The organism is Streptomyces sp. NPDC001568, assembly GCF_042893755.1.
Taxonomy (GTDB): domain Bacteria; phylum Actinomycetota; class Actinomycetes; order Streptomycetales; family Streptomycetaceae; genus Streptomyces.
On sequence record NZ_JBIAVF010000018.1, the window covers coordinates 168,484 to 218,347 of the forward strand.

The 49,864-nt window shown below is 70.1% G+C and carries 50 protein-coding genes and 3 pseudogenes (1 of these 53 cut by a window edge); 27 read left to right on the forward strand and 26 right to left on the reverse strand.

Annotated features, from left to right (window positions below; genetic code table 11):
- A protein-coding gene (locus ACFY0I_RS29965) for an RNA polymerase sigma-70 factor (protein ID WP_388901676.1) crosses the window boundary here: on the forward strand, positions 1-799 show its 3' portion. It extends 101 nt beyond the left edge of the window; the window shows 799 of its 900 coding nt (coding positions 102-900); its start codon lies off the left edge, out of view; its stop codon occupies positions 797-799.
- A 168-nt stretch (positions 800-967) separates the two neighbouring features.
- On the opposite strand, the gene ACFY0I_RS29970 is transcribed toward ACFY0I_RS29965, so the two are convergent.
- Positions 968-1,612 (reverse strand): DUF7019 family protein, encoded by a 645-nt coding sequence (locus ACFY0I_RS29970; RefSeq protein WP_388901678.1) that lies wholly within the window; start codon positions 1,610-1,612, stop codon positions 968-970.
- Positions 1,613-1,782: 170 nt separating this feature from the next.
- Entirely contained in the window at positions 1,783-2,265 is a 483-nt protein-coding gene (locus tag ACFY0I_RS29975; protein ID WP_388901680.1) for a MarR family winged helix-turn-helix transcriptional regulator, read from the reverse strand.
- A gap of 113 nt (positions 2,266-2,378) precedes the next feature.
- Between ACFY0I_RS29975 and ACFY0I_RS29980 the strand changes: the two genes are divergently transcribed.
- The 4 genes from ACFY0I_RS29980 to ACFY0I_RS29995 all read left to right on the forward strand — a co-directional run bounded on the left by ACFY0I_RS29980 (position 2,379) and on the right by ACFY0I_RS29995 (position 5,060).
- The gene (locus ACFY0I_RS29980; protein ID WP_388901682.1) at positions 2,379-2,546 is read left to right on the forward strand and encodes a hypothetical protein; all 168 of its coding nucleotides are present in this window, start codon (positions 2,379-2,381) and stop codon (positions 2,544-2,546) included.
- 80 nt (positions 2,547-2,626) lie between these two features.
- Positions 2,627-3,148 (forward strand): cupin domain-containing protein, encoded by a 522-nt coding sequence (locus ACFY0I_RS29985; protein ID WP_388901684.1) that lies wholly within the window; start codon positions 2,627-2,629, stop codon positions 3,146-3,148.
- Positions 3,149-3,460: 312 nt separating this feature from the next.
- Entirely contained in the window at positions 3,461-4,072 is a 612-nt protein-coding gene (locus ACFY0I_RS29990) for an NIPSNAP family protein (protein ID WP_388901685.1), read from the forward strand.
- Positions 4,073-4,415: 343 nt separating this feature from the next.
- Positions 4,416-5,060 carry a dihydrofolate reductase family protein gene (locus tag ACFY0I_RS29995; protein WP_388901687.1) on the forward strand — a complete coding sequence of 215 codons (645 nt, stop codon included), beginning with the start codon at positions 4,416-4,418 and terminating at the stop codon, positions 5,058-5,060.
- A gap of 123 nt (positions 5,061-5,183) precedes the next feature.
- On the opposite strand, the gene ACFY0I_RS30000 is transcribed toward ACFY0I_RS29995, so the two are convergent.
- Complete coding sequence (locus ACFY0I_RS30000; RefSeq protein WP_388901688.1) at positions 5,184-5,777, reverse strand: nitroreductase family protein; 594 nt, start codon at positions 5,775-5,777, stop codon at positions 5,184-5,186.
- Between the two features lie 245 nt (positions 5,778-6,022).
- Between ACFY0I_RS30000 and ACFY0I_RS30005 the strand changes: the two genes are divergently transcribed.
- Positions 6,023-6,427 carry a GNAT family N-acetyltransferase gene (locus ACFY0I_RS30005; protein ID WP_388901690.1) on the forward strand — a complete coding sequence of 135 codons (405 nt, stop codon included), beginning with the start codon at positions 6,023-6,025 and terminating at the stop codon, positions 6,425-6,427.
- A gap of 162 nt (positions 6,428-6,589) precedes the next feature.
- On the opposite strand, the gene ACFY0I_RS30010 is transcribed toward ACFY0I_RS30005, so the two are convergent.
- The 5 genes from ACFY0I_RS30010 to ACFY0I_RS30030 all read right to left on the reverse strand — a co-directional run bounded on the left by ACFY0I_RS30010 (position 6,590) and on the right by ACFY0I_RS30030 (position 12,948).
- Complete coding sequence (locus ACFY0I_RS30010; RefSeq protein WP_388901692.1) at positions 6,590-6,778, reverse strand: DUF6886 family protein; 189 nt, start codon at positions 6,776-6,778, stop codon at positions 6,590-6,592.
- 569 nt (positions 6,779-7,347) lie between these two features.
- Positions 7,348-9,075 carry a thiamine pyrophosphate-dependent enzyme gene (locus tag ACFY0I_RS30015; RefSeq protein ID WP_388901693.1) on the reverse strand — a complete coding sequence of 576 codons (1,728 nt, stop codon included), beginning with the start codon at positions 9,073-9,075 and terminating at the stop codon, positions 7,348-7,350.
- Between the two features lie 212 nt (positions 9,076-9,287).
- The gene (locus tag ACFY0I_RS30020) at positions 9,288-10,718 is read right to left on the reverse strand and encodes a DUF2252 domain-containing protein (RefSeq protein WP_388901695.1); all 1,431 of its coding nucleotides are present in this window, start codon (positions 10,716-10,718) and stop codon (positions 9,288-9,290) included.
- Positions 10,719-11,023: 305 nt separating this feature from the next.
- Positions 11,024-11,776, reverse strand: coding sequence for an ArsR/SmtB family transcription factor (locus ACFY0I_RS30025; RefSeq protein ID WP_388901768.1), 753 nt, complete (start codon positions 11,774-11,776; stop codon positions 11,024-11,026).
- Positions 11,777-12,312: 536 nt separating this feature from the next.
- Complete coding sequence (locus tag ACFY0I_RS30030) at positions 12,313-12,948, reverse strand: TIGR03086 family metal-binding protein (RefSeq protein WP_388901697.1); 636 nt, start codon at positions 12,946-12,948, stop codon at positions 12,313-12,315.
- Positions 12,949-13,046: 98 nt separating this feature from the next.
- Between ACFY0I_RS30030 and ACFY0I_RS30035 the strand changes: the two genes are divergently transcribed.
- Together ACFY0I_RS30035 and ACFY0I_RS30040 are read left to right on the forward strand one after the other, a co-directional pair.
- Positions 13,047-14,018, forward strand: a complete 972-nt coding sequence (locus tag ACFY0I_RS30035; protein WP_388901699.1) for a helix-turn-helix transcriptional regulator — start codon at positions 13,047-13,049, stop codon at positions 14,016-14,018.
- Positions 14,019-14,078: 60 nt separating this feature from the next.
- Complete coding sequence (locus ACFY0I_RS30040) at positions 14,079-15,038, forward strand: DUF1152 domain-containing protein (RefSeq protein WP_388901701.1); 960 nt, start codon at positions 14,079-14,081, stop codon at positions 15,036-15,038.
- A gap of 165 nt (positions 15,039-15,203) precedes the next feature.
- Here ACFY0I_RS30040 and ACFY0I_RS30045 read toward each other — a convergent pair whose 3' ends face one another.
- The 4 genes from ACFY0I_RS30045 to ACFY0I_RS30060 all read right to left on the reverse strand — a co-directional run bounded on the left by ACFY0I_RS30045 (position 15,204) and on the right by ACFY0I_RS30060 (position 18,202).
- The gene (locus tag ACFY0I_RS30045; RefSeq protein WP_388901770.1) at positions 15,204-16,502 is read right to left on the reverse strand and encodes a diacylglycerol/lipid kinase family protein; all 1,299 of its coding nucleotides are present in this window, start codon (positions 16,500-16,502) and stop codon (positions 15,204-15,206) included.
- Between the two features lie 310 nt (positions 16,503-16,812).
- A complete protein-coding gene (locus tag ACFY0I_RS30050; protein WP_388901703.1) occupies positions 16,813-17,157 on the reverse strand; it encodes an amphi-Trp domain-containing protein in 345 nt (114 codons plus the stop codon).
- A gap of 314 nt (positions 17,158-17,471) precedes the next feature.
- Positions 17,472-17,768 carry a hypothetical protein gene (locus ACFY0I_RS30055; RefSeq protein WP_388901704.1) on the reverse strand — a complete coding sequence of 99 codons (297 nt, stop codon included), beginning with the start codon at positions 17,766-17,768 and terminating at the stop codon, positions 17,472-17,474.
- Positions 17,769-17,878: 110 nt separating this feature from the next.
- The gene (locus ACFY0I_RS30060) at positions 17,879-18,202 is read right to left on the reverse strand and encodes a helicase associated domain-containing protein (RefSeq protein ID WP_388901706.1); all 324 of its coding nucleotides are present in this window, start codon (positions 18,200-18,202) and stop codon (positions 17,879-17,881) included.
- 238 nt (positions 18,203-18,440) lie between these two features.
- On the opposite strand from ACFY0I_RS30060, the gene ACFY0I_RS30065 reads away from it, so the two are divergent.
- Together ACFY0I_RS30065 and ACFY0I_RS30070 are read left to right on the forward strand one after the other, a co-directional pair.
- Complete coding sequence (locus tag ACFY0I_RS30065) at positions 18,441-18,911, forward strand: SgcJ/EcaC family oxidoreductase (RefSeq protein WP_388901708.1); 471 nt, start codon at positions 18,441-18,443, stop codon at positions 18,909-18,911.
- Positions 18,912-19,459: 548 nt separating this feature from the next.
- Positions 19,460-20,455 (forward strand): MerR family transcriptional regulator, encoded by a 996-nt coding sequence (locus ACFY0I_RS30070; protein WP_388901709.1) that lies wholly within the window; start codon positions 19,460-19,462, stop codon positions 20,453-20,455.
- Between the two features lie 8 nt (positions 20,456-20,463).
- Here the strand turns inward: ACFY0I_RS30070 and ACFY0I_RS30075 are convergent, their stop codons facing one another.
- From ACFY0I_RS30075 to ACFY0I_RS30090, 4 genes are all read right to left on the reverse strand, one after another.
- Positions 20,464-20,961 carry a DUF427 domain-containing protein gene (locus ACFY0I_RS30075; RefSeq protein WP_388901711.1) on the reverse strand — a complete coding sequence of 166 codons (498 nt, stop codon included), beginning with the start codon at positions 20,959-20,961 and terminating at the stop codon, positions 20,464-20,466.
- A complete protein-coding gene (locus tag ACFY0I_RS30080; protein ID WP_388901712.1) occupies positions 20,945-21,670 on the reverse strand; it encodes an SDR family NAD(P)-dependent oxidoreductase in 726 nt (241 codons plus the stop codon). The genes ACFY0I_RS30075 and ACFY0I_RS30080 overlap by 17 nt, the downstream gene beginning before the upstream one ends.
- Positions 21,667-21,804: a hypothetical protein gene (locus tag ACFY0I_RS30085; RefSeq protein WP_388901714.1), complete on the reverse strand. Its 138-nt coding sequence runs from the start codon at positions 21,802-21,804 to the stop codon at positions 21,667-21,669. Before ACFY0I_RS30085 ends, ACFY0I_RS30080 begins: the two co-directional genes overlap by 4 nt.
- 127 nt (positions 21,805-21,931) lie before the next feature.
- Positions 21,932-23,110, reverse strand: coding sequence for a glycosyltransferase (locus ACFY0I_RS30090; protein ID WP_388901716.1), 1,179 nt, complete (start codon positions 23,108-23,110; stop codon positions 21,932-21,934).
- 776 nt (positions 23,111-23,886) lie between these two features.
- On the opposite strand from ACFY0I_RS30090, the gene ACFY0I_RS30095 reads away from it, so the two are divergent.
- Positions 23,887-25,674 carry a glycosyltransferase family 4 protein gene (locus tag ACFY0I_RS30095; protein WP_388901718.1) on the forward strand — a complete coding sequence of 596 codons (1,788 nt, stop codon included), beginning with the start codon at positions 23,887-23,889 and terminating at the stop codon, positions 25,672-25,674.
- 153 nt (positions 25,675-25,827) lie between these two features.
- Here the strand turns inward: ACFY0I_RS30095 and ACFY0I_RS30100 are convergent, their stop codons facing one another.
- Positions 25,828-26,067 carry a hypothetical protein gene (locus ACFY0I_RS30100; protein WP_388901720.1) on the reverse strand — a complete coding sequence of 80 codons (240 nt, stop codon included), beginning with the start codon at positions 26,065-26,067 and terminating at the stop codon, positions 25,828-25,830.
- A 443-nt stretch (positions 26,068-26,510) separates the two neighbouring features.
- Positions 26,511-27,086, reverse strand: a complete 576-nt coding sequence (locus ACFY0I_RS30105; RefSeq protein WP_388901722.1) for a fasciclin domain-containing protein — start codon at positions 27,084-27,086, stop codon at positions 26,511-26,513.
- A 434-nt stretch (positions 27,087-27,520) separates the two neighbouring features.
- Here ACFY0I_RS30105 and ACFY0I_RS30110 point away from each other — a divergent pair, with 434 nt between their 5' ends.
- Positions 27,521-27,700, forward strand: coding sequence for a hypothetical protein (locus tag ACFY0I_RS30110; protein WP_388901724.1), 180 nt, complete (start codon positions 27,521-27,523; stop codon positions 27,698-27,700).
- A 411-nt stretch (positions 27,701-28,111) separates the two neighbouring features.
- The gene (locus ACFY0I_RS30115; protein ID WP_388901725.1) at positions 28,112-29,101 is read left to right on the forward strand and encodes a glycoside hydrolase family 26 protein; all 990 of its coding nucleotides are present in this window, start codon (positions 28,112-28,114) and stop codon (positions 29,099-29,101) included.
- A gap of 411 nt (positions 29,102-29,512) precedes the next feature.
- On the opposite strand, the gene ACFY0I_RS30120 is transcribed toward ACFY0I_RS30115, so the two are convergent.
- The gene (locus tag ACFY0I_RS30120) at positions 29,513-29,917 is read right to left on the reverse strand and encodes a hypothetical protein (protein ID WP_388901727.1); all 405 of its coding nucleotides are present in this window, start codon (positions 29,915-29,917) and stop codon (positions 29,513-29,515) included.
- A 9-nt stretch (positions 29,918-29,926) separates the two neighbouring features.
- Here ACFY0I_RS30120 and ACFY0I_RS30125 point away from each other — a divergent pair, with 9 nt between their 5' ends.
- Positions 29,927-30,295, forward strand: a complete 369-nt coding sequence (locus tag ACFY0I_RS30125) for a VOC family protein (RefSeq protein WP_388901729.1) — start codon at positions 29,927-29,929, stop codon at positions 30,293-30,295.
- 86 nt (positions 30,296-30,381) lie between these two features.
- Here ACFY0I_RS30125 and ACFY0I_RS30130 read toward each other — a convergent pair whose 3' ends face one another.
- The 4 genes from ACFY0I_RS30130 to ACFY0I_RS30145 all read right to left on the reverse strand — a co-directional run bounded on the left by ACFY0I_RS30130 (position 30,382) and on the right by ACFY0I_RS30145 (position 34,063).
- Entirely contained in the window at positions 30,382-31,419 is a 1,038-nt protein-coding gene (locus ACFY0I_RS30130) for a magnesium and cobalt transport protein CorA (RefSeq protein ID WP_388901730.1), read from the reverse strand.
- 690 nt (positions 31,420-32,109) lie between these two features.
- A complete protein-coding gene (locus tag ACFY0I_RS30135) occupies positions 32,110-32,499 on the reverse strand; it encodes a DUF5958 family protein (RefSeq protein WP_388901732.1) in 390 nt (129 codons plus the stop codon).
- A 139-nt stretch (positions 32,500-32,638) separates the two neighbouring features.
- Entirely contained in the window at positions 32,639-33,016 is a 378-nt protein-coding gene (locus tag ACFY0I_RS30140) for a hypothetical protein (RefSeq protein WP_388901734.1), read from the reverse strand.
- A 402-nt stretch (positions 33,017-33,418) separates the two neighbouring features.
- The gene (locus ACFY0I_RS30145) at positions 33,419-34,063 is read right to left on the reverse strand and encodes an NADPH-dependent F420 reductase (RefSeq protein WP_388901736.1); all 645 of its coding nucleotides are present in this window, start codon (positions 34,061-34,063) and stop codon (positions 33,419-33,421) included.
- Positions 34,064-34,564: 501 nt separating this feature from the next.
- On the opposite strand from ACFY0I_RS30145, the gene ACFY0I_RS30150 reads away from it, so the two are divergent.
- From ACFY0I_RS30150 to ACFY0I_RS30180, 7 genes and pseudogenes are all read left to right on the forward strand, one after another.
- Positions 34,565-35,128: a dihydrofolate reductase family protein gene (locus tag ACFY0I_RS30150; RefSeq protein WP_388901738.1), complete on the forward strand. Its 564-nt coding sequence runs from the start codon at positions 34,565-34,567 to the stop codon at positions 35,126-35,128.
- Positions 35,129-35,947: 819 nt separating this feature from the next.
- Positions 35,948-36,763, forward strand: a complete 816-nt coding sequence (locus ACFY0I_RS30155) for a C1 family peptidase (RefSeq protein ID WP_388901740.1) — start codon at positions 35,948-35,950, stop codon at positions 36,761-36,763.
- Positions 36,764-36,816: 53 nt separating this feature from the next.
- Positions 36,817-37,028: pseudogene (locus ACFY0I_RS30160) on the forward strand (GTP-binding protein); the annotation flags it as partial.
- 277 nt (positions 37,029-37,305) lie between these two features.
- On the forward strand, positions 37,306-37,755 hold the full coding sequence (locus ACFY0I_RS30165) for an SRPBCC family protein (protein ID WP_388901742.1): 450 nt from the start codon (positions 37,306-37,308) through the stop codon (positions 37,753-37,755).
- Between the two features lie 145 nt (positions 37,756-37,900).
- A pseudogene (locus ACFY0I_RS30170) lies at positions 37,901-38,114 on the forward strand (transposase); the annotation flags it as partial.
- A gap of 5 nt (positions 38,115-38,119) precedes the next feature.
- On the forward strand, positions 38,120-38,638 hold the full coding sequence (locus ACFY0I_RS30175; protein WP_388901744.1) for a proline dehydrogenase: 519 nt from the start codon (positions 38,120-38,122) through the stop codon (positions 38,636-38,638).
- 461 nt (positions 38,639-39,099) lie between these two features.
- Positions 39,100-40,659, forward strand: a complete 1,560-nt coding sequence (locus ACFY0I_RS30180) for a serine/threonine-protein kinase (protein WP_388901746.1) — start codon at positions 39,100-39,102, stop codon at positions 40,657-40,659.
- Between the two features lie 80 nt (positions 40,660-40,739).
- Here the strand turns inward: ACFY0I_RS30180 and ACFY0I_RS30185 are convergent.
- A pseudogene (locus tag ACFY0I_RS30185) lies at positions 40,740-40,956 on the reverse strand (DUF3253 domain-containing protein).
- Between the two features lie 763 nt (positions 40,957-41,719).
- On the opposite strand from ACFY0I_RS30185, the gene ACFY0I_RS30190 reads away from it, so the two are divergent.
- On the forward strand, positions 41,720-43,135 hold the full coding sequence (locus tag ACFY0I_RS30190; RefSeq protein WP_388901748.1) for an NAD-dependent succinate-semialdehyde dehydrogenase: 1,416 nt from the start codon (positions 41,720-41,722) through the stop codon (positions 43,133-43,135).
- A 77-nt stretch (positions 43,136-43,212) separates the two neighbouring features.
- Positions 43,213-44,040, forward strand: a complete 828-nt coding sequence (locus ACFY0I_RS30195) for an aldo/keto reductase (RefSeq protein WP_388901749.1) — start codon at positions 43,213-43,215, stop codon at positions 44,038-44,040.
- A gap of 171 nt (positions 44,041-44,211) precedes the next feature.
- Here ACFY0I_RS30195 and ACFY0I_RS30200 read toward each other — a convergent pair whose 3' ends face one another.
- Both ACFY0I_RS30200 and ACFY0I_RS30205 read right to left on the reverse strand, forming a co-directional pair.
- Entirely contained in the window at positions 44,212-45,021 is an 810-nt protein-coding gene (locus ACFY0I_RS30200; protein WP_388901750.1) for a DUF2382 domain-containing protein, read from the reverse strand.
- Positions 45,022-45,285: 264 nt separating this feature from the next.
- Positions 45,286-46,407, reverse strand: a complete 1,122-nt coding sequence (locus tag ACFY0I_RS30205; RefSeq protein WP_388901751.1) for a cytochrome P450 — start codon at positions 46,405-46,407, stop codon at positions 45,286-45,288.
- A gap of 779 nt (positions 46,408-47,186) precedes the next feature.
- Here ACFY0I_RS30205 and ACFY0I_RS30210 point away from each other — a divergent pair.
- The 4 genes from ACFY0I_RS30210 (at position 47,187) to ACFY0I_RS30225 (ending at position 49,756) form a co-directional block, all read left to right on the forward strand.
- Positions 47,187-47,390 (forward strand): EF-hand domain-containing protein, encoded by a 204-nt coding sequence (locus ACFY0I_RS30210; protein WP_388901752.1) that lies wholly within the window; start codon positions 47,187-47,189, stop codon positions 47,388-47,390.
- A gap of 836 nt (positions 47,391-48,226) precedes the next feature.
- Entirely contained in the window at positions 48,227-48,388 is a 162-nt protein-coding gene (locus ACFY0I_RS30215; protein ID WP_037792689.1) for a hypothetical protein, read from the forward strand.
- A 396-nt stretch (positions 48,389-48,784) separates the two neighbouring features.
- The gene (locus ACFY0I_RS30220; protein WP_388901753.1) at positions 48,785-48,952 is read left to right on the forward strand and encodes a hypothetical protein; all 168 of its coding nucleotides are present in this window, start codon (positions 48,785-48,787) and stop codon (positions 48,950-48,952) included.
- A 318-nt stretch (positions 48,953-49,270) separates the two neighbouring features.
- A complete protein-coding gene (locus tag ACFY0I_RS30225; RefSeq protein WP_388901755.1) occupies positions 49,271-49,756 on the forward strand; it encodes a hypothetical protein in 486 nt (161 codons plus the stop codon).
- Positions 49,757-49,864 lie beyond the last annotated feature (108 nt).

A 49,864-nucleotide genomic window follows, 5' to 3' on the forward strand; every position in this document is an offset into this window, starting at 1 on the left:
CGCCGAGGACGTGCTGCAGGAGACCTGGCTGCGGTGGATCGAGGTCGACCTGGACCAGGTGCGCGACCAGCGCGCGTACCTGGTCCGGATCACGACCCGGCAGGCCCTCAACAGGTTGCGCACGATGTCGCGGCGCAAGGAGTCGTACGTAGGGCCGTGGCTGCCGGAGCCGCTGCTGACCGCGCCGGACGTGGCCGAGGACGTGGTGCTCGCCGAGAGCGTGTCGATGGCGGTGATGCTCGTCCTGGAGACGTTGTCGCCGACCGAGCGGGCCGTTTTCGTACTGCGCGAGGTCTTCGACGTCGGCTACGAGGAGATCGCGGCGGCGGTCGACAAGACCCCGGCGGCCGTCCGCCAGATCGCGCACCGGGCCCGCCGGCACGTGGATGCCCGCCGCCCGCGCGCGGTCGTTTCCCAGAGCGAGACGCGCGCGGCCCTGGATTCCTTCCTGGGGGCGCTGGAGGGCGGCGACCTGCAGGGCCTGCTCGACGTGCTCGCACCGGAGATCGTCTACATGGGCGACGGCGGCGGCGTGAAACACGCTGCGCTGCGGCCGATCATCGGCGCCGAGAAAGTGGCCCGCCTCTTGCTCGGCGGCCTCGGCAGGAACACGATCCCGATCGCCTTCGGCCCCACCATGGTCAACGGCAGCCCGGCACTGGCGTTCCACCTGGACGGCGAACTGGACAGCATTGTTGCGGCTCGCGTGGAAGCAGGCCGAATCACCGGCCTCTACGTCGTCCGCAACCCCGAGAAGCTCTCCCGCATCGCATCCGAAACCCCGCTCACCCTGCAATGAACTCCCGGTGGCCGTGCTCGGCCCACGATCCGCAACGGAACGAGGTCGGCGACGGGCCGCGTCGCCGGCTCCAGCGCGAGGAGCGGACCATGGGCCCCGGTCGTCAGGGGCGCGGCGCCGTCGGCAGGTAGTACGGGCGGGTTGGGCGTCCGCGCCTCGGATCCGCGGTCAGCGGGAGCGGGCGACGAAGATCGGCGTGGCGACGAGCACCCCGTCGCCCTGGAACAGCGGCTTGGCGAGGAACTCCGTGCGAACGGGGTTCGGCGGCAGCACGCCGGGCTCCAGCATGCTGTCGACCGCGGCCGCGTAGGACGGGCCGGGCCGTTCCTCGCAGCCTGCCCGCGCGTTGTCCGCGTCCTGTCTCATGGACTGGAGGAGGTAGTAGTCGAGGCCGCGTTCCGTCCGCGCCTCCCAAGTGGCATCCAGGAGACCGTCGGGGGAACCGATCAATGCCAGTTTCACGCCGTCGACGACACCGGCGAAGACGGCCAGCTCGGCGACGTAGTCCCGCAGGACCCCCTGCCGCAGCTGCGCGGCGCCCCTCACGTAGAGGCCGGGCTCGGCGACCGTTCCCACCCACTGCGGCCTCCCGTCCAGGTAGCCGCTGATGACCGAGGCCTTGTGGACGTCCGCCGGGATGCCGTTGGAGCCGGCCACATGGGCGATGCCGACCGCCGCCATCCTGATCCTCGCTTCGAGGAAACGGCGGTGCGGCGCCGGCGCGCGCGGCAGCAGGATTCCCGGCCGGCTCGGCGAAACGTAGGTGTAGCGCGCCGACAGACCGGGCCTGGTGCGCCTGACACTCCTCGGCATGACCCCCCCATCGCGCGACAACTGGCCCCAGTCTCCACATGCACATCTGTTCCGGCATCCTCCTGCCCGGCCGTGCGTGCCGGAGCCGGTGACGCCGTGTCCGCAGGGCCCTGCGGCCCTGGCCCCGGCCGGCCCGGGCACCCATCAACTCAGGACCGGTCGGCCGCCTGTCATTGGTTGGCGTCGCGGATCTTCCTCAGGATCGGAATCATCGAGGAGACCTCTTCGGTCGTCAGCACGCCGTGAATGCGTCGCTGGGTCGACGCCAGGGCCAGGTTCCCCCGCTCGTGGGCCTCCTTGAGGCCTTCCGGGGTCGGCGTGACGAGCGTGACGCGCCGGTCCGTCGGGTGCGCCCCCCGCGTCACCAGTCCTCGCTTCTCGGCCTCGTCCAGTAGGCGAGTGGTGCGGGTCGTGCTGGTCGCTAGAGCGCGCGTGATGTCAACGGTGCGCAGCGCGTGCCCCGGTGTGCGCGCGAGGCGGAACAGCAGGTCCGAGATCGACGCTTCGAGGTCGCCGCCCGGGCTGACCTCCCCGTCGATGCGTCTGGTCACGGCCAGGTACGCCTCGCGCAGCATCCCGTAGGCCTCCCAACGGGGGTCGTCGAAGAGCTCTCCGATCGCGTCGAGGGCCGGGTCCTGCGCTGTCTCGTCCATCGTCTTCACCACCCTGCCGTCCACACAACTCCCTTGCAGGACTGTCCCGATCGGTAGTAAATTCGGGACTGTCCCGATCGAAACAATGCTGCCACAGTCACGACGAGATTCCCATGACCGCGTACGCACTGTTCGACAACAACGAGGTCACCGACCCGGCCGCCGCCCGCGGTTGGTTCGACGTCCTCGACCACCAGGAGCTCAAGGCCCAGCGGCAGTCCGGCTCCAAGGCCAACGTCACCCTCTTCGGGACCGGTCCTTCCGGACCCGTACAGGCCTGAGCAACTGCCCGGCGGCGTCGGGCAGCCGCCCAGGCAGAGCGCAGAGCTTGGATGTCGAACCCGAACGACAGGAGAGCACGATGTCGTACCCGCAACACCCGCAGTACCCCGAAGCCCGCTACCACGGAGACAGGGGAGAGGTGAACGCGTCCTTCCGTACGGCCGATACGCCGGCGGACCTCATCTCGCCCGGTGGTGACGCCTACCGCTACCTCGCCACGCACGCGTCGACCGGTGGCCAGTACGGCCTGTACCAGGTGGATCTGGCGGCAGGTGCCGCCGGCGCCAAGACCCACTTCCACAAGGCGATGTCGGAGTCCTTCTACGTCCTTTCCGGAGAACTGGAGCTCTTCAACGGCGAGAAGTGGGTGACGGGCCGGGCCGGTGACTTCCTGTACGTGCCGGTCGGCGGCCTGCACGGCTTCAAGAACGTGACGGACGAGCCCATGTCGATGCTCATGCTCTTTTCCCCGGGCGCGCCGCGTGAGGAGTTCTTCGAGGGCGTCGCGGAAGTGGCGCAGCGCGGCAGCGCGGAACTCAAGGAGTTCCGGGTGCGGCACGACAGCTACTTCGAGGAGGACTTCGAGCCGGGGGTGGTGTAGTTGGCGCTGTAGTGGGCCGCCGTTGAGGATCCACGCGGTCGCTCCCGTAGGGTTCCCCTCCGAGCCCCACGAGGTCCGCCAGGACCCGTTCGAAAGTTCCCCGGGCCTGCGGTCTGCGGTCGAGTACGCCGAGCGCCATCCGTGCGAAGGCGCTCCCGCGAACCGTCCGGCGAGCAGTCCCCGGAGGAGGCGCTCGTGTCGCCGACCGTCGGGCAATTGGGCTGAACAGGATCGCCCGGTGATTCCATCCTTGCGCTTTCCCGCCGGTCCACTGACAGGGGGTGTCAGTGGACCGGCTCTAGCATCCGGGCCATGAACGTCATAGTCGAGCTTCGCCAATACACCCTCCACCCGGGCGCCCTGGACACCTTGGTCGACCTCTTCGAGCAGGAATTCGTCACGGGTCAGGAGGCGGCCGGCATCACCGTAGGTGGTCGTTTCCGCGATCTGGACGACCCGGACCGCTTCGTGTGGCTACGCAGTTTTCCGAACATGGAGGCAAGGGAGCGGGTGTTGCAGGCCTTCTACGGCGGCCCCGTATGGCAGGCACATCGCGAGCGGGCCAACACGACCATGATCGACTCGCACGATGTGCTCCTGCTGCGCGGACCGGGCTTCGCTGCCCAGAACAGCACGGGGCCCGTCGTCGCAACCATCTGCCACCCCCTGGAACCCATGGCGTTCGCGGACCACTTCGAGCAGCACCTGCGCCCCGCTCTGGCCGCTGCCGGAACCCCGGCGCAGGCGGTACACCGCTCCGAGCACGCGGAGAACACCTTCCCCGCACTACCGATCCGAGCCGATGCGGACGTTCTGCTCTGGTTCACCGCTGGGCGGGCGCCGCGCCTCCCGGACCTCTCGACCCGGCTGCATTCGGTTCCGCAGCAGCTGCGACTCGAGCCCGTCCGGGTACGACAGCCGTAGGTGTGCTCGTCGACCTTCCCGATGTGCCCGTCGGACGCTTCGACTTCGAAGCCGGCCGGGCGTGCGCCGGGCGTGCAGGGTGACTCCGGGTTCGCATCGCCACACATCGTCGTCGTCGTACGTCGGGGACGCTGCCGGGAGGACGACGCACTCCTTCGCCCGCGTTCCGGCGGTCGCACCGCCCGAACACACGATCTGCCGCGACAGCGCCGGAGCGAACCGCGCGCGAAGCCCGTGGGTCGCGACACTGAGCGGGGCGCTTCCCGGCCGGTCACGGAAACAGCGATGAGACTTCCCGGTCCGGAGGGTCTCACCATCGTTGTCGACACCACAGGAGTGGCACGTGACCCAGCTGCTGAAAGTCCAGAACTTCAACGTCTCAAGCGACGGGATCGGTGCCGGTGAGGACCAGACCCTTGAGAGGCCATTCGGGCATGTCGACCCCGAGAGGCTGTTCTCCTGGGCCGGCGCCACGGCGAGCTGGCCCATGCGCACCGAGCCCGGGGGGAGCCGGGGCATCGACGATTACCTCACGCGGGATTACGCCCACAACATCGGCGCCGAGATCATGGGCCGCAACAAGTTCGGGCCCCATCGCGGGCCCTGGCGCAACCATGAATGGCAGGGGTGGTGGGGTGATGAGCCTCCGTTCCACACCCCGGTGTTCGTCCTGACCCACCACGAGCGCCCTTCGCTCACGCTCTCCGACACCACGTTCCACTTCGTCGACGGGCCCCCTGCCACGGTTCTCCAGCAGGCCCGGGAGGCCGCGCAGGGCAAGGACGTCCGACTCGGTGGTGGGGCCACGACCATCCGGGAGTTCCTCGACGCGGACTTGGTCGACACCCTGCACGTGGCGGTCTCACCGGTGAAGCTCGGGTCCGGAGTACGCCTCTGGGACTCCCCCGACGAGCTGCTCGACCGCTTCCACCTGGAGCTCGTTCCCAGCCCGAGCGGGGTGACGCACCACCTGTTCTGGCGGAAATGAAGCGTCTTCCGTCTTCCAGCTTCCCCTGCCGAAGCCCTTTTGCCGACGTCCTCGACGACGGGGACGAGGGCGGGTGCGCCGGGTCGGTGTCCGCCCGGATGGTCCGCCGGACCGTTCCGCGTCCTACGACCGTCCGGACAACGGATCCGAGCGGAGTTCGGCAGTGCTGCGCCGCGCCCGTATCGCCGGCGGGGTTTCGGCACATTTGCCCACGGCGATCATGGAAACGATCGCCCAGCCCGGATTCGGGTCGAGCTCTTCGGTGAGGGCCGTGAGGTCGAAGGCGCGGAACTGGTGGGACGACAGGCCCATCGCCTGGGCCTGGATGGTCAGGTGCGCCACGGCCTGCCCGAGGTCGTAGTCGGCGAACTCGGAGTAGACGGTTCCCGAGTCGTCGAAGTACCGGCGGGTGAACGTGACGATGAGCAGACTCGCGTCCACGGCCCAGCGGGCGGAGCCGGCTGCAAGACGAGGCACCACGCGGGCGTACTCCGGCTCGCCGGGCCTCACCGGCAGGAAGCCCCACGGCTGGGAGTTCCCGGCGGAGGGCGCCCACCTGGCCGCTTCGAGCAGCAGATCGAGGGCACGGTCATCGACTTTGACCGACGGGTCGAACGTGTACGGGCTGAATCGGCCGTTCAGGAGCGGGTGTACCCCATCGAGCCACACAGGATCATCGGTCATATGGGCTGACAACAGCACGCCGACCTCGTTCATTTCCGGTCGGCGGCAGGTGTTCGGCATCCGCGATGCCTGCTGGTGTCCTCCGGTCGAAGCAGCGACCCCGGCTTCATCGTCAAGGAATGCCCAGGACGCGAGGACTGCCGGACGGGCAGAATGAACGGATGATCGTTGATCTTCCTCTGGGCCTGACGGCTCGACACCCCGTGGCTGACGACCATCTTCGCGTGCTCGCGGTACTGGATGAGTGGTGGGGCGGGCTCAAAGGTGAGGCAGGGGCGATGGAACGCGCTTTGCTGATGCCCCGGTTGTTCTTCCAGCACTTCACCACCACCAGTTTCCTCATCGAACGCGGTGACGCGGAGATCGCCGCCTTCCTCGTCGGTTTCCTGTCGCAGACGGAGCCCGACACCGCTTACGTGCACTTCGTCGGTGTCGACCCCACCCTGCGCGGGCAGGGTGTCGGGCGCGCCCTCTACCGCGCCTTCTTCGCGCTCGCCCGTTCGCACGGGCGCCGCTACGTACACTGCATCACCAGCGTGGAGAACAACGCGTCGCAGGTCTTCCACACTCGGCTCGGTTTCACGGCGTCGGGGGCGAAGCCGGACTACGACGGCCCCGGACTCGACCGAGTGGCGTTCACCATCGACCTCTCCCGGGGCCCGGAGGCCGCGGACGAAGGATGAGGCGAAAGCCCTGGGGGTTCGTCCCTGCCCGGCCTGCTCGACGTCCTCCTGCCGTTCGCCCTCGACCGGGGGCGACCGTTCCTTCTCAGGCCGCCCCAGTGCCTGCCGCACGGGTGCCCCTGCCGACCGCCGCTGTGGAGCTGATGGACGGTCTGCGGGTCATCAAGCCCCGGCGGTGCGGGCATCGGGGCGGGGGAGTGGGAGTGCGTTGCGGAGGCGGATGCCGCCGAAGCTCGGGGTGCCGGCGGTGACGGCGTCCCAAAAGTCCCACAGGTTGTCCAGGACGCGGAGTTGGCTGCCGGCGTCCTGGTGCAGCCGCAGGAGGTCGCCGACGGGCTCGGCCGGACCCACGCCCACGGCCTACGCATCGCTCCCGCGGTGCTTCCTGAAGAGCGCTTCGCGTGACCGGGGCAGGGCCTGGCGGCCGTCGACCCGGTCGTGGCCACTAGAGTCGAGGCCATGGGGGATCGGACACGTGTGAAGCACTGCAAACAGTGCCGTCGGCCGCTCGACGGGCGCAGCCGGTGGCGACGCCCGAAGCGGTTCTGCAGCCGTCGGCACCGCCTGAGGTACTGGGTGGAGGAGGTCTTGGACGCCGTCCTGAGCTAGTGACTCGCCCCACTCATCGCTCGGCCGGCACCCTGGACGGGGCGCACACCCCACACCCGGGACGAGGCACACACACCGGTGTCCCGGTCAACGGCCCGTATCTCGGCGAGCATCGCATTCCCTGATCGGGGTGGAGACCGGCCCGCACGCCCGCATTCCGAACACGGGCCAGAGATCGCTGCGCCGGCTCGTCCGGCGGGGCGCCGACACAGGGCGTCGAGCCGTCCCGAGCCCTTCATCGGAGCCCGACCCTTTCCCTCGGACCATCCGAATCCTCAACGCACGCCCTGGGGCGGGCAGCGGGGGAGCCGTCACCTTTCGCGGCTGGGGAGGTTCTCCTTCAGTTTGGCGATGGCGAAGCCCCACCCCTGGGCCGCGGTGGGCTTCGCCGGTACGGCGATCTCCTCGGGATTGGTCAGGACGTCCAGCACGACCGGTCCGGGCGTCTTCAAGGCGCGGCGGACGGCATCGTCCAGGTGGTCCGGGTCGGTGACCCGGATACCGGTGATGCCGAGCGCGGTGGCGACGGCAGCGAAGTCCGGGTTGTCCAGTTCCGTACCGAACTCGGGCAGCCCCGCCTGTTCCTGTTCGAGCTTGACCATGCCCAGCCGGCGGTTGTCGAAGACCACGAGCTTGATCGGAAGCCGGTACGTCTTGATCGTCATCAGGTCTCCGAGCAGCATGCTCAGGCCCCCGTCACCGCAGAAGGCCACGACCTGCCGCTCGGGCGCCCACAGCTGAGCCCCGATGGACTGCGGCATCGCGTTGGCCATGGAGCCGAGGTTGTAGGAGCCGATCAGGCGCCGGGAGCCGTGCATGGAGACGAAGCGGGAGAGCCAGACGGTCGCCATACCCGTGTCGGAGGTGAAGACCGCGTCGTCGGCCGCGTGCGCGTCCACCGCCGCGGCCAGCGCCTCGGGGCGGATCTCGTGATCGCGATTGTCGAACACCGCCCGCAGTTTGCCGGTCCAGCGGTGTTCGTGACGGGGATCGGCCAGCCGCCCCTGCCCTTCCCGCCAGCTCTCGAACCTTTCCACGGAGTCCTCGAGGTGGGCCCGGTCCGGGGCCTTGTCCAGCAGCGGCAGCAGGGCGCGCAAGGTGGCGCCGACGTCACCCGCCAGGCCCACGTCGACGGGGACCCGTCGGCCGAGGCGCTCCTCGCTGGTGTCGATCTGGACCACCTTGGCACCCTCGGGGTACCAGTCCCGGTACGGGAAGTCGGTGCCCAGCATGAGCAGGGCGTCCGTGCTGTCCAGAGCGTGCGCGGCGGCGGGGTTGCCGATGAGCCCGGTCTGCCCCACCTGGAAGGGGTTGTCGCCCTCGAAGCCCTCCTTGGCCTTCAAGGTCAGCACCATCGGCGCGGAGAGGTGGTCGGCCAGGCGCAGCACTTCGTCCCGGGCGTCGCGGGCTCCCCGCCCCACGAGCAGGGTGACGCGGGAGGCCGCGTTCAGCAGGTCGGCCGCGTCCGCGAGGGCCGGGTCGTCCGGTCGGGTCACGGGCCGATCGAGCGCGAACCGGGCGGGCCGGTCCTGCGGCACCTCCTGGTCGCCCAGGTCGCCCGGAATCGTCAGTACCGCTACGCCGCCGCGACTGATCGCGGCGCGCACCGCGGATTCGAGCATCCGCGGCATCTGTTCCGGCGAGGTGACGGTGGCGCGGTAGACGGCTACGTCCCGGAAGAGCAGATCGTTGTCGACCTCCTGGAAGTAGTCGCTGCCGATCTCGGCCAAGGGGACCTGGCCGCAGATCGCCAGCACCGGCGCGTGGCTCTTGGCCGCGTCGTACAGCCCGTTGAGCAGGTGCACGGAACCAGGACCGACGGTGCCCATGCACACGCCCAAGGTGCCCGACAGCTGGGACTGCGCGCCGGCCGCGAAGGCCGCCGCCTCCTCGTGCCGGCACCCCACCCAGTCAAGGTCCTCGGTGGTGCGAATGGCGTCGGTCAGGGGGTTCAGGGCGTCGCCGACGACGCCGAAGACGTGCTGAACGCCCAGCTCCTTCAGCGCGTCGACGATCACGTGAGCGACGGTGCGTGCCACTTCGATGCCCTTCGTTCGGTGCGGTTCCCCCCGCCGAGAACCGCGTGCGCGGGGAGACGGCCGTCATCAGCCGTCTCCCCGTCGCATGCCCCGCCCGCGGTCCCTGATGCCATCGCGACCGCAGGTCGTACCGACTGGCAGGCGGCGGCGCACTGTCCGCGCCGCACCGGCCGCCGAAAGCGGGCGGGTGCGTTGTGGATGTCCGTCACGACTCAGTCGGTCGGGAGTTCCGCCGCCGGCAGGCGTCCCGTGCGCACCGCGTCGACCAGGGCCTGGTGGTCACGCTCGTTCTGGTCGGCATAGGCCTCCGCGAAGGTGACCAGGGCGCGGTCGAAGGAGGCGCCGCCGCCCAGGTAGGAGGCGATCGCGATCCGGTCGCCCGACCGGGCGTGCGCGCGGGCCAGGGTGATGCCGCAGATGTCGGCGAACGCCGCCAACTGTCCGAGCGACATCGTCTCCGGCATCGCGATGCCCTTCCAGTCGCGCAACTGACGGATGTAGAAGTCTCGACGCCTGCCGTCGATCCCGTCGACCCGTTCCCAGCCGAGGAACATGTCGCTGGCGGCCTGCATCAGCCGTTGCCCCGCGACCACCCGCTCGCCCTGGTTGCGGTACTGGCTCGCCCCGACGTGGTCGGCGAGCACGGAGGTGCCTGCCTCCTTGGCCTGCAGGAGCAACGGGTCCCCGCCGTCCCGCCCGAGCAGCAGGAAGATCCAGCACCGGGTTCCCACGCTGCCGACCCCCACCACCTTGCGGGCGACGTCCCGTAGCCGGTAGTCCCGCAGCAGGTGGCGCCGGTCGGACGGCAGGGTGAGGCCGTACCGCTCGATGAGCCCGCTGAACTGACTTTCCAGCGTGGCGCGTTCGGCGTCCGGCAGCAGATCGGCCGCCGGTACGAGCAGCGGAGGGTCCGGCGCGATCATGGCTTGGCCGTCGACCATCCGTGTGAGTTTGCCGAACACCTGCAGCGTGTCCCGGGTGCGTGCCCTCGCCATGGCGCGGTCCAGCTTCAGCCGGCCCTTCTTGTGGAGCCGGCCCGTGGCCAGCTCCTTGAGGCGGGCGGCGTCGATCTTCGAATACCAGACGTCGAGGTTCCCCATGTCGGCGAAGCGGATCATCGATTCCCGGTACGAGCGCACGGTGCGGCTCACGACGCGGGCGCGCTCGGCGTCGTCCAAGCCGTTCGCCCTGCCGGCGATGACGAAACTCGCCGCCAGTCGTTTGACGTCCCACTCCCAAGGGCCCGGCAGCGTCTCGTCAAAGTCGTTGATGTCGAACATCAGCTCCCGCTCCGGGGATGCCAGCAGGCGGAAGTTCAGCAGGTGTGCGTCTCCGCACAACTGGGCGGAGATCCCGGAGTCGGGAGTGCCCGCGAGGTCGGAGGCCATGACCGCGGCGGCGCCCCGGTAGAACCGGAACGGGGACTCCGTCATCCGGCCGTAGCGGATCGGCACCAGCTCCGGCACCCGGGTGGCGGACTGTGCCTCCAGGATCGCCAGTGGGTCCCGCCCGTTCTCGGAGGGCTCGTACGCCGCGTGTCCCGAGCGTGGTGAGCGGCGACGGGCCTCCCTGCCACGTGCCGCACGTTCGGCTGCGGTCGCGTGGAGCGACTCGCGCATCGCCGTGGTCGCGTGCCGTTGCATCCGAGGCCCTCCTGCCTGGCCCTACGGCCGTCGAGCCGCCCCGGCACCGAGGCCGGCGCGGTTCCCCCGCCGCCTGCCGCCCACGGGCGGGGGGCGAAGGATCGGGGCTCCTCGCGCTGGGGTGCCGAGCCCCCTTCCGTCGCTCACGGGGAGCACCGGGCGGCGGCGGAGTTGTCGGGCGTCCACGGGAGAGGAGCCTCCCTGCACACCCTAGATCCGTCCCGGTTACCCCGCACGGCAAGGCGGGTCTCCCGCCCCTGGCGGGCCGGGCCGAATCCCCGGCGATGCGGTCGGCCGGGCGGGGGTCAGTTCCAGGCGGGGAGGGGCAGGGGCCTGCCCGTTTCGAGGTAGGTCTTGAGGTTGGACAGGACGGCCGACCAGCCGCCGGCGGCCTGATGACGTTCGGCTTCGTCACGCAGGTTCACGTGCGTGACGGTGAGTTGGACGGTGCCGCCGAGCGGCTTGAGGTTGAAAGTCACGGTTGAGGGCCCGTCGGGGCGGTCCTCTCCTGGGACGGCCCAGGTGAGGACGAGGCGTTCGGCCGGTACGGCTTCGATGATGGTTCCCGCCACGTCTGCGGTGTTGGAGCCGTCGGTGCGCCGGTGCTCCCAGGTGGAGCCGGGCTGCCAGTCGGAGACGTTGGAGTGGCCCCAGTAGGCGGCGGTCGTCTCGGGGTCGGTGAGGGCTTCCCAGACCTTTTCGGGGGTGGCTTCGATGTAGGTGGTGTAGACGAAGTCGGGCTTGCCGGCCATGGCTTGTTCCGCTTTCCGTTTCAGGCCGCTGAGGGCGCGCAGGCGGGGGCGTTCGAACTTGTCGATCCACCGCTCCTGGATTTCGTGGAGGGGTACGGGGTTGAGGTAGTGGAGTTTTTCCCGGCCCCGACGGACGGTGCTGACGAGGTTCGCGGCTTCCAGAAGTCCCAGGTGCTGGGTGGTCGACTGGCGGGCCATGCCCAGGCCCTCGCACAGTTCTCCGAGGCTCTGGCCGTTGTTCTCGTGCAGCCGGTCCAGGAGTCGCCGGCGGGTCGCATCGGACAGGGCTTTGAAGACCCGGTCCATCTCATCGCTCACGCCCTCCATCATGCAGGCATTTGCCTGCACGTCAAAGCGGGGACACCTCGGACCGCCCCCTCGGAACCCGAGGAAGCGGCCCTGACGTGCGAAAACCACCCTCCACCCTGCCGCAGCCAGACCGCTCCCACGCCCGTCACTCGAGATGCGCCCGGAAGTCGGGGCGTATCCGCGTTCGCGGCGGAGCGGCTGACAGTGGCGCTCGGGGACCCGCTACCGATGGGGCGTCCGGAGGTCACGGCCCGGAGGGTCGATGACCTCGTCGAGGCGGGCCTGCTCGTGTGGTCGGGCTCCGTCCGCCGGACCCCGGACGTCCACGGCGCTGATCGCGGAGGCGGTGGAGGCTCCGTGGATCGGGCCGGTCCGCACGCGGGCCGGCACGGTGTGGCGGATCCAGTGCGACGAGCGCCGGGCGCGTGCCGGACATGGATCGCATGCTCCCGCCCGCCGAGCTCCGGGACCATAAGCAGCCCCCTCCGGCTGACTCTTTCCGATCCGGAAGGCCGTCCCCCCGCGCTGGGCCCTCAAGGCCGGCGTCCGGCCCAGGCCACCAGCCGGTCGATGGCCGGGGCCTCGGGGTTCACGGCCACCACCTCTGCGAACGGGATCCGCCCGCCGCGGGTTTCGGCCGGCAGCGCGCGGCGTACGACGCCGAGCACACGCTCGATGAGTGCCGGGTCCCACTCCGGGGCCTGCCCGGTCGCCCTGGCCAGGTCCCAGGTGTGCACGGTCAGTTCGTGGGTGTACACGGCCGCGGCGGCCACGCCCGGCAGGACGCCCATCGGCAGGCGCAGCTGCCGGTCGAGGATGCCCGGATCCGCCCACACCTCGGCGACCTCACGGGCACCCGGCACCCAGGCCGCGGCCCATGCGCCGTCGGAGATCTCGTCGGCGAAGGACGGGACGCTGAATGGATCCTCGCCGCGCCCGATCACCGCAATGCGGCGCACGACGGCGACGAGGTGGCTCGACAGCCGCCGTACATCGAACTCCTCGCAGGGGGTCGGGGCGTCGTACTGCTCCGGCCGGACGGCGGCCAGCGTACGGCCGGCCAGCTCGACGGCCGCGGCGAGGTCGATCCGCGGATCGAAGGAGGAGGGGGTGGCGACCGTACCGGTGGAGTCGGACGGGGTCTCGATGCGCTGCTCGGTCTTGTTCATGGGTTCATCCTCCGAGTAGAAGTGGCCACCTTCTGGCCAGTTTTCCCATGAGAATTGAGAGGCGACGAAGCGGCACCCACGAAGGAGGAAAAGGGCACATGAGAGCCGACCGGTTGGTGGCGACCCTGCTCTTCCTCCAAGAACGCGGCCGCGTCACCGTCCCCGAAGTGGCCGCCGAGCTGGAAGTGTCCGAGCGCACCGCGCGCCGAGACCTGGAGGCCTTGGCCGCGGCCGGCATCCCCGTCCACTCGCAACGCGGCCGCGGCGGCGGCTGGTCCCTCGTCGGTGGGGCCCGTACCAACCTCACCGGGCTGACCGCCGACGAGACCCGGGCGCTCTTCCTCCTCACCGGCCCCCTGTCCGCCACTCCCGAACTGCGCACCACCCTGCGCAAACTGGTCCGGGCCCTGCCGCCGACGATGCGGGCGCAGGCCCATGCCGCGACCCGCGCGGGGATCGTCGACGCCACGGACTGGTCCCGCACCGCCGTCACCGCCGATACCGCCCATCGCTCCGCGCTCCAGGGCGCCGTCGTGGACGGGATCCGTGTCCGCCTCGGGTACGCGGGCGTCGGCAAACCAGCCGGCGAACGCACCGTCGACCCCCTCGGGCTCGTGGCCAAGGCCGGCGTGGACTACTTGGTCGCCGGTACGGACAAGGGCCTGCGCACCTTCCGGCTGAGCAGGGTCACCTCCGTCGAGCCGACCGGCGAACCGGTGGTCCGGCCGCCCGACTTCGACCTCGCCACGGCTTGGCGGACGCTGTCCGGAGCCTTCCAGGACGGCATGTACGCGGTGACCGCCCGGGCCCGCGTGCACCCGGACACGCTGGCCCTGTTGCAACGGTTCCTCGGCGGCCGCGTGCGCGTCGGAGGTCCGCAGCCCGACGGCTGGACCGAGGTGTGGATCGACGGCCCGGCCGCCAAGGCCCTGGCGGGGCACTTGGCCGGGCTGGGAGCAGGGGTCGAGGTCCTGGAGCCGCCGGATGTACGACAGTGGCTGGCCCGAATCGCCGCCGAACTCACGGGGCTGTACGCGGGGGAGGAACCGAACGGCCCCCTCGACCGGTAGCCCCTGGCGGGCACCGAAAATCCGGGGCGCGATCTTCGCGTGGCCCCCACAATGACCGGCATGACAGCCCTGCACGCCAACCCGCTCTTCGCCCGCCTCGACCGTGCCGAACGCGTGCTGGTGGCCGGCGCGGGCGGAGGGTTCGACATCTACGCCGGGCTCCCCATCGCGCTCTCCCTCATGCACCAGGGCAAGGACGTCCACCTGGCCAACCTCTCCTTCAGCTCCCTCGCCGGTCTTCCGATCGAGGACTGGGTGGCGCCCGACCTCGCCGCGATCACCCCCGAGACCGCGTCCCACCAGGCCTACTTCCCCGAGCGGACCCTCGCCCAGTGGCTCCGGCGGCTCGGCTACCCGTCGACGGTGTACGCCTTCCCGCAGGTCGGGGTGCAGCCCCTGCGCGCCGCCTACCGGGCACTGATCGACCTCCACCGCATCGACGCGGTCGTCCTGGTCGACGGGGGCACGGACATCCTGATGCGCGGTGACGAAGCCGGCCTCGGCACCCCCGAGGAGGACCTGGCCAGCGTCGCGGCGCTGGCAGCGCTGGACGACGTACCGGAGCGCCTCGTCGTGTCGGTCGGCTTCGGCGTGGACGCGTACCACGGAGTCAGCCATGGCCTGGTGCTGGAGAACATCGCGGCGCTGGAACGCGACGGGGCGTACCTCGGGGCGTTCTCGATACCGCGGGCCACCCGCGAGGGCACGCTCTACCTGGACGCGGTGGCGCACGCCCAGGAGCACACCCCCGACCGTCCCAGCATCGTGAACGGCTCCATCGCGGCGGCCGTGCGCGGTGCGTTCGGGGACGTCCGGTTCACCGAGCGCACCCGCGGCGGCGAGCTCTTCGTGAACCCGCTCATGTCGCTGTGCTTCGCCTTCGAGCTGCCGGCGCTGGCGGCCCGCTGCCTCTACCTGGACCGCATCGAGGACACCTCGCTGATGCGTCAGGTCCACTCGCGCATCGCCGAGTTCCGTGAGGAACTCGTCACCCGCCCGGCCCGGCGCATCCCCCACTGACCTCCTCCGGCCGGCCGGAGAGGAAGTGCCGGGGGTAGCGTCTGCGGCGCCCCGTTGGCCTCCAAGGGATGCCGGCTCAGGTGGTGGGCGGCGACGCGGCCACCACGTCGCCCCGGTCCGCCCGGGTTCCGGGCCGGTGCCGGGGCCGCCCGAGGGACCCCTGGGCTACCGACCGGAGCCCGCGGCCCGCCGCCCCGTCGTGAAGGCCAGTCTGCGCACCTCGGGCCAGTTCATCGGTACCCCGGCACCGGCTCCGGGCCGGTGCCGGGGTACCAGGACCCGCAGTGCTCCCGGTTCCACGTGGCAGCGCACCGGCGCGGGCATCGTCAGGGACTCGCCGTCCACACCGACCCGGATGACCGGATCGTCCGAGTCCACGACCACCTCGTGGGCACGGACCGAGGTCAGACCACCGGACCGGCCATGACGCAGGATCCCGGCCGCCTGCGCGGCGCTGGTCACCTTCACGCCCAGTACGCCGAGCGTGCCGGTGTCCAGCCGACTGCGCCTGCGAAGTCCCGCCGTGTCACCCCTGCCGTACGGATTGTTGCTCACCAGCACTGCCTGCGGGCCGTCCACGGCGAACCCGGAGGCGCGCACGCTGAGCCGGGGGCCGGTGTGGCGCGCGAGCAGGTCCGGCAACAGCGCCAGGATCGTACGGATCTTGTCGTCGCGGTACGCCGGGTTCCTGACCACCTCCGCGTACGTCCCGAAGGACGCGTTGTTCACGAAGGGCCGGCCGTCGATCCTGCCGAGGTCGACCCGGATCTCCACCCCGTCGGCCAAAGCGTCCAGGCAGGACGCCGGGTTGCTCCGGTCCAGTCCGAGGTCCAGGGCGAAGTGGTTGCGCGTACCCGCGCTGATGACCAGGAACGGGACGCCCCGCTCCGCGGCCACGCCGGCGACGAGTGCCTGCGTACCGTCGCCACCCGCGACTCCCAGCAGGTCGGCACCCTCGTCCACCGCCCGGTGCGCGAGAGCGGCGACGTCCTGGGGATGCTCCGGGTCGAGGAGCACCACGTCGGCGCCCATCGCCTCGGCCTTCTCGCGCAGGCGGAAGGAGCCGACCTTTCCGCCGCCGGAGCGGGGATTCATGATGATGTACGGCCGTAGCGGCGGCACGGCACGCAGCTCGGGCATCCGGGACCGGCCCTCCTGGACCAGCGCGGCACGCCCGCAAGCCGCGGCCAGGACCCACAGGAGGACCGAGCAGATCACCACCCAGAGCAATCCCACCCGGGCGAACCACACGATCACCGCCACGGGCGCCGCCACCAACAGCAGCGCCGCCATCCACCGGACGGGGCCACGGTGTGCCAGGACGAGCCAGGCGGCGACAGCGGTCAGGGCGACTCCGGCGAGCCCGACGCCCACCAGGACGACGCTCCGGAGCCCGGCGAAGACCAGCAGGACGACGAGGGCCGCCGCGCCGGACAGCAGGGCCAGACGTGCCTGGGCGTGCATGCTCACGTGGGGAGCCTCCGTTCAGCGACGCGTCTTCTCGTTCACGTCCTGGGATCCGAGGGGCTCCGTGCCCCTTGAGCCCCGTCTTCACCCCACCATGGACGCGGCGAGCCGGCGACGCGACCGCCGGAGCGCCTCGGCGGTGGCATGCGGACCTCCGGCCCGCCCGCGGACATGATCCGACGGCGACACAAGGGGATGCGGAAGGCGACGCGGAATGTACGGCGCGACCGGATGCCAGTGGCGCAACCGCAACCGCAACCGCTACCGCAACCGCGTCGCCGGTCGTGCAGGACCGCGGAGCCGCAGCTCACGGACGTTTCCCGACGGACCGGCGGGGTTTGGCCGTCGCCGCCGTCTTCCTCGGCCGTGCGGGTCGATGCTGTGCCGTCGGCGCCTGTTCGCTCTCGTCCGAGGCGTCCGGTGAGGTCCCCCGCTGGGCGCGGGCAGCCGTACGGGGTCGACCGGTCGTCCACTTCAGCTCGATCTCCAGCTCGATCTCGTCACCGTCCACCTCGATCTCGATCTCACTGTGGAGCTCGTCGGGCACGCGCAGGCTCAGGACGCCCGAACCAAGCGTGACCTCGGCGTTCCCACCGTCTCTCAGCGCCTCGGCGAGCGCCGAAAGCTGCTCGGCGGCCTCGCTTCGGGACAACGAGCGTTTCTGTTCGAACTTGAGGTCCGACACGTTTCCTCCAGGGCATGGGACGGGTCTGACCGAACCGACCAGACACCTGCCATGTTCGGTTCCCGACGCCCATCCCGCACGGCCGCCCGATCCCACGGATCACGTTCCCGGCGTGCACCACGCCGGCCGGCCCCGAACCGGCCCCGCGGGACCGGACCGGATCGGGAGGACGGCCGGCCCCCGGCGCGGCTGATGCGTACCGGGGAAAGGCACCCCTGCCTGCCCGGGCGAAGTGCCGGGCGAGGCTCGGGACAGCTCACACGAACTTCGAGCGGCCGGGGTCAGCCCTTGACGTTGGGCACGTTGGGTACGCAGAAAAGGCCTTGCAGGTATCGGAAGACGATGTGCTGGCCATCGGGACACCAGCCCTGGCTCGGGTCCTTGTCGAACGGGATGCCGTCGTACACGCCGCGCGTGCAGAATGCCTTGGCGTCACTGTTGTAGCCGCCGAAGAAGCCGCCGTTCTTGAAGCACTGGTCGGCGGTGACGGTGGTCGGGGCGGCGGCGTAAGCGGTCGCCGTGGGCGCGATGGCGAGGACAGCCCCCAGGACCAGAGCGGCCGAAATGCGGTGTCGCATGTCTAACTCCTTCATGTGCTGGACAATTTGGCAAAGGCCGCCACTCATGCTTCCCGCCCACCAACCCGCGGACCACACGACCCGCCCCCTGTTCCGCCCCTGGAAGCCCCCTAACGTGATGGGCGAGGTGGCCACGGCGGGCTTGCGTGTTCCCGATCCGGATCCCGGTGCGATGCTCGGTTCCGTCGGGCAGGACATGGGCGACGCCGCGCCCCGGCAGTCGGCCTTCCCACGCGGCGTACTGCGCCAGGGCCGTGAGGCCGGCGCTGATCGGAGAACCACCGTCCGAGTGGGTACGCCCCCTCGGTGTGCTCGTAGAGGACGTCCAAGTGACCCTCGCGCTTCCGGTAGCGGGACGCCGCCTCCGGGCCACGACGCCAGCCCTGCGGTTCGGTGTTGATGACGGAGTAGTCGATCACTGATCGATCAGCCACGGGAACCGGAGCAACAGCCGCTCACCCTCCTCACCCCTGGCAGGCTCCGGACCGACCGGAAGTGACGGATCGACAACGTGCTTCTGGTTCCTCTGTCGTGCGGCCCGCACATTCCCCCTCGACTCCCGTTGGCGGAGCGTTCAGGGGTGTCACGAAATCGGTGATTCACGCAGGGAAGCTCGTGTTCCGCTGGAGACTGCTTGACCGCGGAACGGCATTGCCTTCCATAATTATCCGTATGGACACGACGCTGATTGATGAGCAGAAGAAGCGGGATATCGAGGCGATCAGGGGAGTGGTCGCCAAGGTGCAGCATTCTCAACAGCATGAACTTCCCGATGAATTTCTGAGCCTATTCCGTGAGGATGCGATTTACACCGCACCACATGGAAGGATTCTGACCGGGATAGCGGAGATCGCGGAGTTCACCCGTCGAGTCCTGCCCGGGGCCATGGAGAACGCCACGGTCACCTATGAGCTGATCGACGTGCTGTTCATCCGCTCGGATGTGGCGGCGGTGAAGGTGAAGGGGCAGCAGTACACGCTGGATGGAAAGCCTGACGGAAACCCCAACTCGCCGCTCTATGTGATGTCCAAAGAAGACGGAAAGTGGTTGCTGACTGCATGTCAGGGCACTTTCCAGCTGTACCCGGAGTTCGATATTCCGACCCGAATTCCTCCGGCGCCGGAAAACACCGAAGTCGGCTGAACGGATCGATGCTCCTGTAACGAGCTCGGGCAGCACCTCGTACCCTTCGGACGCGCTCTTCTTGAACGCGCGCTGCGGTCACCAAGGCCGCCACCGTCGCCTGACGGGCCAGCACCGGGCTCCGGCTCCTTTGCGAGGGGCCGGGGCTCAGCCGCGCGCCCGCAGCCGAACCCGACCAGCCCGGGTGCCCCGCCTCTGCTGCCGCCACTTGCCGATGTCGTCGCCGTCCATGAACACGCCGGGCGCGACGCCGGCAGCCGGCCGTCGGCTTCTCGTCGACGACGAGGTCGAAGATGTCCCGGCGCGCTCTTTTCGGCGGCGGCTACGCCGCCCACCTGGAGGAACGCGAGCGTGCCAAGTCGCACGCCCGCGAGAGTTGCGAGGAGTACGCCGAGCGCAAGGCGACACTTTCGTGCAAAACGAATGAGGCTCTCGCGGATGACACAGTGCGTCGGGCCCCGGAGCGGTGCCGCCCTCGGTGCCACCGGACTCGCGCCACGAGCGCATGAACCACGGTCCCTCCTGAGGGCGGTCGTATCGTTGAACGGGTGAGGTCGGAGGAAAGCACCGAGATCGCCACGGTGGCGTCGGTGACCGGCAGCGTCGCCGCTGTAGGGCTCAGCACCGGCGCGGTGGCCCTGCGCCTCGGTGTGGCACCGGCCACCCTGCGTTCGTGGGAGCGCCGCTACGCCATCGGTCCCTCCGCTGTCCGCGGGAACGGCAAGCATCGCCGGTGGCTGCCGCCGGACATCGCCCGCCTGGAGGAGATGTGCCGTCTCACCTCGCGCGGCGTGCCTCCTGCCGAGGCCGCGCGGGCCGCGCGTCGTACCGGAGCACTGGATGACCCTCACGGTCAGGTGGACGAGCCGTTCGCCCGCGCACCGGGAGGCCGCGACGTCCTGCCCCTTGGACGGGCTCGCACCGAGTGCCGTGGGCTGGCGCGTGCGGCGGTCCGGCTGGACGCGGACGCGGTGGAGGACCTCCTGAACCGAGTGCTGGGCGAACTCGGCTGCGTCACCGCCTGGGAGGAGATCATCGCGCCTACGCTCCACGCCGTCGGCCGCAAGTGGGTCTCGGCGGGAGAGCGCTACGTGGAGGTGGAGCACCTGTTGTCCTGGCTCGTTTCCCTGTCCCTGCGCGGAGTGCCGCGGCTGCCCCCGGCCAAGGACGTCCCGCCGGTCCTGCTGGCCGGCGCGCCCGGTGAGCTCCATGCCCTGCCCCTCGAAGCCCTCTGGGCGGCGCTCGGCGAGAGGGGGCTACCGACGCGCATGTTCGGTCCGGCGGTTCCGGCCGACGCGCTGGGGGAGGCCGTACGGCGGGTTGGTCCGTCGGTGGTCGTGGTGTGGTCCCAGAGTCGAACCACCGCGGTCCCGGAGGTCCTGAGCACGGTGCGAAACGTCGAATGGGGCCTGAGGGGTGCCAGGTCGCACTCCCGGCTGCTCCTCGCGGGACCCGGCTGGAGCAGCCTCCCGGAAACCGGCTCCCACCGGCTCACAGGGTTGCGTTCGGGCCTGACCCTGATCGAGACCCTGCTCCGCGGCTGAGGCTTCGTTCACCAGCCCTGGGAGCCGGGTCCCCCTTTGAACGGGCCGACGATCTCCGACGTGATCCAGCCGCCGTAGAAGTCGCCCGGTTGACCGCTCACCAGCTCCCCGTCGACCCAGCAGCCGCTCACCCGGGACGGATAGAACGCGACACAGCCGGTGATCGAAGCGAATCCCGGCAGGGGTGCTTCATAACTCCACGCCGCGTCGGCCGACCTGGCCGCACCTGGCACCAGCAGGTCCCAGTAGGTGGCCACGCCCTTCCACTCGCACCACGTCGTCGAACCCGACCGCACGAACAGCTCCGACAGGGTGTCGTCCCGAGGAACGTAGAAGACGGGCGGATGACTCGTCTCCAGGACGCGCAGCGCACGACGGGTGTCCGCCACCCGTATCCCGCCGTGCGCGACCACGACGTGGCGAGGGTCCGATTCCACCCGGGGCGGGCGCGGATAGTCCCACACCGATTCGGTCGGGCGGCCCGCGCCCTCACGGTAGGTCTCCACGTCCCCCACCTCCTTGGGCGAGCGGCGGGAGGGAGTCGTGCGGGGGCTCCGCGCCGGAGAGCCGATCGACCAGTGCGCGTACGGCCACCGCCGGGTCCCCGCCCGGGGGGAGGGTCGGAGGGCTTCCCGTCACGCATCGCTCCGCGAAGCCCGTATCGAGATGCGCCGGCCGCAAGTCGTACACCCGCAGCCCCTGCCCACGGACCTCGCGTGCCAGGACGCCCAGCCAGCAGCTCAGAGCCGTCTTGGCGGCGGCATAGTCGGCCGTTCCACGCATCGGCGCGTCCACGATCGCGCCCGTGACCGCGGCAAGGAACCCGCTGCTCGCCACACATCCGACGGCCGACCGCAAGATCGCCGCAGGGCACAGCACATTCACCTGGAAAATGTGCTCGGCTGCCGCGTCCGCCACCTCCCGCGCCGGGCCGAAACCGGCCACCCCCACCGCCACCAGAACACCATCCAGACCTCCCAGACAATCCCGCGCCCACGGGGCGAGCTCCGCGCAGCCGTCCGTGTCGTACGCGTCCATCGCGCGTGCCGGCCGCGCGCCCAAGCGAGCCGCCTGTTCCGCGAGCCGACCTGCGTTCCTCCCCGCCAGGGCGACGAGCGCGCCACGATCGCCGAGCTCCGCGGCAGCGAGCCCGCCGAGCACACCCGTGGCGCCCGCGACGAGAACCCGCGCCCCTTCTACGCCCCTGCCGGTCACCGTCGGACGCCAAGGGGTCGATCGGAGGAGCCGAGGCGGCCCAGGAGCAGGAGTGTCACGCCGCCCCATGCGGCGCCGACGCGGTGCATGGCAGTCAGCCGGTGATCCACCGGCAGCCCTTCGCGCAGGTCCATGACGGGGCTCCTCAAGGTGTGTGACCAGGAGAACCAAGCATCGAACCCCATCCGCGGCAGGACATCCTGCCTCGTTCGTGCAGCGTATGGCCGAACGGTCCGGTCGTCGCCTCCGCGGCTGCGGGGCTCACGCCATCAGCGCCATCAGTCGTCGCGCTGCGCGCGTCGGCCCCAGCGAGCGGACCTGGTCACCCAGCGCCTCCAGCGATGGCCAGGGCGAGCGCAGCAGCGCTGCCACACCCGTCCCGGCCTCGCGCGGTGTCAGGCCGTGCGGATTCAGGCACAGTCCCGCACCTGCTCGCTCGGCGTCATGGGCGATGGAGAACTGATCACTGGAGAAGGGAAGCACCAGGGCCGGCACACCCGCGGACAAACACTCGGTGAAGGAGTTGTTCCCGCCGTGGTGCACCATGGCATCCACCCGCGACAGCAGCGCTTGTTGAGGTACGGTCTCCGCGATCGTCACGCGCGGACCGGCCAGGTGGCCCAATGCGCTCGCCCGGTCTCCGGCCGCGACGATGACCGATGCCTCCGGGCATGCGTCGAGCACACCTCGGCTGACCGCCTCCAAAACGTCGTCGCGAGCGGCGAGGAAAGTTCCGAGGGCCACGAGTACCAACCGCCGCCCCGCCTGCCGGAGCCGCCGTACCTCCGACTCCCAGTGTGTTCCGAGGCCGGCCGTATCCGGGCGCGTGCAGTGCCCGCTGAACACGTAGCGTGGGAACTCCCGGCGTCCGGGCAGCCAGTCCAACTGCGGGTAGTTCACCACCACCGCGCGTGGCGAGGACAGGGCGAACGCCCGTCCGGGTGCCGGCAGGTGCGGCGCGTGGCGTGCCGCGAACTCGGCGAACAGCGCGGTGAACGCGCTGTCGTTCGCCTGTGCCTCCCCACGCAGCGCGAGCAGGTCCGACGCGGCCGGCCGCACAGCGCGCGGCCACGCGTACGGCACTCCGAACAAGGCTCCGGGTGTCTGGGTGAGGTAGCTGGGATGTCCGGGGCAAAAGCTCGCGTACGGCAGGTCCAGGCAGTGCAGGGCGAGGGTCACCGCATAGCTGAGCTGATCCACCACGTACCAGTCGGCGGGCCACCGCTCGTGCAGTGAGCGGATCTCGGCCAGGACCCGGTCCGGCTCCGCCAGCATGTCGGCCCGACGGTGGCGCGCTTGGACGAGCAACGCGGGTACGGCGCCCGCCCGCGTGGCGGAGAGGAACTCCTCCAGTCGCTCGGCCTCCTCCCGTCCTTGCGCGGTACGACGCGCGATCCCGGTGTTGGCGTTGCGCGTCACCGTGAGGGTGCTGAAGGCCACCCCGGACTCCTCCGCCAGTGCCGCGAACTCCTTGGAGCAGGCGAAGCGAACCTCCGCGCCCGCCGCCCTCAGTTCACCCGCCAGGACGGAAAGGGGCCCCGCGTGGGAACGGAACGGGGGCGCGATCACAGTGACGCGGGGCATACGGGCTCACCTTCGGTAGACGGATTTCGCCCTGACTTCCCTCTCCGGGCCCCTGCCGGACGCGTGGCATTTCGGCCCGCCGACCGAGGTGACGCGCGGCGTCGACCGCGGCGACCGGACCGGGCTGCTCTCGCATGGCCGCCGCGCCTCGACTTCGTCGCGCTCACGTTGCTGATCCAGAGGCCGCGGCCGGCGGTGGGCGCACCGCGGGATTGCATCGGCGGCGCAGGGAACCGAGGGCGCATCCGAAGGCCGTGGCCGGCCCGAAGCTCGGGTGACCAGCCACCCGAGCGAGAGCGGATGCCGTGGACACAGCCAGCCCGCACGAGGATCCCGGTTGCTTTGTCGCGGCCAGGCGGTCCTTCTGGTCCGGGGCCGCGGCCGCGGACCACCGGCCGCGATCACGCAGCGCGCTTGAACGCTTTCTCCACGCGGAGTACTGCTCGGTCACCGACACGGTGCTCCATCCCCTCGACCGTCGTACCGCAACCCTGCGCCGCGCAGTGCGGCAAGGCGTGGCCGTGCCGCCGGAGGAACTGGTCGCCGCGGCCTGCCTCCGCGACCGATGGCTTTTCGCTGCGGTCGCCGAAGCCTGGCCCGTATCCCTGCTCCGCTACGGACCCGATCGGGCCGTGTCCGCCCTTCGCCGCGAAATCCCCCGGGCTGTCGACCCGGTCACCGCATCCGGCCTGATCGACCTGGCGACGGCGGCGGGTCTACAGCCGCTGGACCCCGCCGAATGGTCCCGACTCCTGCACGGGGGCCGCTTCGGTGCGCGCGTCCTCCGTCACGCCCTGTGGCGCCATTTGGCCGACAAGCCCGCAGGCCGACGCCTGCTTCCCGCATCGGCCACGGCGGCCGACCCGTACGAGCGACTCCTTCTCACCGCCGCCGGCGGAAGGTTCTTCGACTTTCCGGGTCTTCCGCACGGCGACGGGCTCCTGGTCGTGCAATCCATGCTGGTGGGAGCCATGGACAACCCTGGGGAGGGCCTGAGCGGAGGACTGGGGGTGTTCCTGGGAAGCCTGGGCGACACGCTCGCGCAGCACGCCGCCGTCGATGCGGTGATCACTCTCGTCACAGCCGACGCGGCATCGCTGCGCCGGGAACCCTCTCTCCTGCGCCGCCGGGGCGAGGGGCACTGGACGTTGGGTCTGCCCGTCGACGACCACGACTCGGCCGGCGAACAAGCCGGGACCGCTCTGGCATGGTGGATCCGTCGGCTTCTGTCCGGGATGCCGCGCCGACCGGACCTGATGCACGTAAGGTTCGCCGACGACCGGTCCCTGGCCGTCGCCGAAGCCGCCGGACACCTGTCCGTGCCCCTGGTGTTCACCGCCACACCCGATCCGCACCGGCGCCTCAATGAGCATCGCGCCGCCCGCGAGGAACCCGAAGCGGCGAAAGCGTCGGAGGAACTGCGCCATGACCTGCACCGTGTCTTCGTGGCGGATCGGCTCGTCGATCGGGCCCACAAGGTGGTCGCCATTCCGGGCCGCGGGGGTACGGCCGAGCTGATCAGCTACTTTCCGCAACTTGTTGCCCTCGGTTCGGGGCTCAGCGCCCCGCCCGAGGGCATCACCACCTACCGGCCCGCGCCGAACGAGCCGGAGGGGCACGCGGCCCTGTTGAAGCGCCTCTACGGCGGTGGCGATGGTCTGTCCTCGCTGGATCCGACGACTCGCCCGCTGCCACTCTTCCTCACCGTCGGACGGATGCACCCCGTCAAGCAGCAGTACGCACTGGTCCGCGGATGGCTCGACGCCGGCCTGCATCGCCGCTCCGCGATGGTGATCATCGGTGGCACCGCGGACCTGGACGCCTCGGACATCGCGGAACGTGAGGTCCGGACGTCCATCGAGAGTCTGCTCGACGCGTACCCGCAGGCGGCGGGCCGCCTCGCTCTGATGCCGGCCCTGCCCAACGCGGAAGTCCGGAGGCTGGAACGGGCCCTGGCCGATTCCGACAGCACCGGACAGGCCTACTACGTCTGCCCCAGTGCGAAGGAGGAGTTCGGCATCGCCGTGCTGGAGGCGATGGACGCGGGTCTACCGGTCGCGGCCACCGACCGCGGTGGCATCCCCCATTACCTGCAAGACGGGGTCAACGGCCTGCTCCTGGACGCCTCGTCCCCCACCACGCTGGCCGCCGGCCTGAGTCGGCTGCTTGCGGTGCCGCCAGGTGACCTGGCCGCCATGAGAGCACGAGCGGCGGACACCGTACGCTCCGCGTACTCGATCGAGGCCGCCGCCTCGGCCTTCGCCACGGTCTACCTGGACGTAGCCGCCGATCAGCCCCGCGATCGGAGGGCGTTGGCGCAACACACCCGCGCAAGCGGCTACCCGGACGCCGCCCTTGAGCGAACCCCGACGAATCCGGGAGCGCTCGAACACGAGCGGTCCGCCCGCGGCTACCCGTAGGGGATGTCGCACAGGAAGGCCCGCCCGGCGGTACGTGCGCTTCCCTGCCGGCTCACCGACGGGAGCGGGAGCAGCGACTGCTTGCCTTGTACGGGGGACCCGTCCGGCAAGCCCACCCGGTTCCGCCGGTGGGCCGCAGCCACTGCACTCACCTCATTGCGAATCGATCAGCTGCTCGCCATCGGTCCGCTCGTAGTTGGCCAGGGCCAGACCGAGGCCGAAGAAGGTGGGTGCCCACTCGCCGACGAAGATCCCCCAACGGTCGGCACGCTCCAAATTCTCCTGTCGGTTGGAGGCGAGCCATGAGGCGAGGGACAAGCCGATGGAGGCGGCCGCCCCCAGATACGCGTGCTCGCTCCGCAGGCCCGCGTCGTGCAGCATCTTCACGATCATGACGGTTCACTCCGTTCGAAGGGACGAGTACCAGGCCACGAACGTAGGAGACTGCCTCACCGCGGGCGACATGCACCGCTTGTGCCACGTTTGGTCATGGCGGCGGCATCACAACCAACCGGTGCCCTCGCTACCGCGTTCCAGCACAGCTCCGCGGCCGGCCTCGCGCCCGATGCGTCCATTGGGACGATCGGTTGTGCCGTTCTGCCCGAGTCGCTCGCGAGACCGGGGACCAATGGCTCGCGGGGTACGACCGCATCCGTTCGCCGCCGTATGTCGAACGCATGACACATGACAGCACCACTTCACGACATGGAGCCGCCTCCGCTCCGGGCAGGGGTTGACCGCGCCCCGGGCGTGAGACCGCGCCCGGGGCTCAGTTGATTGCCCGTCCGGGACGTCGCGTGCGCCGGACGGTGAATCCGCGCCGGACGGGGGCCGGTTCACATGGGTGTGAGGACCGTGTCGATGATGTTGACCTTGGCGTTGGCGGTCTGTACGTCCCCGCAGACGATCTTCGCGTTTCCGTTGACGGTGAACGACTCTCCGGATCCTGCCGTGGTCAGGGTGCCACCTTCGAGGGTCTTGAAGGAGCCGTCGCGTAGCTGGTCGGGCGTGATCTCCTCGCCCACCACGTGATAGGTGAGAATCTTGGTCAGCTCGGCCTTGTCGGCCAGGATCTTGTCGAGGTCGGCCTTGGGGATCTTCGCGAACGCCTCATTGGTCGGTGCGAACACGGTGATGCCCTTGGCGTTGTTCAGGGTGTCGACCAGGCCGGCCTTCTTGACCGCGGTGACGAGGGTGGAGAGGGCCGGGTTGTTGGATGCCGCGGTGGCGACCGGGTCCTTGGCCATGCCTTCGAGGCTGCCGGACCCCTCCTTGGGTACCGACGCGCAGGCCGGTCCGTACGGGTCGGCCGGCTGAGCGCCGAATGCCGGGGCTGCCACACCCAGGGCGATGGGGAGAGCGAACGCCGCTGCCACGACGGCGGCACTGCGGCGGATGCGTTGGATGCTCATGCGTCCTCCTCTTGGAGGCGGGCGTTACCGGACTGCCCCGCCGCGCTGCCCGTTGATCCCCCGGGGCGGCGGTGCGAGAGGGAGAGGCCATGCCCGCCGCTTCGCGCGGGCGGAACAGTTCACCCTCTATCGCTCATTCGGCGCCGCGCTCCCGGTCGGTTGCTGGAGAAAAACACGAAAAAGCTCCTGGCCTGCCTTGCGGACGGGCAAGGCGGAACAGTGGACGGGGCGGCGGGCACGTGTCGTCGATCTCCACGTCCTCGGCGGGCCTGGCGTTACGCCGGTCGGGTCGCTCAGGTGCGCAGAGGCCGACCCTCAGCCTCTGCGCGACGTCACCCTCCCGGCACCAACCGCAGTCGAGGAAGTGCGGAACGCGACGACCCGTGTCAGTTTGAGCGGGAAGCATTCGAACCCCCACACAAGGAGTGGCCGTCATGGGCGGTAAGCAGGACAAGCGCCAGGAGCCGGGCAAGGGCCGCGAGGAGCAGCAGCGGCCGCAGCGGCCCGGTCAGGACCCGGTGCGCCCGGTACCGGGCACCCCCTCACGTGGCGGTGAGCGCCCGCAGGAGATGGAACGGCGTCGTGAGGAAGGCCTGCGCGACGACGCTTTCTGAGTGAAAGCGGTACCCCCTGCACGCAGAGCCCGGCCGGGCCCGTAGTCACCAGGCCGGGCTCTGTTCTGTCGTGTCGCCCGCCCGCCGCGACCCACCGCACCGGTCGCGTGGCATCGCGGCCCACCCGGCCGCGCCGGGCGGAACGCCGCCGCACGGGCAGGGCGTGGCGGCACGGGCAGAGCAACCCGAAGGACCACGCTCAGCGGGCCCGCGCCTCGGGTGCTGACAGTTTCCTTACCCCCGACCATGACCACCGGACCTGAGGTTCGACGCTTCGCTCGTCGTGACTCGCCATGCTGATGGGCTTCAGGCGGGACGGCGCGGGTTGGTCGAGCACTGCGGGGTCCAGTGGTTCGCGAAGCGTGTGGAGGTGTCATGTTCCGAAGGAGCCGCTGGATATCGGGTGTCTGCGTGAGTACGGTCACCGTCGGTCTGCTGCTCACCGCAGCCACCCTCGCCCCACCGCCGCGCCAGGCCGCCGGCGGTGACGCCCGGACGGAGGTCGCGGTCGGCGCCTACCTCCACTACGGCTCTCCCGGCGTCGACAGGATGGAAGGACTTTCCCACTGGCTCGGCGGTACCGAGCTGCGTGCGGGACACACCTACCTGCCGGGCGACACCTGGGCCAACATCGAGGGAGCGCCCGATTCGTTGCGCAGCTGGGCACGATGGCGCAAGGCGGGAGCTGATCGGCTGTTCGTCCTGAACGTGCCCATGCAGGAGCGCAACGAGGCAGGCATCCCCGACGCCCGGGTCGCCGAACTGATCCGCGCCGGCGCGCGCGGCCGGCACGACCACCACTTCCAGCGACTGGCGAAGCGGCTCGTCGCCCTCGGCGTACCGGACACGGTGATCGTGCTCGGCTGGGAGATGAACGGATTCAACTACACCCACCGCTGCAAGCCCGACCCCGAGAACTGGAAGGGCTACTGGCGGCGCATCGTGGGCGCCATGCGCACGGTGAAGGGGCAACGGTTCCGCTTCGACTTCGCCCCCAACCGCGGGAGCGACGCGATCGCCTGGACCCGGTGCTACCCGGGGGACGACGTGGTTGACATCATCGGCATGGACTCCTACGACCAGCCGCCCGGCCACTCCTTCGACGAGCAGATCACCCAGCCTCACGGACTCCAGCAGCAGGTCGACTTCGCGAAGGCGCACGGCAAGCGAATCTCGTACCCCGAGTGGGGCCTGTTCCGCAACGGCGACAACCCCGCATACGTGCGGGACATGCTGGAATGGATCGCCGAGCACCGGCCGCTCTACCACAGCATCACCGACTACTGCCCCCACGGCGTGTGGCAATGCAACGAGAACCCCCGCTCCGCCCAGGTCTTCCAAGAGCTCCTGTCCCCTGAACAGGACGGCCGATCGGCCGCCGGACTCCGGCCGCCGGACTGACTCGGCTGCCGGCCCGCGGCTCCTCGTCAATCGGACGGAGCCCGTGAACCCACCCGCCGGCCCGAGGTCAGGCCGGTGACCGTCGAGCGCCTCGCCACCAACGGCGAGATCCGTGGCCTGCGCCGCTACGCCCAGCTCACCGGCGTAGCGGCCTGACCTGCGGTAGTTCCATACTCGGGCCCTCATCCGAGGGCCCGAATCCCCGTCGGCCGCTACGGCGACACGTACCGGCCGCTACGGCGACACGTAGGTGTCCACGCACGGGGCCGCTGCGCACCGTCCGGGTCGGCCGCGGTGGCCTGCTTCGCCCCTCCCCGCCGCCCTGCGCCGAGACCACGTACCAGCTTCCCGCGCCGGCCGTCACGGCGGCGGCGAGCCCGCCGATCACCCATACTCTTGCGTGCATCAGCCCTACAGCTTGCGGTAGTTGGCCTTGTCGACGTCCTGCGGATCAGCGAAGCCGGCTTCGATCGGGTCGGTCCACATGACCGACTTCACGTAGCCTGCTCCACCGTTGCTCTTGTGGCATAAGCCGAGGGCGTGCCCCAGCTCGTGCACGGCGATCCACCGCTGTGTCGTCCTGCTCCACCGGCCCATCCGGGCCGTGTCGGATCTGATGTGGTCCGTCGCGCCGATCGCCGCGTCCAGTTCGCCGACGTGTTCCGGTTCTCTCCGGTCGGAGACGGCGAGGTCCCGGGCCCGGTGACGCCGGCAGGAAGCACGCCTTCCCCCCCCCGGATAGGAGCAGTTCACCAACCCGGCCCCGGGCGCGCGGTCATTGGCCGGCTGCTCCGGCGCCGTAGGGATGTGTGTCACGATCGGAGCATGCTCGATCACATCTCGATCCAGGTGGCGGACCCGGCCGCGTCGGCCGCCTTCTACGACCGTGTCCTCGCACCGCTGGGCAGTACCCGGCTGCTCGACTTCGGCCAAGTGATCGGCTGGGGGACGACCCAACCAAGGTTCTGGATCGGCCCCGTGACGACGCAAGGTGCGGCGCGCGAGCTCCACGTCGCTTTCGAGGCCGCGGACCGTGCGCACGTGCGCGCGTTCTTCGAAGCGGCGGTCGCCGCGGGCGCGGAAGTCCTCCATGAACCGCAGGTCCGCCCGGAGTACCACCCGGCGTACTACGGCGCGTTCGTCCGGGACCCCGACGGCAACAATGTGGAGGCGGTCTGCCACCGGCCCGAATAGCTCGTCGGGGCCGTCGCCTGCCTGATCGCACCGCGGCCGAGCCAGGCTGGGAGGCAGTGCTGGTGGCTCCCTGCACGGCGGCCGGGCTAGAGCCATTTGTTGCGGCGCAGGGCGCGGTAGATGATCGTGCACGCGATGATGATGAGCGCCCAGACGGCGGGATAGCCGTAAGGGGATCCGAGTTCCGGCATGTACTCGAAGTTCATGCCGTAGACGCCGACGATCATGGTGGGGACGGCGATGAGTGCGGCCCAGGCGCTGATGCGGCGCATGTCGGCGTTCTGTTGGACGCCCAGCTGGGCGATGCTGGCGCTGAGCATGCCGGTGATGAGTTCGTCGAAGGACACGATCTGTTCGCTGACCCGCTGGTGGTGGTCGGCCACGTCCCGGAAGTAGGCGGCGACCTCCTTGGGGACCTGCGGGACGGCGCCTTCGCTGAGGCGCTGGAGAGCCGGGGCCAGGGGCATCACCGCGCGCTTGAATTCGAGGAGTTCACGCTTGAGCTGGTAGATGCGCCCGGCGTCGACCGGTCGGTCCGGGGAGAACACCTCGCTCTCCAGAGTGTCCACATCACCGGCGAAGGCGTCGGCAACATCGACGTAGCGGTCGACGACCAGGTCCGCGACGGCGTGCAGGACGGCGGCGGGACCGCAGCCCAACTGCTGCGGGTCCTCCTGCAACCGGCGGCGAACGTCGTCGAGCGGCGGGGCGCTGCCGTGGCGGACGGTGATCGCGTAGCCGGGGCCGGCGAACACCATGATCTCCCCGGTGTCGACGATCTCGCTCGTCGCGGTGACCTTCTCGTGATCCACGTAGACGATCGTCTTCAGGACGAGGAACAGCATGTCGTCGTAGCGTTCCAGCTTCGGACGCTGATGGGCGTGAACCGCGTCCTCCACCGCCAAAGGGTGCAAACCGAAGGCCTCGGCGACCTCCTGCAACTGCTCTTCGCTCGGCTCGAACAGGCCGATCCACGCGAAGCGCCCCTCGCGCGGGTCTATCCGCTCCATGACCTTGCCCAGGTCCACCTGCCCGGGGATGCGGTGCCCGTCCTCGTAGAGCGCGCAGTCCACCACCGCCGACGGCAGCCCCTCAGAATCGCTGTTGTGCTGCTCCGCGACCATGTACTGCCTCTACCCCTCGCCCGACATCCAGGCCTGCAACCTACCCCCCGACCAGCAGCTCATCACCCCGCACGGCAGTGGCAAGCCCTGTTCCCAGGCAAAGCGCAGGCTCCCAGGAACGCCCTCGAAGAGCACGGGCATGCGCGGGGAGGAACAGAAGAAGGGCTCCGGCGACCAAGGGACGCACGACCTCGGCCCCAAGGGTCGCTCCAAGCGCCCCAGCGGAACCAAGGGCGCCTCCGTCACCACCGGTGTCGACCCCCGGAGCCGCCCGATACCCGTAGCGGGGGGAGGGGGGGATGACCCAACGGAAGGGAAGAGGACAGCGATGGCCTTCAGTGAGTTGGGCGTACCGCGGTGGTCACCGGTGCTGCCCGTGGGCTGGGATCCGGCCTGGTCCGAGAGCTCGCCCAACGTCGCACGCGTGTGGCCCTGCCAGGTTGTGCTCGATGAAGCGCCGCAGTCAGGTGCGGACGGTGTCGGGAGCGACCCGCAGCCGCCGCGACGCCTCCATCACCGAGTGCCCCTGCGCGCGCTCCCACACGATCCGCGACCGCTGAGCCAATGCTCGAGCCGTCGTGCCACGACGTAACCAACCCTCCAGCACAACACGCTGGGCATCAGTCACCAACAACGGCGGAATCGCCGGACCAGGACGACTCGTACCCAAACCAACGATGAACCTCTGACTCAGGTCGCTAGCCAATGCCAGGAGTGATTACACACGTGGACGCAGAATCGCTCCCGGCGACGCTCGTCCGCTACCCCCAGTAGCGCGACCAACAGCCGGAAGGACTTCACGCGCTCGTCCTGCGGCAGATTGATGATCTTTGCCAGCTGCACGTTCAGCTGCCCACGCGTGATCAGCACCGCTGGGGTATGCGTCGGCCGAAGGGCGGCGCGTCGCACGCTTTCGGGTCCGTCCGTCTCCGTCGCGGCGGCCTGCGTGCAGTACTCGCGTAGATCTCCCAGGACCTCGAACTGGGTCTCAGCCGGCAGAGCTTCGAACCACTCGACACCCTGCTCGATCGGCCGCAACTCCTGCGCGAGCAAGTTCAGCATGACCGTGCGCTCGTCCATCGGTCTCCCTCTCCGATACGGCTGAGGCGACGCCCCCCGTGGGCCATCGAACCAGATCGCGAAGTATGACTGGAGTACTTAGCTCCGTGCCCGCGTTGTGCGGGGTCAGTACTCCTGGGCCGCCCGAAGGCTCATCGATTCAGGCGGATGCGCGGCCCCACGCGAACTCGAGCTCGTTCAGCCGGGCCACCAAGACCTCGTGGACGTTCGCGTCGAGGTGCTCGGTGATCACGGCTGCGCCTCCCTCGGCGGTGATGGTCTCGAGCTGCTGCCGTGCGGCCGCGATACGGCGGCGCGCGCTGGGGTGCTGATGCCATCGCGGCGGCCGGCTCGGCGGTGGTGGGCGGGGTGTTGGTGAGATGAGTTGATCGGTGAGGGCCTGGACGGCGGAGGTCGAGGCGGCGGCCCGCTGGTCGCCAACCTCCTGGCGGGCGGTGATTTCGCGGCGGGCCCACCGGCGGCGGCCGTAGAGTTCGTCGCCGGGGGAGAGGTAGCCGGTGCCGGCGTAGGCGCGCACGGTGGTGTCGCTGATCCAGGGGACGGCGGGACTTCTGTCACCAGCCGATGGCAGTCGACCCAGTTGAGCGTGGCCGCGGGTGAAGGCAGCAGAGACTGTCGGTAGCCGGGGGCAGGATCAGCGACATGAGCCTTGTACGAACTACTCCGCCGCGGCCCGTCGAGGACAGCGGTCTTCCCCGAGCTGGCTCCGCCGGCGGCGGAGCCGGGCCCCCACCCCGGTCGGTCCAGGCCTGCAAGGCCCTGAGATGGGGTTCGTTGGCCCAGTGGACGCCTCGGGTCAGGGGTACCCAGAGGTCATCGGGGAGGGCGACGACCCGGCGCGCGGTGAGCCCTGCGACGGAGGTTCGGGCGAGCGGCCTCCGCGCGGCCGGACGGCCTCCGCCCGGCCGGACGGACGGGGTCACACGGGTGGGAGGGCCCGGGTGGCGGGGGCGGCGACGACGTTGATGTTGAACGTGTGGGACCGCAGACCGCCCGCGATGCCCATGAAAAGCAGGGCGAAGTGCTCCTGTCCGCGTGCGGTCGTGATGCCGCCGATGTCGAGCTGCGACGACGCGGGCCAGCCGAGGTCCGTGAGCAGCCGGCCGGCAGTCCGTTTCGCCTCGGCGTCGTCGCCGGAGAGGAACACAGTGCTCGGGCCGTCGAGACCGCCCGGGGCGGTCATCACGGTGGAGTCCATGGTGCACAACGTCTTGACGACGGGAGTCAGTGGGAACGCCTCCTGGATCTGTTCGCCCAGGCTGCTGTTGGGGTGCGACAACTCGGCGAAGTCGTCGGAGAGGCCGACCCCGACATCGATCAGCAGGGTGCCCGCCAGGGCCGGCGCCCCGATGAAGTGCAGCAGCTCCACGGAGGCGCCCCCCGGTGTGGCGTTGACGAGCACCTCAGCGTGGGCGGCCGTCTCGCTCAGGCCCGCCACGGGCAGCCCGAGGTCCGTCCGTTCCTCCGGACGGCGCGAACCGAGAAGGATGTCGTGTCCTGCGGCGCCCCAGCCGTGGGCCAGTGCTCGGGCGACGTTGCCGGTGCCAAGTAGTCCTATGCGCATGCTGCGACGCTAGCTGTCGCCTCGCTCGGGGGAATCGGGCTGCGGGCCCGTACGGACCGCTACCAAAGTCGTAGGTCCAGCGGCTTCCCGGGTGGCCCTTGCGGAGGCCTCAGGATCGCGGCGGTGGGGAAGGCGTGCGGCTTCGCGCCCCGGCGGGCGGGCTCGGACGGCGCCGGTTCGCCGGCGAGCCACCCCCACGTCGTCAGCGAGATCCGGTGGATCCGCGCGGAGGACTTCGCGATGCCCGCACCCGTGGGGACCGTTCGACCGCCGCGGTGGACGAGGAGGGCGGGGCGGACAGGGGCACCACCCGGGCGCGCGGCAGCCGGAGCGCGCCCCAGCTTCCGAGTTCGGTCACCGGTTCGATCGCCACGCCCGCCCCGCCCTTCCGGCACTGCCGCAGTAGATCCGGTATTTACTGCGGCAGTGTGGCCTGACCGATGACTCTTCCGCGCCGTGCTGGTCTGCACACCGAATACCGACTCACGGGAGGCTGACGCCATGCGGAAACTGACCTTTGCCATGAACATGAGCCTGGACGGGTACATCGCCGCGCCCGGCGACGACCTCGGCTGGAGCGTGCCGAGCGACGAGCTGTTCCAGTGGTGGTCCGACCGGGTGGACGCGACGGGCCTGGCGCTGTACGGGCGCAAGCTGTGGGAGGCCATGAGCTCCCACTGGCCGACCGCCGACAAGCAGCCGGGTGCCACACCTGCGGAGATCGAGTACGCCCGCCGCTGGCGGGACATGCCGAAGGTGGTGTTCTCCTCCACGACCAGCACGGTCGACTGGAACACCCGTCTGGTCACCGGCGACGCGGTCACCGAGATCACCAGGCTCAAGGCCGAGGGCGGCGGCCCCATGGACATCGCCGGTGCCACACTCGCCGCGGCGGCCATGCGGGCCGCTCTGATCGACGAGTACGTGCTCGTCACCCATCCGGTACTGGTGGGTGGCGGCACGCCGTTCTTCACAGCCCTGGACAACTGGGTGAACCTGACCCTGGTGGAGACACGGACGTTTCCCGACGGCGTGGTCCTGACCAGGTACGAGACCAAGCGCTGAGCGCTCGACGTCGCATCGGCGCGGGCTCCGGGCGCCCACGGATCTCGCGGCGCCGTGTTCCGAGGCGATCGTGCTACCCCTGACGGATCACAGGCCACGTATGTAGGTCCGCCCCAGCGAATGCCCTTCCCGCTGTGGGCGCGGGCGCGTTCACGCCGCCGGCCGGCGGACGTGTGGGCTCGCGGCCGATGCGGAAGGGCTGGTGGTGCGGCTCGTTGCTCGGCTGCCCGGTGTTCGGGACGCCGTGATGCGAGAGGCCAGCCAGTGGGCCGTCCCCGTTCCTGAGAGCTCGCCGATGAGCCGGCGCTGATCGACAGCGCCATCCTGCAGCGGCGCCGCGAGTTCGCCGCTACCGAGATCGTGGCCCTGCACCGGGCCCGAGTCGAGCGCGCTCAGCGGGCCGGGGTCATCCAGACTGCCGCACTGCGGTGCACGGCATGACCGGATCCAGGACGGGCGGGAGAAACGAACTCGCTCAGACCTTTGGTCATGGGTCCGTCGGGACCGGCTTCGTCCGACGGACCGGTCCCGTTGCTCCCGATGGCGGCGCTGTCGGTTGCCGCGGTCTTCGACGCTCTGGAAGGCGGAGGCCACGGCGACGACGCCACCGTCACCGTGATGCTGCGCCGTCCCACTGACGGCTTCGCTTCGCGCGCCTCGTCACGGATGGGGCGGACGGCCCCGTCGAACCGCCCCGCAGCGAGGCCACCGGACGGGATCCCGGGAAGAGCCCACCGCGGGGCGCGGATGCGGCAACAATGTGTTGAAGATCGATCTTTTTGTGCGACCGAAGTGGTGACCACGGCAGGATCCCCCAGCGTGAAGGAGAAGAAGTTGACCTTGCACCGCACCCACTTAGGAAGCCGGTACACCCCGGCGCGCGCCAGGGCCCGCGCCCTGGTCATGGCCGGCGCCCTGGCCATGGCAGCCACGCCGCTCGCCGCCACCTCGGCCGCAGCGGCCGGCCCTCAGGCCGGTCCGTCCGCTGCCTCTGCGCTGGACGAGCCGCCCGCAGCAGTGGATTGGCGGGTTGGCCTGGCAGTCACCCTCGCTCACGACAAGGGACAGTGCCTGGAGCTCGCCAGCCAGGCCTACGCGACCGCCGCGGCGCTCGAAGGTGCCTGGGTCATCCAGAACCACCACCTCCTGAAGTCCTTCAAACCCCGCATCACGAACGCCGCGGGCCAGGACATCTATTCCGATCTGTGCGGTGAGCCCCGGCCCCCGCTCGGCGCCGCCTTTCCCGCCGGCGCCTTCAAGGAGTGGCTCCCCGTCGCCTCCGGGGACGAGGAGGCACTGCGCGCGGCCGTGGCACGCGGTCCCGTCCGCACGAAGATCGACGCCTCTCACGCGAGCTTCCAGCTCTATAACAGCGATGTCTACGACGAGCCGCTGTGCTCGGCGACCCAGACCGACCACTGGGTGACCGTCGTCGGCTACGGCACCACCCTCGCGGGCGAGGACTACTGGACGGTCAAGAACGACTACGGCACGACGTGGGGCGAGCTCGGCTTCATCCGGATGTCCCGCAACAAGGACAACCAGTGCGGCATCGCCACGGCCGCCGAGGAGCCCGTCCTCAACCCCGCCCCCTACACCGCGCCCGCGCAGAACCCCTGGCCCGTCTTCCCGTAACAACGCTCAGGTCACCAATCCGACGGCGCACATCGAACAGAGAGGGGGACCCCATGTCCAAAGAGAAGTTCGAACGTACCAAGCCGCATGTGAACGTGGGTGCGATCGGACACGTCGACCACGGCAAGACCACGCTGACCGTCGCCGTCACCTCGCTGCTCGCCAAGACCTACGGCGGTCAGGCGCGGGCCTTCGACCAGATCGACAGCGCGCCGGAGGAGAAGGCGCGCGCGTCACGATCAACACCAGCCACGTCGAGTACGACTTGATCCTCCCGCTGCCGTGACAGCCGGTCAACGCGGAGTGCATAGGCCGCGGCGCATAGGCCGCGGCGGCCGACGCGCGCAGCGGCTGACGCATCCAGCGGCCGACGGGCGAACGAACACGGTCGGCGAGCCTGTGGCGGGCGGTGTGGGCGCGTCATCTTGTTCATCTGTTCGGGGGTCATAGGTCCGTGGGGCGCGGGCAGGTGCGCGGGGAGGGGAAGGTCTCCCCGGGTACGGCCGGGCGTGCGTCCGGCCGGTGAACAGGAAGGAAGCCTTATGTCGAAGGTCGAGGAGTCTGTCGAGGTCGACGTTCCCGTGCGTACGGCTTACAACCAGTGGACCCAGTTCGAATCGTTTCCCCACTTCATGGAGGGCGTGGAGCGGATCGACCAGCTGACTCCGACCCTGACGCACTGGGTGACGAAGTTCGGTGGGGTGGACCGGGAGTTCGACGCTCAGATCACCGAGCAGATCCCGGATGAGCGGGTCGCCTGGACCACGGTGGACGGCGAGGTGAAGCAGGCCGGAGTGGTCACCTTCCACCACCTCGCCGACAACAAGTCCAAGGTGATGCTGCAGCTCGACTACGACCCCGAGGGCTTCGCCGAGAACCTGGGCGACAAGCTCGGGTTCGTGAAGCGGCAGATCACCGGTGACCTGAAGCGGTTCAAGGAGTACATCGAGGAGCGAGGCCGCGAGACGGGCTCCTGGCGCGGCGAGGTCTGAGACCTTCGGTCTTCCTCCCCGCGCCGCGGTGGCCGGGGTCCCGGCGGTGGTGTCCGGTCGCCGTCGGGGACCGCGGGCCGGGATGGAACGGCCCGCGGCACTGGTGTTCCGGCCCCCGGGATGGGTACGACGGCGGAAGTCGGAGGCCGAGGAGGCGCTCCGCCTCGCCCGAACCCTCACACGGGATCTGCGCCGGCCCTGGGAGCGGCCGGCAGAACCGAACAGACTCACCCCTGCCCGGGTCCGCTGTGGGTTCAGCGGGCGGGTCCTCGCCACCGGCGAGTCCTATACCCGACCCGCCCCACAAGAAGGGGACGAAGCCCCGGCGAACAGGACGAACAACAAGAACGGCAGACTAGGGCCCATGGACTCAGGACTTGCCGCACTGCTGGGCGCCGCCGTCGGCTCCGCCACCACACTCGGGGCCGCAATCGTCAACGGCCGTGCTCAGGCACGGTCCCAGCACGCGCAATGGAGTCGCCAGCATCGCCGCGACGCATACGCCGGCTACCTCAGCGCTCTCCACGACCGTGACATCGCCATGGACGCCGTCCTGGACGCCCTGCGTTCAGACCAACCCGACCTGCCGGGCATCGACGAGAAGATAGGCCGTTTCATCACCCTGGCCCGAGAGGTCCACCGCGCCTGCGAAATCGTCATCCTCGAAGGGCCGGCACTCCTCGCGGACGTCGCGGAACGCGTCACCGTCGCCTCCGGCAACCTCTCACACGTCATGCGCCGGATGGCCGAGAACGCCCACGCGGGAAACACCACCCACAAGGCCGAAGACCTTGACCTTGCCGCCGAACGAGAGCGGAACCTCTACGAAGCCGTCAAGGAATTCCGCCTCGCGGCCCGCAGCATCATCGACGAAACCAACTGATCCGATCCCCGGACCGTTGGGCGAGGAGGCGTTGTTCAGCCTGAAACGTCAAACGTCAAGCTCAGGGCTCTGTCTTGATCACGACTCGGCGGGCAGAATTTTGCCGCTCCGGTCCGCTCGACGTTGCCTGCCCGCGGTCCTTGTAGCGGAAGGGCTGGCCATGCCGCCGGCCCGCGTCTGGTTCCGGTCCGCGGGGATCCCGCGTGCGGCCAATTAGGCCTTGACGGTTCCGGACCGCTGCCGGGACAGCTCGCCGCAGCCGCAGGCGACACCATGCCGAACCCTGCCGCCCCCACTCCACGCCGCTCCCCGAACAGCCCATCGCCCTCGTCGCGTCACTCCGGCGAACTCTGCTCCCCACTTCGCTGGCTGTGCGCGTGGTGTCGGGTGGGAGGGGCGGCCATACTTGATCGGGGCACTCCAACGGGGGTGTGTGAAACATGGGTTGGGGAGTGGACGGCGTGGATCTGCCGCAGTACATCGGCGGTTACGCCGTGGAGCGGGAGCTCGGAGCGGGCGGTATGGGGACGGTGTACCTGGCCCGGTCCCGGGGCGGGCGTACCGTGGCTGTCAAGGTGGCTCGTCCCGAGTTGGCCGCCGATCCGCATTTCCGCGCTCGGTTCCGTGCGGAGGTCGACGCCGCCCGCCGGGTCGGCGGGTTCCACACCGCGCAGGTGGTGGACGCCGACCCGGACGCGGCGGCTCCCTGGCTGGCGACCGCCTACGTCGCGGGGCCGACGCTCTCTCGTTTGATCGCCGAGCAGGGTCCCATGGGCGAAGCCCGGCTGCGGGCGCTCGGCGCGGCGCTGGCGGAGGCGCTGCAGGCCATTCATGCCTGCGGTCTGGTCCACCGTGATCTGAAGCCGGGCAACATCATCATGGCCGACGACGGCCCGCGGGTGCTCGACTTCGGCATCGCCCGGGCCCTGGAGTCGACCCGGATGACCTCGACCGGAGCGGCGTTCGGAACCCCTGGTTTCCTGGCTCCCGAGCAGGCTCAGGGGTTCGAGGTCGGCGGGCCCGCCGATGTGTTCGCGCTGGGCGCGGTGCTGGTCACGGCGGCCGGTGGGCACGCGTTCGGGGAGGGCACCCCCATGGGGCTGATGTACCGGGCCGTGCACGAGTCGCCGGACCTGTCGGCCGTGCCCGAGGGTGTACGACCCGTGGTCGCGGCCTGTCTGGCGAAGGATCCTGCGGACAGGCCGACGCCCGAGCGGGTGCTGGACCAACTCGCCCCGGGCGCCGCCCCGCGGAGGGCGGCGGCCACGGCCGCGCACCCGCCGACCCTCCCCGCCCAGACCGTGCCACGGCCGCCGACAGCGGCTTCCGGGTCCACCGGCGCGCCGGTGGTCGGGCACATCGCCGGCGCCGCGACCGTCTCCGCGGCCCCGCGCAGCGAGCCCCTGCTCGCCCTTCCCCAGCAGCAGCCGAAGGCGGTTCCGCCGCGCGGGAGGCGGACCCGTCGGCTCGTCCTCGGTGTGGCCGCAGGCGTGGTATTGCTCGGTGGCGGAGGCTACGGCGCCTACGGCTACTCGGACTTGGCCTTCCCCAGGGCCACGTACGAGCTGGACCCGCCCGAAACGATGGCGGACGGCGCGTACCGGCGCAATCCCGAGGGATCGAACTTCACGGACCCGCAGCCGAACACCTGGTACCAGAGGGACGTGCTGCACCACTCTGCCACGTATGCCGGCACCGGTCAGGACCCGGCATTTGAAAAGGTGGAGGTGTACGGCTCGTCCGGCCGGTTCAAATATCCGGGGGACAAGCGGAACCGACTGATCGACGCCATGACCGTCACGGGCAGCGAGAACGTCGTCGACCCGCCCAGAACGATCCGCGTTCCCGGCTCGGACGTTGCCTTCCGCTGCACCACGGTCAACGACAGAACCGTCTGCGGATGGGGCGACGACAGCACCACCGTCGCCATCGGCTTCACGCCGGCGGCCGATTCGCTCGATGTGGCCGCGGCTGAGACGCGCAAGATACGCGACGCCATTCGCAAGCCGATATCGCCCTGACGCCGGCAGCGAGGGGATTGCGGGCCGAGAGTCGTCCGCGCAGACGCCGGAGCGAAGCGGCCGGAGGAGGCCGGGGGGTGTCAGCGGAGGAGGAGGCGGATAGGGATCGGGCCCCGGGCTTCGCCGGGTCCACGGGGAGTCCGCCCTGGGTGATCTCCACTTCGCCGGCCGCGACCAGTCGTCGGGCCGCGCGGGGGGCCGGCTCCATGAGCGCGCGCCGGCCGTCATCGTCCCCGTGTACACCGCGCGTGCGGCGTCGGAGAGGTAGATCGTCGCGTCACGCCGGTGAAGGACAATCCGGTTTCGGACAGATACGCGCGTAAGGAGGCGGCGACGCTCTCGCTCTCGGACTCGTACGCCGTCGGCTCGTGGATCATCCGCAGATGCTCGGGCCCGCCACTGACACCGCGTGGAGACGGCCTGCGGACGTAGAGGCAGTCCCTGTTGGGAAGTTGGCGTATCCGCAGGTCGCCCGTGGGGAGTACCTGCCGGGTGCGGCGTCCAGAACGCAGAGGTGCCGCTCATGACCCATTGCACCGCCACCGGCATCGGCTCCGGCGTGCGCGTGGCCCCACAACTCCCGGCTGCTGGGCCTGTTCGGTACGTCGGGCGACAGCCGCGATCTGGTCCGCGCCCGGGAGGGGGGAGACGCCGCCGCGGAGCCGGCCTTGGAAGGTTTCACTGTCGCCGCCTGCCCGGGGTCGCCTCCGTCGCCGCGTTCCTCGATCGCATCGGCGCCCTCATCCTCACCGGGGGAGATCGGCACTGACCAGCCCGAATCCGAGATGCCGTGGCGACGCGCCTCGCGGTCCTCGGCGTCGAAGGAGGCCTCGACGCCCGGGCCCGTCCGCCCGCATCCACGATGGGGATACCCGTGCCTCTGTGGGGCGATCCGGTGACCGTAGTCGGCGGAATCCGTCGGAGGTCGTCCGGTGAGACGGTTGCGCCGGCTTGACGGGCGGCCGCTCGGACCGTTTGCGCATGGGATGGGCGGGCAGTGGGAGAACAGGATGGAACGTGATGTTCTGCCCAAAATTGCCATCTCTCGTCTGGAGTATCCATGTCAAACCAGCACAAGAGCTCATTCACGACCGTGAATCCTTATTCGGGCGAGACCCTGGCGGAATTCCCGGCGATCGAGGGCACACAGGTTGACGACGCGGTTGAGACCGCGGGCAGGGCGTTCGAGAACTGGCGGAAGCAGCCGATCGCCCACCGCGCCGCCGTCGTCCGGCGTGCCGCGGAACTCATGCGGGAACGCAAGGAGGAACTGGCTCGGACCGTGACCCTGGAGATGGGCAAGCTCATCTCCGAAGCGCGCGGAGAGGTGGACCTGGCGGCGTCGATCCTTGAGTATTACGCGCAGCACGGGCCGGATTTCGCTGCCGCCGAGTCGCTCGACGTGGAGGAGGGGGAGGCGTACCTCATCGCCGAACCCCTCGGTGTCCTGCTGGGCGTCATGCCTTGGAACTTCCCGCTTTACCAGGTGGTCCGCTTCGCGGGACCGAACCTGGTGCTCGGCAACACCGTGATGGTCAAGCACGCCGGCATCTGCCCGCAATCCGCGCTCGCCCTGGAATCTCTCTTCCGCGACGCGCAGGCTCCCGAGGGCGTCTACACGAACCTGTTCGTGGGGCACGACGAGGTCGCGCGCATCATCGACAGCCCGACCGTCCGTGGGGCCTCCCTGACCGGCAGCGAGAAGGCGGGAGCTCAGGTCGCCGAACGGGCCGGACACAACATGAAGCCGAGCCTGCTGGAGCTCGGTGGCAGCGACGTCTTTATCGTCCTGGACCGCGAGGGCCTGGAGCGCACGATCAGCGCCGCGGTCGCGGGCCGCATGGCGAACACCGGCCAGAGTTGCGTGGCCGCGAAGCGGTTCATCGTGCTGGACGCCGTCCACGATGACTTCGTGGACGGCATGCGCCGTGCCTTCGAGGCGCTGCAGCCGGGTGACCCCGCGGACGAGGCGACCACCCTGGGCCCGCTTTCCTCGGAACAGGCCGCCGCGGACCTGGCGGACCAGATCCGCGAGACGGTGGAGCAGGGCGCGGAACTGGTCACCGGCGGCCACCGGATCGACCACCCGGGTGCGTTCGTCGAACCGACCGTCATCACCGGCGTCAAGCCGGGGATGCGCGCCTACGCCGAGGAACTGTTCGGGCCGGCCGCGGTGGTCTACCGCGTCGCCGACGAGGACGAGGCTATCGCCCTCGCCAACGACAGCCGGTACGGCCTCGGCGGATCCGTTTTCTGCGCGGATGTGGAGCGCGGCCGCCGGGTCGCGGAGCGCATCGAGACGGGCATGGTCTGGGTGAACCACCCGACCTCGACCCAGCCCGACCTGCCGTTCGGCGGCATCAAGCGCTCCGGCTACGGGCGGGAACTCTCCAAGCTCGGCATGCAGGAGTTCGTGAACCGCAAACTCGTCCGGATCCTGCCGCCCGATGCGCCCCTGCGCGGGATCGCCGGCTGACCGACCCGCCGGCGCCCGAGCGCCGACCGCCCGCCCCCACATCCTCCGCCTCCAGCGGGGCCACACCAGGAGACACCGTGAGCGCAGTACCCGCCATCACTCTCAACAACGCCGTGCAGATCCCCCAGCTCGGATTCGGCACCTTCCAGATCCCGCCGGAAGAGACCCGAAAGACCACGAAGGCCGCGCTGGAGGCCGGCTACCGGCACATCGACACCGCGCAGATGTACGGCAACGAGAAGGAGGTCGGCCAGGCAGTCCGGGACTCCGGACTCGACCGTGCCGACGTGTTCGTGACCAGCAAGCTCAACAACGGCGCCCACGCCCACGACGACGCCCTCGCGGCATTCGACCGCAGCCTGCGGGAGTTGGGCCTGGACTACCTGGACCTCTTCCTCATCCACTGGCCCCTGCCCGGCACGGGCGACTTCACCGAGACCTGGAAGGCCCTCGAGGAGATCTACCGATCCGGACGCGCCAAAGCCATCGGGGTCTCCAACTTCCAGCCCCACCACCTGCGGCGACTGCTGGAGAACAGCGTGGTGGTGCCCGCGGTCAACCAGATCGAGGTGCACCCCTACCTCACCCAGGACGAGGTGAGGGCGTACGGAGCGGAACACGGCATCGCCACCGAGGCCTGGTCGCCCATCGCACAGGGCAAGGTGCTCGAGGACCCCGCCATCGGCCGCATCGCGTCGCGGGTCGGGAAGTCCCCGGCCCAGGTGACGCTGCGTTGGCACCTGCAGCGCGGCGACATCGTCTTCCCCAAGTCCTCGACCCGCACCCGCATCCAGGAGAACTTCGACCTGTTCGACTTCGAGCTCGGCGAGGGCGACATGGCGGAGATCTCCGCACTGAACCGGGACGAGCGGACCGGCCCCCACCCGGACCGCTTCAACGGCTGAGCGCCGCTCCCGGCCGTGCCAAGCGCCCACTCCGCACGGCAACCTCTGGTTCCCACGCACCCACGAGGACCACGGGCCCGTCCGACGCATCCGGCCCGCCGGATGCGCCGAAGGGCCCGGACTCGTCGAGTCCGGGCCCTTCGTCACGCATGCGGCCGTAGCCGCGCCGGATCAGCGGCGCGGGCCGTTCCTGCCCTCGCCAAGCCGGCCGTTCTTGTCCTCGTCGTAGCGGACCTGCTCCTTACGGACGGTTTCGGAAACCTCCTGCTGCTCCGTCACCTTCTCGGTCTCCAGCCGTACCCGCTCGACCGGCACGGTCTCCTTGCGCGTCACCGCGCGCTCGGCGTGCAGGGTCACTTCCTGCTCCGCCTCGCCGATGTCACCCCTGACCCGCTCGCCCTCGCGGACGGGCTCGCGCACGACGCGGACCTCCTCGTGGCTGACGGGGACGGCGGTGGTGACGCTCTCGGTGACGACTACCTTCTTCAGCCGAGCGCGCCCGACCTCTTCGTTCGTCGTGCCCACACGCAGCCGTTCCTCGGAGCGGATCAACTCGTCATTGCCACGGCCCTCGCGCGGCTCATCGACGTACGTCCCCGTGGCGATCCCCGGAGCGTCCACGGCGGTGCGGCGGGTCTTCCGGTTGCCGTTGCCGTGGGTGCCGGGCAGGCCGTAGTGCTGGTACAGCCTGCGCTCCTCATCGACGTCCAGGTGCTGGTCGGCGTCGACGCGCGGAGCGTCCTTGACGAGCTCCTTGGCGTGCGGGACGTGCAGGACCTGGCCGTCGCTGCGGGCGCCGGCCAGCGGGACGAACGACTCCTGCATGCCGAACCAGCCCGTCTTCACGGTGACCCATTCGGGTTGGCCGGTCGCGTCGTCGCGGTACACCTGGCCGATGCTGCCGATCTTCTCACCGTCGGTGTCGTAGGCCGTGAGGTTGATCAGCTGCTCGGTGCTCAGGAATCCGTGTCCAGCGCTCATCGGTGAATCCTCCAGTGCGGTACGGCACGCGGCGCGCAGCGACCTCGATGTCCCACGCTCACCTCGTGCCCCTCCCCAGACCGCACCCCGGGGCGCCCGCCCGCAACCGATCGGCGGCGCCGGAACCGCCGAGAAGGCACCGCCGGACGGGCGAGACCCGGTGTATCCCGGTCATGACGTGTGGTGACCGACTTGGTCCGAACGGGTGAGCGCCTACGCGGATGTCTGCGGCCCCCGGACCGTGGTGCCCGGAGCCGCGCCGGCTCACGGCAGGCTGAGTTCGAAGCGGCTGCGGGGGAGCGTCGGTATCCGGGACAGGGGAATGGTCAGGTCCTGGTCGGGGACGTCGAAGTCGAGCCGCGCCAGCTCCGTGACGACGGACGCGAGCACCGCGACGGTGATTTCCTCCCCGGGGCGGCGGTGGCCCCGGGTCGGGTCCTCGCCGACCTGGGGGACGAGGTGGTCCAAGGGGCTGTTCGTGCTGATGAACCGCTGCGGATCGAAGCGGTAGGGCTGTTCCCACAGGGCGGGGTCGTGGTTCTGCCCGTACAGGTCGAGCAGGACCAGCGTGCCCTTGGGGAGGTGCTCGCCCCGCCAGGTCAGATCCTGCGCTGCGACGCCGCCGACGAACGGGGCGAACGGGTAGAAGCGCCGGACCTCGTGCGCGAACGCCACCGCGTGGGCGCCCCGGGCGTCGGCCCGCAGCAGCTCGCGGTGCCCGGGCCATCGGTGCAGCGCGTGCGCGGCGAACGTGGCGAACCAGGCGACGGCGATGGTGGGCCGTACGAGGTCCAGAAACTCGGCCGCGGCGGTGCGCAGGTCCATGAGCCGTCCCTCGGGGCCGCGGTACCAGGCGACCGTCTCCAGGGCCGAACGCTTGGTGACGGCCTCCGGTTGGGTCTCGCGCACTCGTGCGATCAGGTCGGCGAAGGCCTTCTCCTGCCGGGAGCGGGCACGGCGGGCGCGCAGATGGCGGGGCCCGGGGACGGCGAAGCCGTCGACCATGGCCGTGCAGTCGCGTGCCATCTCCGAGGCCGCCGCTTCGGTCAGGGGGAGCCCTGCCCAGTCGGACACCGCCTGAGCGAGGACCTCGGCGATCATGTCGAAGAGCACCACCCGGTCCTGCCGCCGGCCGCCCACCGTCTCGCGCCACCGCCAGCCGACGTGCCCGGCGAGAGTGGCAGCGCCGGCCCCGTCCTTGAGGAGGGTGGCGAACATGGCCGTGCGGGCGAGGTGCGCGTCGTCGTCCAGAGCGGGCGAGACGGCCCGCCCGTACCAGGCGTCGACAACGGGGCTCGGCAGCGCGGCAGTTCGTACGACGTGGCGCCGGTCGTAGAAGAACCGGGCCGCGCCCGGCCCGCCCAGGGCGACAACCGGTCGACCCAACAAACGGGTTCTGACCACACCAGCGTCCTGCCGGCGCATCCGGCCGGGCAGCCACGCGTACCCGTGCATCAAGAGGCCGAGGGTGCTGTCGTTCCAAGGGACCGCGGGATTCCTGGAGGGGGTCATGCGGCGCGGCTACCCTATGGGACGTACGGCACACCCTTCATGCGCCCGTCGAAGCCGAGTTGGGAGCCCGCAATAAGGGAAATCTCCGCCGCTACGAAAGCGGTGCTGGCGCGGAGCGGACTCGGCGGAGTGATGTCGCCGACCTGCCCGGCCTGCGCCGGACTTTCGCCCCGTGCCGGCCGTCGCGCTCCGGCGGCGCGGGCTTCACCGTCGAGACCCGCAGCGACCAACGGCTTCTCGTCCTCGGCACCTCCCCGATGGTCCGTCAACAGCACGTCGTGACTGGCGGTGTGCTGTTCTCGTCCATGAAGCGTGAACTCGGCGGTCCGGGCGGGGGTGAGCGCGGCACCCCGCCCACGTTCACGGCCTCATCCAGCTGCTGCGCGACGCGACGGACACCATCGGGGCCCGGAGCGCGTTTGGGGGTGGCCGGTGCTTCCGTCGCGACGGCACCGGGCGCGCCAGTCCCTTGTGGGCGTCGGCGGTTGGGCAGGCCTGAGTGCCTGGGCAAGCGACCTGAGGGGGAGGGTTGTCCACTCCGGCCGGAACATGGCGGTAGGTCCAAGGCTCGGCCGTTAGCGTGATGTTGAGGGTGTGGCAGGGTGGTGGGGCATGTGGCCCTTCGAGGCCTGTGAACGTGAGAGGGGTATGTCATGAACGAGGCCGAGCTCAGGACGCTGTTCGCCGAGATAGACACGGACGGTGACGGGCGGATCAGCATCGTCGAATTGGCGGAGAGGTTCAAGGCGGAGGGAGCCCAGGGGCACCTCTCTGAAGAGGTCAAGAAGGCCATGGTGGCCGACGCGAACCACGACGGGGTCCTCGACTTCGAAGAGTTCCGCACCCTGCTGAAGTAGTGGCGGGCCTGACAGCCGGGGCAAGCCTCAGGGGAGTCCGGGCAAGCCGTCCGCGGGAACGGCTTGCCCACCCTGTTACGGGCGCCCGCGCCTGTAGCGCAGGATGTCGGCGAAGACCAGGTCCCGAACACCGGGTTCGCCGGCATGCGGTTCGTCGCGGATCGGGAGGTCGGCGCGACCTGAGAAGAGATCGGCCCCCACGGCTGAGCGCCTACGCGGCGCGGACCTGTTGGGGCCACGAGTGGCGTCGTGCGCCCGACGCCCCGGTCCCTGACGCGCGCGCCGCTGCCAGCCGGTCGAGCACGGCTGAGGTCGCGGGGTCTGCGAGCTATGGGACGGGAAAGCGGCCCAAGGCGATCGCGACCCGGTCTCGAACGCGGGGGTCGTCCAGTTGGGCATTCACGCGATCGCCGCCCGGACGTCACGGTGGAGCAGCGCCGGAGTTCGCTGCTGGCCCGGCGGCCGCCGGCACGGGCCACCGATTCAGTCACCGGCCGGGGGACAGCGCGCGGTCAGAGGTCACCGGCCGTGGGCCGATCGGTACGGAGCCCATGTCGGCGGTGTTCCCCGGCCCGATTCTCACCGGAGTCGTCACCGATTTCATCACCGCCCCGATCCCGGGGTGATGTCGGCGCCGAGTGGATGGCGCGAGTGAGGCGGTCCTGGTCGTCGGCGCGGAACCGGTGGCTTGCCGGGGCCGGGATCTTAGCCCGTGGCGGCAGGTTGCGGCCGTCTGCGGGGGATACGTCTTCCCGCTGACGCCGGCAAGAAACAGTCTTTTTTGCGGCGCATGGCCGGAACTGATGGGGGCAGTCGTTGTTCTGGAGGTAATAACTATGGTTCCCCTGCTTCTCGTTCTTCTGCTTGCTCTCATTCTCTTCGGTGCGGGTTTCGCGGTGAAGATTCTCTGGTGGGTCGCGATCGCGGTCCTGGTCCTGTGGCTGATCGGGTTCGTTGCCCGTCCGAAGGGCGGTAGCGGCCGCTGGTACCGCTGGTAGCCGACCGGCACGAACCTCGGCGCTGACATGCGTGGCGGGGGGGGGGGGGGCCCCCCCCCCCGGGGGGGGGCCACCCCCCCCCCCCCCACGTCCGCGTTGGGCGGCAAATGGTTTTCCGGTAACGGGTGAAATCGGATGGCCGGGGTATCAGCGGCACTAACCGGGGCGGCCGTCGTGACGCAGCAGGGGACCTGCTCACCTCCAAGAACGGCGACCGTCCCGGCCACGGAACCCGGCCGAGGAACCCGATCCCGTCCGTGTCCGGCGCGAAATCGGGGGCATGCGGGTTTCAGGTGGAACGGTCAACGCATCGGCCGCCGCGGAATTCGCACGGAAAACACCGAGGCTGACGGAACATGAGTTTCTGAGCCAGTTCTCGGTAGACGGAGGACCGTGGTGCGGATCGACACGGCCGAGGAGAAGGTCTATGTCGACCGGACGAAGGAACAGATCAAGGACGCCCCGGAGTTGCACCGCGACAAGCACATCGGCGACGCCGGCTACCGCGAGGAATTGGGCACCTACTACGGCACCGGCGCCCCCTTCGGCGGCCGTCCCGCCTGACATCACCTTTCATCGGGCTTGGCCCGGCACCCCTGACAGGGGTGCCGGGCCGGCCGTCGTCGCGAGCCCGGCGGCGGTTCTGCGTGCGGGGTCACCTGTTCGCCGTGGGCCGATCAGGCGACGGCCGGAGTCCGCCAACCGGGGGGTGAGACGGACTGCTGCGAACCGTTTCTCCACCCACTGGCTCGGCATGGCCGTCCTGCCGGAGGCGCGCATGCAGGACCACGGAGCGGGACGACAACGAGCTGACGCACATGATCATGTGGCGCCGTCCGGACCACGCGGTTCGGACGAACGCGACAGGAACGGTAGGACCAGATGAAGCGTTTCGCTCCGTCCCGCAAGACCCTCGGGGTGGCCGTGGCGGCCCTCGCGCTCGGCGCCGGCTGCGCCTTCAGCGCGCCGGTCGCCGCCCAGCAGCCGTCTCTGCCCGCCCCCGGGCCCGACCTCTATGCGATGACGATCACGTTCAGCGATCTCACCGGGACGAACTACACCGGACACGGCGTCGTCCACGACATTCGAGGAGAGAGCCCCGTGGTCGTCGGGGACGCCTACCGGCGCTGCGAGGACACGGCCTTTGTCTCCACCGAGACCTGGTGCACGCTCCACATTCGTTTCGGCACCGACAAGGACGCCAGCACCGTCGACCTGTCCGAGGTGATGAAGACGCCCGACACCTACCCGTCCGAGGAGTGGTATTCGACGATCACGGGGGGCTCGTTCGTCTACGAGGGCAAGACCGGCCAGGTTCCCGCCAAGGCCCTGAGTCGCACCGTCGTCCAGTACGTCGGCGCGTACTGACCGTCCCCCGCCACGGTCACCCGGCCTGATGACGATGACCTCGTGCTCGTCACCCAGCCGGGCCGACATGAACCGGTACTCCGCCTTGGCCGGTTCGACGACCAGCCA

Bases quoted from the DNA above. Each gene is read 5' to 3' on its own strand.
- ACFY0I_RS30215 (WP_037792689.1), top strand. From the start codon at position 48,227: ATGGTTCCCCTGCTTCTCGTTCTTCTGCTTGCTCTCATTCTCTTCGGT.
- ACFY0I_RS29975 (WP_388901680.1), bottom strand. From the start codon at position 2,265: ATGGACGAGACAGCGCAGGACCCGGCCCTCGACGCGATCGGAGAGCTC.
- ACFY0I_RS30020 (WP_388901695.1), bottom strand. From the start codon at position 10,718: ATGCAACGGCACGCGACCACGGCGATGCGCGAGTCGCTCCACGCGACC.
- ACFY0I_RS29990 (WP_388901685.1), top strand. From the start codon at position 3,461: ATGAACGTCATAGTCGAGCTTCGCCAATACACCCTCCACCCGGGCGCC.
- ACFY0I_RS30110 (WP_388901724.1), top strand. From the start codon at position 27,521: ATGGGCGGTAAGCAGGACAAGCGCCAGGAGCCGGGCAAGGGCCGCGAG.
- ACFY0I_RS30165 (WP_388901742.1), top strand. From the start codon at position 37,306: ATGTCGAAGGTCGAGGAGTCTGTCGAGGTCGACGTTCCCGTGCGTACG.
- ACFY0I_RS30210 (WP_388901752.1), top strand. From the start codon at position 47,187: ATGAACGAGGCCGAGCTCAGGACGCTGTTCGCCGAGATAGACACGGAC.
- ACFY0I_RS30145 (WP_388901736.1), bottom strand. From the start codon at position 34,063: ATGCGCATAGGACTACTTGGCACCGGCAACGTCGCCCGAGCACTGGCC.
- ACFY0I_RS30065 (WP_388901708.1), top strand. From the start codon at position 18,441: ATGGACACGACGCTGATTGATGAGCAGAAGAAGCGGGATATCGAGGCG.
- ACFY0I_RS30225 (WP_388901755.1), top strand. From the start codon at position 49,271: ATGAAGCGTTTCGCTCCGTCCCGCAAGACCCTCGGGGTGGCCGTGGCG.
- ACFY0I_RS30045 (WP_388901770.1), bottom strand. From the start codon at position 16,502: ATGCACGCCCAGGCACGTCTGGCCCTGCTGTCCGGCGCGGCGGCCCTC.
- ACFY0I_RS30000 (WP_388901688.1), bottom strand. From the start codon at position 5,777: ATGAACGAGGTCGGCGTGCTGTTGTCAGCCCATATGACCGATGATCCT.
- ACFY0I_RS30175 (WP_388901744.1), top strand. From the start codon at position 38,120: ATGGACTCAGGACTTGCCGCACTGCTGGGCGCCGCCGTCGGCTCCGCC.
- ACFY0I_RS30030 (WP_388901697.1), bottom strand. From the start codon at position 12,948: ATGAACAAGACCGAGCAGCGCATCGAGACCCCGTCCGACTCCACCGGT.
- ACFY0I_RS30125 (WP_388901729.1), top strand. From the start codon at position 29,927: ATGCTCGATCACATCTCGATCCAGGTGGCGGACCCGGCCGCGTCGGCC.
- ACFY0I_RS30055 (WP_388901704.1), bottom strand. From the start codon at position 17,768: ATGCGACACCGCATTTCGGCCGCTCTGGTCCTGGGGGCTGTCCTCGCC.
- ACFY0I_RS30130 (WP_388901730.1), bottom strand. From the start codon at position 31,419: ATGGTCGCGGAGCAGCACAACAGCGATTCTGAGGGGCTGCCGTCGGCG.
- ACFY0I_RS30040 (WP_388901701.1), top strand. From the start codon at position 14,079: ATGACAGCCCTGCACGCCAACCCGCTCTTCGCCCGCCTCGACCGTGCC.
- ACFY0I_RS30005 (WP_388901690.1), top strand. From the start codon at position 6,023: ATGGAACGCGCTTTGCTGATGCCCCGGTTGTTCTTCCAGCACTTCACC.
- ACFY0I_RS30150 (WP_388901738.1), top strand. From the start codon at position 34,565: ATGCGGAAACTGACCTTTGCCATGAACATGAGCCTGGACGGGTACATC.
- ACFY0I_RS30025 (WP_388901768.1), bottom strand. From the start codon at position 11,776: ATGGACCGGGTCTTCAAAGCCCTGTCCGATGCGACCCGCCGGCGACTC.
- ACFY0I_RS30085 (WP_388901714.1), bottom strand. From the start codon at position 21,804: ATGGACCTGCGCGAAGGGCTGCCGGTGGATCACCGGCTGACTGCCATG.
- ACFY0I_RS30190 (WP_388901748.1), top strand. From the start codon at position 41,720: ATGTCAAACCAGCACAAGAGCTCATTCACGACCGTGAATCCTTATTCG.
- ACFY0I_RS30200 (WP_388901750.1), bottom strand. From the start codon at position 45,021: ATGAGCGCTGGACACGGATTCCTGAGCACCGAGCAGCTGATCAACCTC.
- ACFY0I_RS29985 (WP_388901684.1), top strand. From the start codon at position 2,627: ATGTCGTACCCGCAACACCCGCAGTACCCCGAAGCCCGCTACCACGGA.
- ACFY0I_RS30105 (WP_388901722.1), bottom strand. From the start codon at position 27,086: ATGAGCATCCAACGCATCCGCCGCAGTGCCGCCGTCGTGGCAGCGGCG.
- ACFY0I_RS29970 (WP_388901678.1), bottom strand. From the start codon at position 1,612: ATGCCGAGGAGTGTCAGGCGCACCAGGCCCGGTCTGTCGGCGCGCTAC.
- ACFY0I_RS30035 (WP_388901699.1), top strand. From the start codon at position 13,047: ATGAGAGCCGACCGGTTGGTGGCGACCCTGCTCTTCCTCCAAGAACGC.
- ACFY0I_RS30135 (WP_388901732.1), bottom strand. From the start codon at position 32,499: ATGGACGAGCGCACGGTCATGCTGAACTTGCTCGCGCAGGAGTTGCGG.
- ACFY0I_RS29980 (WP_388901682.1), top strand. From the start codon at position 2,379: ATGACCGCGTACGCACTGTTCGACAACAACGAGGTCACCGACCCGGCC.
- ACFY0I_RS30100 (WP_388901720.1), bottom strand. From the start codon at position 26,067: ATGATCGTGAAGATGCTGCACGACGCGGGCCTGCGGAGCGAGCACGCG.